The 57,545-nt window shown below is 61.6% G+C and carries 51 protein-coding genes and 1 other RNA gene (2 of these 52 cut by a window edge); 28 read left to right on the top strand and 24 right to left on the bottom strand.

Features of this window, described 5'->3' with window-relative positions; genetic code table 11:
* From ccoN (NL123_RS08190) to hemN, 16 genes are all read left to right on the top strand, one after another.
* A protein-coding gene (ccoN, locus tag NL123_RS08190) for a cytochrome-c oxidase, cbb3-type subunit I (protein WP_248483583.1) crosses the window boundary here: on the top strand, window positions 1–1,323 show its 3' portion. 102 nt of this gene lie to the left of the window's left edge; the window shows 1,323 of its 1,425 coding nt (coding positions 103–1,425); its start codon lies beyond the left edge, outside the window; its stop codon occupies window positions 1,321–1,323.
* Between the two features lie 10 nt (window positions 1,324–1,333).
* Window positions 1,334–1,942, top strand: a complete 609-nt coding sequence (gene ccoO / locus NL123_RS08185; RefSeq protein WP_017735321.1) for a cytochrome-c oxidase, cbb3-type subunit II — start codon at window positions 1,334–1,336, stop codon at window positions 1,940–1,942.
* 3 nt (window positions 1,943–1,945) lie between these two features.
* Window positions 1,946–2,146, top strand: a complete 201-nt coding sequence (locus NL123_RS08180) for a cbb3-type cytochrome oxidase subunit 3 (protein WP_010208563.1) — start codon at window positions 1,946–1,948, stop codon at window positions 2,144–2,146.
* Window positions 2,143–3,090: a cytochrome-c oxidase, cbb3-type subunit III gene (gene ccoP, locus NL123_RS08175; RefSeq protein ID WP_248483585.1), complete on the top strand. Its 948-nt coding sequence runs from the start codon at window positions 2,143–2,145 to the stop codon at window positions 3,088–3,090. The genes NL123_RS08180 and ccoP (NL123_RS08175) overlap by 4 nt, the downstream gene beginning before the upstream one ends.
* A 350-nt stretch (window positions 3,091–3,440) precedes the next feature.
* Window positions 3,441–4,883, top strand: coding sequence for a cytochrome-c oxidase, cbb3-type subunit I (gene ccoN, locus NL123_RS08170; RefSeq protein ID WP_248483587.1), 1,443 nt, complete (start codon window positions 3,441–3,443; stop codon window positions 4,881–4,883).
* Window positions 4,883–5,491: a cytochrome-c oxidase, cbb3-type subunit II gene (gene ccoO / locus NL123_RS08165; protein ID WP_003193167.1), complete on the top strand. Its 609-nt coding sequence runs from the start codon at window positions 4,883–4,885 to the stop codon at window positions 5,489–5,491. Before ccoN (NL123_RS08170) ends, ccoO (NL123_RS08165) begins: the two co-directional genes overlap by 1 nt.
* Window positions 5,492–5,494: 3 nt before the next feature.
* A complete protein-coding gene (locus tag NL123_RS08160) occupies window positions 5,495–5,680 on the top strand; it encodes a CcoQ/FixQ family Cbb3-type cytochrome c oxidase assembly chaperone (protein ID WP_003175465.1) in 186 nt (61 codons plus the stop codon).
* Window positions 5,677–6,654: a cytochrome-c oxidase, cbb3-type subunit III gene (ccoP, locus tag NL123_RS08155; RefSeq protein ID WP_248483589.1), complete on the top strand. Its 978-nt coding sequence runs from the start codon at window positions 5,677–5,679 to the stop codon at window positions 6,652–6,654. The genes NL123_RS08160 and ccoP (NL123_RS08155) overlap by 4 nt, the downstream gene beginning before the upstream one ends.
* A gap of 165 nt (window positions 6,655–6,819) precedes the next feature.
* On the top strand, window positions 6,820–7,074 hold the full coding sequence (locus tag NL123_RS08150) for a type II toxin-antitoxin system Phd/YefM family antitoxin (RefSeq protein ID WP_494357553.1): 255 nt from the start codon (window positions 6,820–6,822) through the stop codon (window positions 7,072–7,074).
* On the top strand, window positions 7,074–7,484 hold the full coding sequence (locus tag NL123_RS08145; protein WP_248483593.1) for a type II toxin-antitoxin system VapC family toxin: 411 nt from the start codon (window positions 7,074–7,076) through the stop codon (window positions 7,482–7,484). The genes NL123_RS08150 and NL123_RS08145 overlap by 1 nt, the downstream gene beginning before the upstream one ends.
* Before the next feature lie 207 nt (window positions 7,485–7,691).
* Window positions 7,692–9,095, top strand: a complete 1,404-nt coding sequence (gene ccoG, locus NL123_RS08140) for a cytochrome c oxidase accessory protein CcoG (RefSeq protein ID WP_248483595.1) — start codon at window positions 7,692–7,694, stop codon at window positions 9,093–9,095.
* Window positions 9,096–9,109: 14 nt separating this feature from the next.
* Complete coding sequence (locus NL123_RS08135; RefSeq protein ID WP_071491367.1) at window positions 9,110–9,649, top strand: FixH family protein; 540 nt, start codon at window positions 9,110–9,112, stop codon at window positions 9,647–9,649.
* Between the two features lie 141 nt (window positions 9,650–9,790).
* Window positions 9,791–12,235 (top strand): heavy metal translocating P-type ATPase, encoded by a 2,445-nt coding sequence (locus tag NL123_RS08130; RefSeq protein ID WP_494357552.1) that lies wholly within the window; start codon window positions 9,791–9,793, stop codon window positions 12,233–12,235.
* 22 nt (window positions 12,236–12,257) lie between these two features.
* Complete coding sequence (ccoS, locus tag NL123_RS08125) at window positions 12,258–12,470, top strand: cbb3-type cytochrome oxidase assembly protein CcoS (RefSeq protein ID WP_010208549.1); 213 nt, start codon at window positions 12,258–12,260, stop codon at window positions 12,468–12,470.
* Window positions 12,463–13,146, top strand: a complete 684-nt coding sequence (locus tag NL123_RS08120; protein WP_071493843.1) for a sulfite exporter TauE/SafE family protein — start codon at window positions 12,463–12,465, stop codon at window positions 13,144–13,146. The genes ccoS and NL123_RS08120 overlap by 8 nt, the downstream gene beginning before the upstream one ends.
* A 103-nt stretch (window positions 13,147–13,249) precedes the next feature.
* Window positions 13,250–14,632 carry an oxygen-independent coproporphyrinogen III oxidase gene (gene hemN, locus NL123_RS08115; protein WP_248483599.1) on the top strand — a complete coding sequence of 461 codons (1,383 nt, stop codon included), beginning with the start codon at window positions 13,250–13,252 and terminating at the stop codon, window positions 14,630–14,632.
* 6 nt (window positions 14,633–14,638) lie between these two features.
* On the opposite strand, the gene NL123_RS08110 is transcribed toward hemN, so the two are convergent.
* A complete protein-coding gene (locus tag NL123_RS08110; protein ID WP_248483601.1) occupies window positions 14,639–15,136 on the bottom strand; it encodes a hypothetical protein in 498 nt (165 codons plus the stop codon).
* Between the two features lie 155 nt (window positions 15,137–15,291).
* Between NL123_RS08110 and fnr the strand changes: the two genes are divergently transcribed.
* Window positions 15,292–16,026: a fumarate/nitrate reduction transcriptional regulator Fnr gene (gene fnr, locus NL123_RS08105; protein WP_058427340.1), complete on the top strand. Its 735-nt coding sequence runs from the start codon at window positions 15,292–15,294 to the stop codon at window positions 16,024–16,026.
* 80 nt (window positions 16,027–16,106) lie between these two features.
* Complete coding sequence (locus tag NL123_RS08100) at window positions 16,107–16,655, top strand: adenine phosphoribosyltransferase (protein WP_494357551.1); 549 nt, start codon at window positions 16,107–16,109, stop codon at window positions 16,653–16,655.
* Between the two features lie 114 nt (window positions 16,656–16,769).
* On the opposite strand, the gene NL123_RS08095 is transcribed toward NL123_RS08100, so the two are convergent.
* The 5 genes from NL123_RS08095 to dnaX form a co-directional block, all read right to left on the bottom strand.
* Complete coding sequence (locus NL123_RS08095) at window positions 16,770–17,918, bottom strand: acyl-CoA dehydrogenase family protein (RefSeq protein ID WP_494357550.1); 1,149 nt, start codon at window positions 17,916–17,918, stop codon at window positions 16,770–16,772.
* 65 nt (window positions 17,919–17,983) lie between these two features.
* A complete protein-coding gene (recR, locus tag NL123_RS08090) occupies window positions 17,984–18,586 on the bottom strand; it encodes a recombination mediator RecR (RefSeq protein WP_015885312.1) in 603 nt (200 codons plus the stop codon).
* Between the two features lie 58 nt (window positions 18,587–18,644).
* Window positions 18,645–19,670, bottom strand: a complete 1,026-nt coding sequence (gene curA / locus NL123_RS08085) for an NADPH-dependent curcumin/dihydrocurcumin reductase (RefSeq protein WP_248483606.1) — start codon at window positions 19,668–19,670, stop codon at window positions 18,645–18,647.
* Window positions 19,671–19,803: 133 nt separating this feature from the next.
* A complete protein-coding gene (locus tag NL123_RS08080; RefSeq protein WP_017527493.1) occupies window positions 19,804–20,142 on the bottom strand; it encodes a YbaB/EbfC family nucleoid-associated protein in 339 nt (112 codons plus the stop codon).
* Between the two features lie 43 nt (window positions 20,143–20,185).
* Window positions 20,186–22,231 (bottom strand): DNA polymerase III subunit gamma/tau, encoded by a 2,046-nt coding sequence (dnaX, locus tag NL123_RS08075; protein ID WP_248483608.1) that lies wholly within the window; start codon window positions 22,229–22,231, stop codon window positions 20,186–20,188.
* A 133-nt stretch (window positions 22,232–22,364) separates the two neighbouring features.
* On the opposite strand from dnaX, the gene NL123_RS08070 reads away from it, so the two are divergent.
* On the top strand, window positions 22,365–23,114 hold the full coding sequence (locus NL123_RS08070) for a substrate-binding periplasmic protein (RefSeq protein ID WP_494357549.1): 750 nt from the start codon (window positions 22,365–22,367) through the stop codon (window positions 23,112–23,114).
* A 54-nt stretch (window positions 23,115–23,168) separates the two neighbouring features.
* A complete protein-coding gene (locus NL123_RS08065; protein WP_248483613.1) occupies window positions 23,169–23,540 on the top strand; it encodes a VOC family protein in 372 nt (123 codons plus the stop codon).
* Here NL123_RS08065 and NL123_RS08060 read toward each other — a convergent pair.
* Window positions 23,454–24,413: a DMT family transporter gene (locus NL123_RS08060; protein ID WP_248483615.1), complete on the bottom strand. Its 960-nt coding sequence runs from the start codon at window positions 24,411–24,413 to the stop codon at window positions 23,454–23,456. The two genes, NL123_RS08065 and NL123_RS08060, sit on opposite strands and share 87 nt — an antisense overlap.
* A gap of 101 nt (window positions 24,414–24,514) precedes the next feature.
* On the opposite strand from NL123_RS08060, the gene NL123_RS08055 reads away from it, so the two are divergent.
* Window positions 24,515–25,378 carry a LysR family transcriptional regulator gene (locus tag NL123_RS08055; protein WP_494357548.1) on the top strand — a complete coding sequence of 288 codons (864 nt, stop codon included), beginning with the start codon at window positions 24,515–24,517 and terminating at the stop codon, window positions 25,376–25,378.
* On the opposite strand, the gene NL123_RS08050 is transcribed toward NL123_RS08055, so the two are convergent.
* The 10 genes from NL123_RS08050 to NL123_RS08005 form a co-directional block, all read right to left on the bottom strand.
* Entirely contained in the window at window positions 25,379–25,969 is a 591-nt protein-coding gene (locus NL123_RS08050; protein ID WP_248483617.1) for a type 2 periplasmic-binding domain-containing protein, read from the bottom strand.
* 1 nt (window position 25,970) lies between these two features.
* Window positions 25,971–27,017 carry an N-acetylmuramidase family protein gene (locus tag NL123_RS08045; protein WP_058427350.1) on the bottom strand — a complete coding sequence of 349 codons (1,047 nt, stop codon included), beginning with the start codon at window positions 27,015–27,017 and terminating at the stop codon, window positions 25,971–25,973.
* A 157-nt stretch (window positions 27,018–27,174) separates the two neighbouring features.
* Window positions 27,175–29,136, bottom strand: a complete 1,962-nt coding sequence (locus NL123_RS08040; protein ID WP_494357547.1) for a hypothetical protein — start codon at window positions 29,134–29,136, stop codon at window positions 27,175–27,177.
* Window positions 29,137–29,156: 20 nt separating this feature from the next.
* Complete coding sequence (locus NL123_RS08035; protein WP_494357546.1) at window positions 29,157–29,570, bottom strand: hypothetical protein; 414 nt, start codon at window positions 29,568–29,570, stop codon at window positions 29,157–29,159.
* A gap of 125 nt (window positions 29,571–29,695) precedes the next feature.
* Window positions 29,696–29,792, bottom strand: an RNA gene (gene ffs / locus NL123_RS08030) — signal recognition particle sRNA small type.
* A gap of 224 nt (window positions 29,793–30,016) precedes the next feature.
* On the bottom strand, window positions 30,017–31,183 hold the full coding sequence (locus NL123_RS08025; RefSeq protein ID WP_058427353.1) for a zinc-binding metallopeptidase family protein: 1,167 nt from the start codon (window positions 31,181–31,183) through the stop codon (window positions 30,017–30,019).
* 143 nt (window positions 31,184–31,326) lie between these two features.
* On the bottom strand, window positions 31,327–33,684 hold the full coding sequence (gene ligA / locus NL123_RS08020) for an NAD-dependent DNA ligase LigA (RefSeq protein ID WP_494357545.1): 2,358 nt from the start codon (window positions 33,682–33,684) through the stop codon (window positions 31,327–31,329).
* Window positions 33,685–33,771: 87 nt separating this feature from the next.
* Window positions 33,772–34,635 carry a cell division protein ZipA gene (gene zipA / locus NL123_RS08015; protein WP_058427355.1) on the bottom strand — a complete coding sequence of 288 codons (864 nt, stop codon included), beginning with the start codon at window positions 34,633–34,635 and terminating at the stop codon, window positions 33,772–33,774.
* Window positions 34,636–34,894: 259 nt separating this feature from the next.
* A complete protein-coding gene (gene smc / locus NL123_RS08010) occupies window positions 34,895–38,383 on the bottom strand; it encodes a chromosome segregation protein SMC (protein ID WP_494357544.1) in 3,489 nt (1,162 codons plus the stop codon).
* A 2-nt stretch (window positions 38,384–38,385) separates the two neighbouring features.
* Window positions 38,386–39,045 carry a GntR family transcriptional regulator gene (locus tag NL123_RS08005; RefSeq protein ID WP_494357543.1) on the bottom strand — a complete coding sequence of 220 codons (660 nt, stop codon included), beginning with the start codon at window positions 39,043–39,045 and terminating at the stop codon, window positions 38,386–38,388.
* A gap of 280 nt (window positions 39,046–39,325) precedes the next feature.
* On the opposite strand from NL123_RS08005, the gene xdhA reads away from it, so the two are divergent.
* The 4 genes from xdhA (at window position 39,326) to guaD (ending at window position 45,440) form a co-directional block, all read left to right on the top strand.
* The gene (gene xdhA / locus NL123_RS08000) at window positions 39,326–40,774 is read left to right on the top strand and encodes a xanthine dehydrogenase small subunit (RefSeq protein ID WP_494357542.1); all 1,449 of its coding nucleotides are present in this window, start codon (window positions 39,326–39,328) and stop codon (window positions 40,772–40,774) included.
* A complete protein-coding gene (gene xdhB / locus NL123_RS07995; RefSeq protein ID WP_494357541.1) occupies window positions 40,767–43,166 on the top strand; it encodes a xanthine dehydrogenase molybdopterin binding subunit in 2,400 nt (799 codons plus the stop codon). Before xdhA ends, xdhB begins: the two co-directional genes overlap by 8 nt.
* Before the next feature lie 117 nt (window positions 43,167–43,283).
* A complete protein-coding gene (gene xdhC, locus NL123_RS07990) occupies window positions 43,284–44,123 on the top strand; it encodes a xanthine dehydrogenase accessory protein XdhC (protein ID WP_494357540.1) in 840 nt (279 codons plus the stop codon).
* A gap of 12 nt (window positions 44,124–44,135) precedes the next feature.
* Window positions 44,136–45,440: a guanine deaminase gene (gene guaD, locus NL123_RS07985; RefSeq protein ID WP_494357539.1), complete on the top strand. Its 1,305-nt coding sequence runs from the start codon at window positions 44,136–44,138 to the stop codon at window positions 45,438–45,440.
* A gap of 126 nt (window positions 45,441–45,566) precedes the next feature.
* Here guaD and NL123_RS07980 read toward each other — a convergent pair whose 3' ends face one another.
* Window positions 45,567–46,331 carry a GntR family transcriptional regulator gene (locus tag NL123_RS07980; RefSeq protein ID WP_015885332.1) on the bottom strand — a complete coding sequence of 255 codons (765 nt, stop codon included), beginning with the start codon at window positions 46,329–46,331 and terminating at the stop codon, window positions 45,567–45,569.
* A gap of 214 nt (window positions 46,332–46,545) precedes the next feature.
* Here NL123_RS07980 and NL123_RS07975 point away from each other — a divergent pair, with 214 nt between their 5' ends.
* Entirely contained in the window at window positions 46,546–47,736 is a 1,191-nt protein-coding gene (locus NL123_RS07975) for a benzoate/H(+) symporter BenE family transporter (protein ID WP_058427362.1), read from the top strand.
* Between the two features lie 38 nt (window positions 47,737–47,774).
* On the opposite strand, the gene NL123_RS07970 is transcribed toward NL123_RS07975, so the two are convergent.
* Entirely contained in the window at window positions 47,775–48,119 is a 345-nt protein-coding gene (locus NL123_RS07970) for a YggL family protein (RefSeq protein WP_248483640.1), read from the bottom strand.
* Window positions 48,120–48,357: 238 nt separating this feature from the next.
* On the opposite strand from NL123_RS07970, the gene dacB reads away from it, so the two are divergent.
* Window positions 48,358–49,818 carry a D-alanyl-D-alanine carboxypeptidase/D-alanyl-D-alanine endopeptidase gene (gene dacB / locus NL123_RS07965; RefSeq protein WP_248483642.1) on the top strand — a complete coding sequence of 487 codons (1,461 nt, stop codon included), beginning with the start codon at window positions 48,358–48,360 and terminating at the stop codon, window positions 49,816–49,818.
* A 103-nt stretch (window positions 49,819–49,921) separates the two neighbouring features.
* Here dacB and NL123_RS07960 read toward each other — a convergent pair whose 3' ends face one another.
* The gene (locus NL123_RS07960; protein WP_248483644.1) at window positions 49,922–52,321 is read right to left on the bottom strand and encodes a sensor domain-containing diguanylate cyclase; all 2,400 of its coding nucleotides are present in this window, start codon (window positions 52,319–52,321) and stop codon (window positions 49,922–49,924) included.
* Between the two features lie 141 nt (window positions 52,322–52,462).
* Window positions 52,463–54,727, bottom strand: coding sequence for a bifunctional 23S rRNA (guanine(2069)-N(7))-methyltransferase RlmK/23S rRNA (guanine(2445)-N(2))-methyltransferase RlmL (gene rlmKL, locus NL123_RS07955; protein WP_248483646.1), 2,265 nt, complete (start codon window positions 54,725–54,727; stop codon window positions 52,463–52,465).
* A gap of 532 nt (window positions 54,728–55,259) precedes the next feature.
* On the opposite strand from rlmKL, the gene rmf reads away from it, so the two are divergent.
* Window positions 55,260–55,475, top strand: a complete 216-nt coding sequence (gene rmf, locus NL123_RS07950; RefSeq protein ID WP_002553055.1) for a ribosome modulation factor — start codon at window positions 55,260–55,262, stop codon at window positions 55,473–55,475.
* A 123-nt stretch (window positions 55,476–55,598) separates the two neighbouring features.
* Here rmf and NL123_RS07945 read toward each other — a convergent pair whose 3' ends face one another.
* The 3 genes from NL123_RS07945 to NL123_RS07935 form a co-directional block, all read right to left on the bottom strand.
* Complete coding sequence (locus NL123_RS07945) at window positions 55,599–56,624, bottom strand: quinone-dependent dihydroorotate dehydrogenase (protein WP_248483648.1); 1,026 nt, start codon at window positions 56,622–56,624, stop codon at window positions 55,599–55,601.
* Window positions 56,625–56,710: 86 nt separating this feature from the next.
* The gene (locus NL123_RS07940) at window positions 56,711–57,172 is read right to left on the bottom strand and encodes a transglycosylase SLT domain-containing protein (RefSeq protein ID WP_248483650.1); all 462 of its coding nucleotides are present in this window, start codon (window positions 57,170–57,172) and stop codon (window positions 56,711–56,713) included.
* A protein-coding gene (locus NL123_RS07935) for a winged helix-turn-helix domain-containing protein (protein ID WP_248483652.1) crosses the window boundary here: on the bottom strand, window positions 57,165–57,545 show its 3' portion. The gene runs 24 nt beyond the window's last position; only the last 381 of its 405 coding nucleotides appear in the window; the start codon falls outside the window, past its right edge; the stop codon is at window positions 57,165–57,167. The genes NL123_RS07940 and NL123_RS07935 overlap by 8 nt, the downstream gene beginning before the upstream one ends.

The raw sequence follows: 57,545 nt of genomic DNA, 5'->3' as shown, positions 1-57,545 counted from the left end.
CTCGCGGCCCAATTGGTGTGGCCTGCACTCAACTTCGACTTGCCGTGGACCAGCTTCGGCCGCCTGCGCCCGCTGCACACCAACGCGGTGATCTTCGCCTTCGGTGGCTGCGCGCTGTTCGCCAGCTCCTTCTACTCGGTGCAGCGTACCTGCCAGACCCAATTGTTCGCGCCGAAAATCGCCGCGTTCTGCTTCTGGGGCTGGCAGTTGGTCATCCTGCTGGCAGCGATCTCCTTGCCGCTGGGCTACACCAGCTCCAAGGAATACGCCGAGCTGGAATGGCCGATCGATATTCTGATCACCATTGTCTGGGTGGCCTACGCCATTGTGTTCTTTGGCACCGTGGCCAAGCGCAACACCAAGCACATCTACGTCGGTAACTGGTTCTTCGGTGCGTTCATCATCACCGTGGCCATCCTGCATATCGTCAACAACCTGGAAATCCCGGTCAGCCTGACCAAGTCCTACTCCCTCTATGGCGGTGCGACGGATGCCATGGTGCAGTGGTGGTATGGGCATAACGCGGTAGGCTTTTTCCTCACCGCCGGTTTCCTCGGCATGATGTACTACTTCGTGCCCAAGCAGGCCGAGCGTCCGGTGTATTCCTATCGCTTGTCCATCGTGCACTTCTGGGCGCTGATCACCCTGTACATCTGGGCCGGCCCGCACCACTTGCACTACACCGCGCTGCCGGACTGGGCACAGTCCCTGGGCATGGTGATGTCCCTGGTGCTGCTGGCACCGAGCTGGGGCGGCATGATCAACGGCATGATGACCCTGTCGGGCGCCTGGCATAAGTTGCGCAGCGACCCGATCCTGCGCTTCCTGGTGGTGTCCCTGGCGTTCTACGGTATGTCGACCTTCGAAGGCCCGATGATGGCGATCAAGACCGTCAACGCCCTCTCCCACTACACCGACTGGACCATCGGCCACGTACACGCCGGCGCCCTCGGCTGGGTGGCAATGATCTCCATCGGCGCGCTGTATCACATGATCCCGAAAGTCTTCGGTCGCGAGCAGATGTACAGCCTCGGCCTGATCAACGCGCACTTCTGGCTGGCCACCATCGGCACCGTGCTCTACATCGCCTCGATGTGGGTCAACGGCATCGCCCAGGGCCTGATGTGGCGTGCGGTCAACGAAGACGGCACCTTGACCTACTCCTTCGTCGAAACCCTGGTGGCCAGCCACCCTGGCTTCATCGTGCGGCTGGTGGGCGGTGCGATCTTCCTCAGCGGCATGTTCCTGATGGCTTACAACACCTGGCGCACCGTGCGTTCGGCGCAGCCTGTCGAAGCCGCCACCACTGCGCAGTTGGCCTGAGGAGTCTGTGATGAAACACGAAACGATTGAAAAGAACGTCGGCCTGCTGATGCTGCTCATGGTGCTCGCCGTGAGTATCGGCGGCCTGACCCAGATCGTCCCGCTGTTCTTCCAGGACGTGACCAACAAGCCGGTGGAGGGCATGAAACCCTACACCGCGCTGCAACTGGAAGGCCGCGACATCTACATCCGCGAAGGCTGCGTACAGTGCCACTCGCAGATGATCCGCCCGTTCCGTGCCGAAACCGAACGCTACGGCCACTACTCGGTCGCCGGTGAAAGCGTGTGGGACCACCCGTTCCTGTGGGGCTCCAAGCGCACCGGTCCGGACCTGGCGCGCGTCGGCGCACGCTACTCGGACGACTGGCACCGCGCGCACCTGTACAACCCGCGCAACGTGGTGCCCGAGTCGAAAATGCCGGCCTATCCATGGTTGGTCACCGCCGCCGTCGACAGCAGCCACACCGAGACCAAGTTGAAAGTGATGCGCACCCTCGGCGTGCCGTACACCGACGACGACATCAGTGGCGCCGTGGCCAGCCTCAAGGGCAAGACCGAGATGGACGCGCTGGTTTCGTACCTGCAAGTGCTCGGCACTGCCATCAAGAGCAAGAGGTGAGCCATGGGATTTGAATTCGATGCAGGCACCATCCGCGGCCTCGGCACGCTGGTGGTCGCCATCGCCTTTATCGGCCTGTCGCTGTGGGTGTTCAACAACCGGCGCAATGCGGAATTCGAGCAGGCGCGCCTGCTGCCCTTCGCCGATGAACCTTCTCCATCCGACGCTCAAGAAGAGCCTGCAATAAGGAGCACCCGGCCATGACCCTATTCTGGAGTACATGGATCTGCGTACTGACCCTCGGCAGCCTGATCGGCTTGACCTGGCTGCTGGTCGGCACCCGCAAGGGCGAGACCAAGGGCAGCGTCGACCAGACCATGGGCCACGCCTTCGACGGTATCGAGGAATACGACAACCCGCTGCCCCAGTGGTGGTTCATGCTGTTCGCCGGCACCCTGGTGTTTGCGGTCGGCTACCTGATCCTCTACCCGGGCCTGGGCAACTGGAAAGGCGTGTTGCCGGGCTATGAAGACGGCTGGACCCAGGCCAAGGAATGGGACAAGGAAATGGCCAAGGCCGACGCCAAGTTCGGGCCGATCTTCGCCAAATTCTCGGCCATGCCCGTGGAAGAAGTGGCCAAGGACCCGCAAGCGCTGAAAATGGGCGGTCGCCTGTTTGCCTCCAACTGTGCGGTGTGCCACGGCTCGGACGCCAAGGGCGCGTTTGGTTTCCCGAACCTGGCGGACAACATCTGGCGCTGGGGCGGTTCGGCCGAGGCGATCAAGACCACCATCCTCAACGGCCGCCACGCGGCGATGCCGGCCTGGGGTGACATGCTCGGCGATGAAGGCGTGAAAAACGTTGCCGCCTATGTGCGCCACGACCTGGCCAAGCTGCCTCTGCCCGCCGACAGCAGCGCCGATGTGGCTGCCGGCCAAGCGGCCTTCAACACCACCTGTGTCGCCTGCCACGGTCCGGAAGGCCATGGCATGGAAGCCATGGGCGCGCCTGACCTGACCAAACCGGCCGGCTACATCTACGGCACCAGCCTTGCGCAGTTGCAACAGACCATCCGCCACGGCCGCCAAGGCCAGATGCCGGCGCAGGAAGTGCTGCAAGGCAATGACAAGGTGCATCTGCTGGCCGCTTATGTTTACAGCCTGTCCCACAACGCCGATGGCGCAACGCCAGAAAGCCAAGCGCAATAACCGCTGATCGCCGCCCCATTTTGGGGCGGCAACCCTGGCGCTGTACGCGACCAAGTGTCACACCCCTCCAAAGCACAACTTTCCCCTCCTCACTTTCGGGTCTACGCTTGTTCCCACAGCGGACCAATCCTGGCGTACGCGACGACATTCGTTGCGACCCCGAAATTTTCCTGTCCACTCGATCAGCTTTCGATTTCCGATTTTGTCCTTACACCAAACATGGAAAGGGCGCAGAATCTGGCGTGGAACGCATTGATACAGGTCAGTCATTGCGTTGCAATGACCCCTCGCTTTCTACATACTTGCGGCCGATTTTACCTATAAAAAAACCTAAACCGTGGAACCTTAGAATGAGCACAGCAATCAGTCCGACTGCTTATAACTATAAGGTAGTCCGCCAGTTCGCCATCATGACGGTGGTCTGGGGGATCCTTGGCATGGGGCTCGGGGTGTTCATCGCCTCGCAACTGGTCTGGCCGGAATTGAATTTCGGTTTGCCATGGACGACCTTTGGTCGCCTGCGCCCGCTGCACACCAACCTGGTGATCTTCGCCTTCGGCGGATGTGCATTGTTTGCCACCTCCTACTATGTCGTGCAGCGAACCTGCCAGACGCGACTGATCTCCGACAGCCTTGCGGCCTTCACCTTCTGGGGTTGGCAAGCAGTCATCGTTGGCGCCATCGTCACCCTGCCACTGGGCTACACCACCACCAAGGAATACGCCGAGCTGGAATGGCCCATCGCCATTTTGCTCGCCATCGTGTGGGTGACCTATGCCGTGGTGTTCTTCGGCACCATCGTCAAGCGCAAGACCAAGCACATCTACGTGGGCAACTGGTTCTACGGCGCGTTCATCCTGGTGACGGCGATGCTGCACATCGTCAACCACGCCTCGTTGCCGGTGAGCCTGTTCAAGTCCTACTCGGCCTACGCCGGGGCCACCGATGCGATGATCCAGTGGTGGTACGGCCACAACGCGGTGGGTTTCTTCCTGACCACCGGGTTCCTGGGGATGATGTACTACTTCGTGCCGAAACAGGCCGAACGTCCCATTTACTCGTACCGCCTGTCCATCGTGCATTTCTGGGCGCTGATCACCCTGTACATCTGGGCCGGCCCGCATCACTTGCACTACACCGCGCTGCCGGACTGGGCGCAGTCCCTGGGCATGGCGATGTCGATCATCCTGCTGGCCCCGAGCTGGGGCGGCATGATCAACGGCATGATGACCCTGTCCGGCGCCTGGCATAAATTGCGCACCGACCCGATCCTGCGCTTCCTCGTGGTGTCGCTGGCGTTCTACGGCATGTCGACCTTCGAAGGGCCGATGATGGCGATCAAGACCGTCAACTCGCTGTCCCACTACACCGACTGGACCATCGGCCACGTACACGCCGGCGCCCTCGGTTGGGTGGCAATGATCTCCATCGGCGCGCTGTACCACATGATCCCCAAACTGTTCGGCCGTCCGCAGATGCACAGCGTTGGCCTGATCAACGCGCACTTCTGGCTGGCCACCATCGGCACCGTGCTCTACATCGCCTCGATGTGGGTCAACGGCATCACCCAGGGCCTGATGTGGCGTGCGATCAACGATGACGGCACCCTCACCTACTCCTTCGTCGAAGCGCTGCAAGCCAGCCATCCGGGTTACATCGTGCGCGCCCTGGGCGGTGCATTCTTTGCCTCCGGCATGTTCCTGATGGCCTACAACGTCTGGCGCACCGTGCGTGCCGCCGACCCTGTAGAAGCCGAAGCCGCCGCCAAGATCGCCGTTGTGGGAGCTCACTGATGAAGCATGAAGTAGTCGAGAAGAATATCGGCCTGCTGGCCTTCTTCATGGTCATCGCCGTGAGCATCGGCGGCCTGACCCAGATCGTTCCGCTGTTTTTCCAGGACGTGACCAACAAGCCGGTGGAAGGCATGAAGCCGCGCACCGCCCTTGAACTGGAAGGCCGCGACGTCTACATCGCCAACGGTTGTGTCGGCTGCCACTCGCAGATGATTCGCCCGTTCCGTGCTGAAACCGAACGCTACGGCCACTACTCGGTCGCCGGCGAAAGCGTATGGGACCACCCGTTCCTGTGGGGTTCCAAGCGCACCGGCCCGGACCTGGCCCGTGTCGGCGGTCGTTACTCCGATGACTGGCAGCGTGCGCACTTGTACAACCCGCGCAATGTGGTGCCTGAGTCGAAAATGCCGGCGTACCCGTTCCTCGTGGAAAACAAGCTCGACGGCAAGGACACCGCGAAGAAGATGGAAGTCTTGCGCACCCTGGGCGTGCCCTACACCGACGAAGACATCGCCGGTGCAGCCGCCGCCGTGAAGGGCAAGACCGAAATGGACGCACTGGTGGCCTACCTGCAAGGCCTGGGCACCATCATCAAAAGCAAACGGTGATCTATGGATATCGGGATGATTCGTGGCCTGGGCACCGTTGTGGTGATGGTGGCCTTTATCGGCCTGGCGTTGTGGGTGTTCAGCCCCAAGCGCAAGTCGGAGTTTGAAGACGCGACCTTGCTGCCCTTTGCGGATGATCCCGAAGCCATCAAGCACGTCGAGCAAGCTTCTAGGAGTAACAAAGAATGACTACGTTCTGGAGTCTGTACGTCACAGTCCTCAGTCTGGGTACCATCTTCGCCCTGACCTGGCTGCTGCTGTCGACCCGCAAGGGCCAGCGCGCCGAGCAAACCGACGAAACCGTCGGCCACTCGTTCGACGGCATCGAGGAGTACGACAACCCGCTGCCCAAGTGGTGGTTCATGCTGTTCGTCGGCACCATCGTCTTCGCCCTCGGCTACCTGGCGCTGTACCCCGGCCTGGGCAACTGGAAGGGCCTGCTGCCGGGCTACAACTACCTCGACACCGACAAGCAAACCCCCTTCGCCAACGGCCAGACCGGCTGGACCGGCGTGCACGAATGGGAAAAGGAAATGGCCAGGTCGGACGCCAAGTTCGGGCCGATCTTCGCCAAATTCGCGTCGATGCCGATTGAAGAAGTGGCCAAGGACCCGCAAGCCCTGAAGATGGGTGGCCGCCTGTTCGCCTCCAACTGCTCGGTATGCCACGGTTCCGACGCCAAGGGCGCCTATGGCTTCCCCAACCTGACCGACGCAGACTGGCGCTGGGGCGGCGAGCCGGCCACCATCAAGGAAACCATCATGAAGGGTCGCCATGCGGTGATGCCGGCCTGGCTGGATATCCTCAAGGAACAAGGCGTCAGTGATGTGGCCGCATTCGTGCTCACCAACCTCGACGGGCGCAAACTGCCCGAAGGCGTGAAAGCTGATGTGGCCAACGGCGAGAAACTCTTCGCCGCCAACTGCGTGGCCTGCCACGGCCCGGCCGGTAAAGGCACCGCCGCCATGGGCGCGCCCGACCTGACTCACCCGGGTGCATTCATCTACGGCTCGAGCTTCGCCCAGCTGCAGCAGACCATCCGTTGGGGCCGCCAGGGCCAGATGCCTGCGCAGGAGCAACTGCAAGGCAATGACAAGGTGCACTTGCTGGCGGCGTATGTGTACAGCTTGTCCCATGGGGATAAGAAGGCTGAAGAGCAGTAACTCCTCGAAAGAACGAAGCCCCGTGCAGCGTAAGCTGGCGGGGCTTTGTTCTTTCTGGCTCCCAGGGTTATCCAAGCAGGAACCCACTACCACTTGATACTTGCGGCTCGGGGCAACCAAGTAGTAACGTAACTACATCCAGCCTGACGAAGGGGGGAGCACCCCATGACCATCACGACTATTTCCAGCCGCGAATTCAACCAAGACACAAGTGGTGCCAAAAAAGCCGCCCGCCAGGGGCCGGTTTTTATCACCGATCGCGGCAAGCCCGCCCATGTACTGCTAAGCATTGAGGAGTACCAGAAACTGACAGGGCTCAAGGCCGACATCGTTGATCTGCTAGTGATGCCGGAAGCGCCCGATATCGACTTCGAAACCGAGCGAGCCGTGATCACTCATCGACCTGTGGACCTCTCTTGATGTATCTACTCGACACCAACGTTATTTCTGAACTGCGCAAACCCCAGGCTGATGCAAAAGTGGTCGCCTGGGCCAAAAGTGTCATCGCTACACGCATGTTTATTTCCGCGATCACATTGAAAGAATTGGAGACCGGGGTGTTACGTATTGAGCGCCGAGACCCGGCACAAGGAAAGCTGCTAAGAACCTGGCTCAAGCGCCATGTAATGCCCGCTTTTGATTCCAGGATCCTGCCGGTGGATACCGCGGTCGCGCTGCGTTGTGCCCATCTGCATGTGCCTGACCGGGCAAATGAAAGCGATGCGCTGATCGCCGCTACCGCTCTGGTCCACGGGCTCACCGTGGTCACACGCAATATCAATGACTTCAAATCCAGCGGGGTTCCGTTGATCAATCCATGGGACGAATGACCACAATACCTACCAAAACCGTCCATACTTCCCAAGTCAATTGATCCAGATCACGTACACCATCAATTGATTTCCCCCAACGCGACCAAAGGTCGCACCCTTTGCACATCCTCGGGGGCGTATCATTAGGCCACTGCAACACCCTACATTTGACCCCGGCTGGCACGTACTGGCCGAGGCAAATCTCCACCGCCGTGGGATGCAATGATGAGCAACCAGATACCGGTACATGACGTTACCCCGCCTGCCAAAACCGTCGACCTCTACGCCTCGCGAGAGAAAATCTACACGCGCGCCTTCACCGGCCTGTTCCGCAATCTACGCATGCTCGGCGGTGCCGGCCTGTTCCTGCTCTACTTCGGCACGGTGTGGCTGAACTGGGGTGGTCACCAGGCTGTGTGGTGGAACCTGCCCGAGCGTAAGTTCTTTATTTTTGGCGCAACCTTCTGGCCCCAGGACTTCATCCTGCTCTCGGGCATCCTGATCGTCGCAGCGTTTGGCCTGTTCTTTATCACGGTGTACGCCGGTCGCGTGTGGTGCGGCTACACCTGTCCGCAAAGCGTGTGGACGTGGATCTTCATGTGGTGCGAAAAGGTCACCGAAGGCGACCGCAACCAACGCATCAAGCTCGACAAGGCACCGATGGGCGCCAACAAATTCCTGCGCAAATTCAGCAAGCACACGCTGTGGCTGCTGATCGGATTTGTCACCGGCATGACCTTTGTCGGCTACTTCTCGCCGATCCGCGAACTGGTGTTCGACTTCTTCACCGGCCAGGCCGATGGCTGGTCGTATTTCTGGGTCGGTTTCTTCACCCTCGCCACCTACGGCAACGCCGGCTGGCTGCGCGAACAGGTGTGCATCTACATGTGCCCGTATGCGCGCTTCCAGAGCGTGATGTTCGACAAGGACACCCTGATCGTTTCCTACGACCCACGCCGTGGCGAGCTACGCGGCCCGCGTAAAAAAGGCACCGACTACAAGGCCCAGGGCCTGGGCGATTGCATCGATTGCACGATGTGCGTGCAAGTGTGCCCCACCGGTATCGACATCCGCGACGGCCTGCAGATCGAGTGCATCGGCTGCGCCGCCTGCATCGACGCCTGTGACAACATCATGGACAAAATGGACTACCCGCGCGGCCTGATCAGCTACACCACCGAGCACAACCTGTCGGGGCAGAAAACCCACAAGCTGCGCCCGCGCCTGATCGGCTACGCCCTGGTACTGCTGGCGATGATCAGCCTGCTGGTGGCGGCGTTCTTCATGCGCTCGCTGGTGGGTTTCGACGTGAGCAAGGACCGCGTGCTGTACCGCGAAAACGCCGAAGGCCGCATCGAGAACGTCTACAGCCTGAAGATCATGAACAAGGACCAGCGCGACCACACCTACGTGCTCGACGCCGCCGGCCTGCCCGACCTCAAGCTGCAAGGCCGGCGCGAGATCAAGGTGGCGGCCGGCGATATCGTCAGCATGCCGGTGGAGCTGTCGAGTGCGCCGGAACAGTTGCCGTCGAGCACCAACGAGGTGAAATTCATCCTCACCGATGCCGATGACGCCAGCGTCCATATTGAAGCCAAGAGCCGATTCATCGGCCCACAAGTCCGCTAACAGGGAACCGAACAATGTCCGTAGCAACTGCCGCAAGCCCTTGGTACAAGCACCTCTGGCCCTGGATCATCATTGGCATCCTGGCCTGTTCGGTGACCTTGACCCTGTCCATGGTGACCATCGCGGTGAACAACCCGGACAACCTGGTCAACGACAACTACTACGAGGCCGGCAAAGGCATCAACCGCTCCCTCGACCGCGAGCTGCTCGCGCAGACCCTGCAACTGCGCGCCAAGGTGCACCTGGATGAGCTGACCGGTGAAGTCGAGGTCAACCTTACCGGCTACAGCAACCCGAAAACCCTGGAGCTGAACCTGATTTCCCCGACCCAGCCGGAGAAGGACCGCAAGATCAACCTGGCCCGCAGTGACAGCGAGCCCGGACGCTATATCGGCCAGGTCACCGACAAGGTCGAAGGCCGGCGTTTCGTCGAGTTGCTCGGCGTGGAAGGCGACCGGACCTGGCGCATGTTCGAGGAAGAACAAGTCAGCCACGACAAGGACTTGCTGCTGGGTGATGAACCGTTGCAGGGTGCCGAAGACCTGAAAAAATAAAAAGCCTGCGCTTCGCGCATCGGGGGCAAGCCCCCTCCCACACTGGATTGGGTTTACACATATCTATTGGTGAAATCAGTCAAATGTGGGAGGGGGCTTGCCCCCGATGAGGCCCTACCAGCCACCATAGATTCCCAAGCCATGACCACCCCCTGCTACCACTGCGCCCTCCCCGTCCCCTCCGGTAGCCGTTTCACCACGGTCATCCTCGGTGAGCGCCGCGAACTCTGCTGCCCCGGCTGCCAGGCCGTGGCCGAAGCCATCGTGGCCGGTGGCCTGGAAAGTTATTACCAACACCGCAGCGAAGCCTCGGCCAACCCCGAGGCGTTGCCGGTACAACTGGTGGATGAGCTGGCGCTGTATGACCGCGCCGACGTGCAGAAACCTTTTGTGCGCCACGAAGGCGAACTCGCCGAAGTCACCCTATTGATGGAAGGCATCAGTTGCGCCGCCTGCGGCTGGCTGATCGAGAAACACCTGCGCAGCCTGCCCGCCGTGGCCGAGGCGCGGTTGAACCTGTCCAACCACCGCCTGCACGTGCGTTGGGCCGATGGGCAACTGCCGCTGAGCCAACTGCTCGGTGAACTGCGCCATATCGGCTACGCCGCTCACCCCTATCAGGCGGATCGCGCCGCCGAGCAACTGGCCGGCGAAAACCGCCTGGCCCTGCGCCAACTGGGCGTGGCCGGGCTGCTGTGGTTCCAGGCGATGATGGCAACCATGGCCACCTGGCCGGAATTCAACATCGACCTGAGCCCCGAGCTGCATGTGATCCTGCGCTGGGTGGCGATGTTTCTTACAACACCCATCGTGTTCTACAGCTGTGCACCGTTTTTCAAGGGCGCCTTGCGCGACTTGCGCACGCGCCACCTGACCATGGATGTCTCAGTATCCCTGGCCATCGGCGGGGCTTACCTGGCGGGCATCTGGACCGCGATCACCGGCACGGGCGAGTTGTACTTCGATGCGGTGGGCATGTTTGCGTTGTTCCTGCTGGCCGGTCGCTACCTGGAGCGCCGCGCCAGGGAGCGCACGGCCGCCGCGACGGCGCAACTGGTGAACCTGCTGCCCGCCTCGTGCCTGCGACTCAAGCCCGACGGCCAGAGCGAGCGCATCCTGCTCCCCGAACTGACCCTGGGCGACCGCGTGCTGGTGCACCCCGGTGCCGTGCTGCCGGCGGATGGCGTGATTCTCGATGGACAATCGAGCATTGATGAATCCCTGCTCACCGGTGAGTACCTGCCGCAACCGCGCCAGACCGGCGACGCGGTCACGGCGGGTACGCTGAATGTCGAGGGGGCATTGACCGTCGAAGTACGTGCCCTGGGCCATGACACGCGGCTGTCCGCCATCGTGCGTTTGCTTGAGCGCGCCCAGGCCGATAAACCACGCCTGGCGCAAATCGCCGACCGGGCCGCGCAGTGGTTCCTGTTGTGCTCGCTGATCGCCGCCGCGCTGATCGGCCTGCTGTGGTGGGAGCTGGACGCGTCGCGGGCGTTCTGGATTGTGCTGGCAATGCTGGTGGCAACTTGCCCCTGTGCGCTGTCTCTGGCCACTCCCACCGCCCTCACCGCCGCCACCGGTACTTTGCACAAACTCGGGTTACTGCTAACTCGCGGCCATGTGCTGGAAGGGCTGAACCAGATCGACACGGTGATCTTCGACAAGACCGGCACTCTCACCGACGGGCGCCTGGCATTGAGAGCCATCCGGCCCTTGGGGTCGTTGAGCACCGACCTGTGCCTGAGCCTCGCCGCCGCCCTGGAAAACCGCTCCGAACACCCGATTGCCCGCGCCTTCGGGCGTGCGCCATTGGCCGCCGATGAGGTCATCAGTTCGCCAGGGCTGGGCCTAGAAGGTCGTGTCGGTGAGCGCGTATTGCGCATTGGCCAGCCGGGCTTTGTCTGCGAACTCAGTGGTTGCCCGATTCCTGCAGCGCCGGAAGTTTGCGGCCAATGGCTGTTGCTCGGCGACCGCGACGGCGCCCTGGCCTGGTTCGTGCTCGACGACCGCCTGCGCAGTGATGCCCCTGCCCTGCTGGCCGCGTGCAAGGCGCGTGGTTGGCGCACGCTGTTGCTGTCCGGGGACAGTTCGCCGATGGTCGCCAGCGTCGCCGCCGAGCTGGGTATCGACGAGGCCCACGGCGGCCTGCGCCCGGATGACAAGCTGCAAGTCCTTCAGCAACTGCACAAGGAAGGTCGCAAGGTGCTGATGCTTGGCGATGGCGTCAACGATGTGCCGGTACTCGCCGCCGCGGACATCAGCGTGGCGATGGGCACGGCCACCGACCTGGCCAAGACCAGCGCCGATGCGGTGTTGCTGTCCAACCGCCTGGACGCCTTGGTGCAAGCCTTTACTCTGGCGCGGCGCACCCGCCGGGTAATCATTGAAAACCTGCTGTGGGCCGGGCTGTACAATGGCCTTATGCTGCCGTTTGCCGCCCTGGGCTGGATCACTCCCATCTGGGCGGCGATCGGCATGTCCCTCAGTTCGTTGACCGTGGTGCTCAATGCCCTGCGCCTGACTCGCCTGCCGAGCGCGCCGGCCGCCCGAGCCCCCTCAGTAACCCGCCCGCTGCCGGTGTGAGCCGCGCGGGCATGGAGTGCAGATGCCAGCTTTATACGTAATGATCCCGGCGGCGCTGCTCTTGGTGGGCGTGGCCATCTACATCTTCTTCTGGGCCGTGGACAGCGGCCAGTACGACGACCTCGACGGCCCGGCCCATAGCGTGCTGTTCGACGATCAGGACCCGAACCACCTGGCTGGCGTCGAAGAGGCCAACCACCCCGAACAACCACCAAAAGACCCGCCCCATGCTTGAGCTGGCGCCGCTGCTGGTCTCTGCGCTGATCCTCGGCCTGCTCGGTGGCGGCCATTGCCTGGGCATGTGCGGCGGGCTGATGGGCGCGCTGACCCTGGCGATCCCCAAAGAGCAACGCGGCCGCAGGTTTCAACTGCTGCTGGCCTACAACCTGGGGCGCATCCTCAGCTATGCCGCGGCCGGCGTGTTGATCGGCCTTGCCGGCTGGGCGGTGGCGAACAGCCCGGCGGCGATGTTCATGCGCGTGCTCGCCGGCCTATTGTTGATCAGCATGGGCCTGTACCTGGCGGGCTGGTGGAGCGGCCTCACCCGTATAGAAAGCCTCGGACGCGGCCTGTGGCGCTATATACAGCCGGTCGCCAACCGTTTGCTGCCCGTGTCCAGCGTACCGCGTGCATTGCTGCTGGGCGCGCTGTGGGGCTGGTTGCCGTGCGGATTGGTCTACAGCACGTTGCTGTGGGCGGCGAGCCAGGGCAATGCCTGGGACAGTGGGTTGTTGATGCTGGCGTTCGGGCTGGGGACTTGGCCGGTGCTGTTGGCTACAGGTCTGGCGGCTGAGCGGGTAACGGCGCTGTTGCGCAAGCGCAGCGTGAGGATGGCCGGCGGCTTGCTGGTGATCCTGTTTGGAATATGGACGTTACCCGGTCCGCACCAGCACTGGTTGATGGGCCATTAGATCGCCATGTGGCATAGCGCCGCTCCCTGTTGATGCAAATCAAGGTGGTCGCCCCGGCCAGCCCCTAGACTCGGCCCACTAGCCTATCCGGGGGAACGCCCGCATGCTCGACGCCATTCGTTGGGATACCGATCTGATTCACCGCTACGACCTGGCGGGACCGCGCTACACGTCCTACCCCACCGCCGTACAATTCGACAGCCAGGTCGGCACCTTCGACCTGCTCCACGCCCTGCGCGACAGCCGCAAGGCGGTGCGGCCGCTGTCGCTGTATGTGCATGTGCCGTTCTGCGCGAACATCTGCTACTACTGCGCCTGCAACAAGGTCATCACCAAGGACCGTGGCCGCGCCCAGGCCTACCTGCAACGCCTGGAGCAAGAGATTCAACTGGTGGCGTGCCACCTTGACCCCAAGCAACCGGTGGAACAGCTGCACTTCGGCGGCGGCACCCCGACCTTTCTCAGCCACGACGAATTGCGCCAGGTGATGAGCTGCCTGCGCCAGCACTTCAATTTGCTGGATGACGATTCCGGCGACTACGGCATCGAGATCGACCCACGCGAAGCGGATTGGGCCACCATGGGCCTGCTGCGCGAGCTGGGTTTCAACCGCGTGAGTATCGGCCTGCAAGACCTCGACCCCGAGGTGCAACGGGCAGTCAACCGCCTGCAAAGCCTGGAAGAAACCCGCGCGGTGATCGATGCGGCACGCACCCTGCAATTTCGTTCGATCAATGTCGACCTGATCTACGGCCTGCCCAAGCAAACGCCGATCAACTTCGCACGCACCGTGGAAGAGGTAATCAGGCTACAGCCCGACCGCTTGTCGGTGTTCAACTACGCCCATCTGCCGGAACGCTTCATGCCCCAGCGGCGCATCAACACCGATGAACTGCCGTCCCCGGCCTCAAAGCTGCTGATGCTGCAAACCACCATCGAGCAACTGACCCAGGCCGGCTACCGCTACATCGGCATGGACCACTTCGCCCTGCCCGACGACGAACTGGCCATCGCCCAGGAAGAAGGCACCCTGCAGCGCAATTTCCAGGGCTATACCACCCACGGTCATTGCGACTTGATCGGGCTTGGTGTGTCGGCGATCAGTCAGATTGGCGACCTGTACTGCCAGAACAGCAGCGACCTCAACGGCTATCAGAACACGCTGGCGGGCGCGCAACTGGCCACCAGTCGCGGCCTGGTGTGTACCACCGATGATCGGTTGCGGCGGGAAGTGATCCAGCAGTTGATCTGCAATTTCAGCCTGGACTTCGAGAAGATCGAGCAGGCGTTCACCATTGATTTTCGCGGATATTTTGCCGAGATCTGGCCGCAACTGGAGGCCATGGCCGAGGATGGCCTGATCAAACTCGACGCCCAAGGCATTCGCGTTTTGCCAGCCGGGCGCCTGCTGGTGCGTTCGGTGTGCATGGTGTTCGATGCCTACCTGGAGCACCAGAACAGGCAGCGGTTTTCGCGGGTGATCTGAAACACCCTACGCCATAGCGAGGGAGCCGGCCTTCAACGCGTCTTCCCCGCTGAGGCCTTTCATGGCCTTGGCCAGGGAGGTTTGTGCAGTCACCAGGCTCGCCTGCAACTGGGCGAGTGCCCCTTGCAGATTGCTGACCTTGATCCGCGCCTCGTCGGGGCTGAGGCTCTTGTCCGCCATCACGGCTTGCAGTTCGGCCTGTTTCTCGGCGATCTGCTCCTTGATCTTGCGAATCATCTTGAGGACCTGCTGGACACTGTCCGGCAGACCGCTGTCTTCGATGTCCTTATTGGGTTTCTTGGCCTCCGTCAGGGCTTTCAAGGCAGCACCGGAAAAGGTCACCTTCACCCCCTCCTCGTCCTTTTTCTCCCGCAACGGCGCTTCAGTAGCGTCCTTGAGCTCTTTGGCAGCCTTGGCGAGCTTGGCCTCTGCCACCAGGTCTTTCGGCTCCGCAAAGGACTGCACCTGAGCGCCTGCCGAGTTCATTGCACCGATGGAAATCATGAATCGAGCCTCCAGGCTCAAGGGTTCGTGACTTTGTATCGGCGGCGACACAAAATTCTTTATACCGTTGCTGGTTTTTTGTACACGCTGGCCTCACCGGCCCCCAGTGCGTTACCCTTACGTCTTATGTGTGTTTTCCCACAAGGATTTAAGAAATGTCCGAGCCAGTCAAACTGCGCGCTCACAGCCAGGCTCATTGCAAGGATTGCAGCCTGGCCCCCCTCTGCTTGCCACTTTCGTTGAATCTGGAAGACATGGATGCGCTGGACGAGATCGTTAAACGTGGTCGCCCGCTGAAAAAAGGCGAGTTCCTGTTCCGCCAGGGCGACAAGTTCGATTCCGTTTATGCAGTACGTTCGGGTGCATTGAAGACGTTCAGCCTGAGCGACAGCGGCGAAGAGCAGATCACCGGTTTCCACCTGCCCAGCGAACTGGTGGGCTTGTCGGGCATGGACACCGAAATTCACCCGGTGTCGGCCCAGGCACTGGAGACTACATCCGTGTGCGAAATCCCCTTCGAACGCCTGGACGAACTGGCCCTGCAATTGCCGCAACTGCGCCGCCAGTTGATGCGCGTGATGAGTCGCGAAATTCGTGACGACCAGCAAATGATGCTGCTGTTGTCGAAGAAAACCGCCGACGAACGCATCGCGACTTTCCTGGTCAACCTGTCGGCGCGGTTCCGTGCCCGGGGGTTCTCGGCCAACCAGTTCCGCCTGAGCATGTCGCGCAACGAAATCGGCAACTACCTGGGCCTGGCGGTGGAAACCGTGTCCCGCGTATTTACCCGTTTCCAGCAGAACGAGCTGATCGCCGCCGAAGGCAAGGAAGTGCATATCCTCGACCCGATCCAGTTGTGCGCGCTGGCCGGTGGTTCCCTGGAAGGTTGACGCAGACACTTGCGGCCGCGCCAACCGGCGAGGCCGCAGGTATACTTCGAGTCCGTTTCCAGCCCCAGGACTCTTCGACGATGACCTTCGATTCGTTCGACATCAAATCCCTGATCCGTCCCGTCATCGACTTCCCCAAGCCGGGGGTGATCTTTCGTGACATCACGCCGCTGTTCCAATCGCCCCGCGCCCTGCGCCTGGTGGCCGACACCTTTGCCCAGCGCTACGTCGAGACCGATTTCACCCATATCGGCGCCATGGATGCGCGGGGTTTCCTGATCGGTTCGATCATCGCCTACCAACTGAACAAACCGCTGATCCTGTTCCGCAAGCAGGGCAAGCTGCCCGCTGACGTGCTGGCCGAGGGTTACCAGACCGAGTACGGCGAGGCCTTCCTGGAAGTGCACGCCGACAGCCTGTGCGAAGGCGACTCGGTGTTGATCTTCGATGACCTGATCGCCACTGGCGGCACCCTGATCGCGGCGGCGAACCTGGTACGCCGCATGGGCGCGAAGATCTTCGAAGCGGCGGCGATCATTGATTTGCCGGAGCTGGGTGGGTCGCAACGTTTGGAAGATATGGGAATTCCAACGTTCTGCCTGACGCAGTTTGCGCTGACTGAACAATAACGGTTGCCTGGGCTGATGCCATCGGGGGCAACCCCCCTCCCACACTTGACCGGTTCACAGATCAAAATGTGGGAGGGGGCTTGCCCCCGATGAGGCGCTGAAAGGCACTAAAGATCAGAAGCCCATCTGCTTACTGATGATTTCATTCATCACCTCGCGGGTGCCACCACCGATGGAGAGGATGCGGTTGTCGCGATACAGCCGCTCCACCAGGCTGCCACGCATGTAACCCTGGCCCCCGAGGATCTGCACCGCGTCATAGGTGACACGGTCTGCGGTGTCGGTGGCAAGGTTCTTGGCCATGGATATCTCTTTGATCACGCTGATACCGGCGGCCATCTTTGCGGCCTGCCGATAAGTGAATTCCCGAGAGACCTCCACGGCGGTGGCCATTTCCGCCAGGCGATGCTTGATCACCTGGAATTTGCCAATGGGTTTGCCGAAGGCTTCGCGCTCGGTGGCCCATTTGAGGCTTTCCTCCAGGGCCAGTTGCGCGGTCATGTTGGCCATGAGCGCCAGGGCCAGCCGCTCGCTCTGGAAGTTACCCATGATGCAGGCAAAGCCCATGTTTTCAGCGCCGATCAGGTTGCCTACGGGCACCCGGCAATCGTCGAAGAACAATTCAGCCGTGTCCGACGCCCACCAGCCCATTTTCTTCAGGGGCGGCCCAACGGTAAAACCGGGAGTGTCTTTTTCGATCAACAGCAGGCTGATCCCGGCAAAGCCCGGCCCGCCGGTACGGACGGCGACGGTGTAGAAATCGGCGCGGATGCCGCTGGTAATGAAGGTCTTGCTGCCGCTGACGCGATAATGGTCACCGTCGCGAATGGCGCGGGTCTGCAGGCTGGCCACATCGGAACCACCGCCCGGTTCTGTGACTGCCAGGGCGATGATCTTCTCGCCCGACAGCACCTGTGGCGCGACGCGCTCACGCACGTCCGGCCGCGCCCATTTGACGACGGGCGGCAAGCCGATATCCAGCGAGCCCAGCCCCGCCACGACGCCGCCAGAACCGCAGCGCATCAACTCTTCGCTGGCGGCCACCTTGGCGAACAGATCGCCTTCATGGCTACCACCGAGGACTTCGGGATAACCGATACCCAGGATCCCCGCCGCTCCCGCCTTGAGGTACAACTCCCGGGGAAAGCTTTCGGCTTCCTCCCAGTGCTCAATCCCCGGCAGCATCTCGCGCTCGACAAAGCGACGCACGCTGTCGCGGACCAATTGGTGGCTGGGGTCGAAGTAGTCCTGATAGGCAGACATCGGCAAGCTCCACGGTGAGGTGGAGCGAAATTACCAAGCGCTTGCTTGGTTATCAAGCCGTGCCGTCAGAGGGCGATCGGTTTGCGGCCGGCAAACGAATGCGCCAGCGTGCCACCATCGACCAATTCCAACTCGCCACCCAGCGGCACGCCATGGGCAATGCGCGAGGTGATCAGGCCTTTGTTGGTCAGCAGTTGGGCAATGTAATGCGCGGTTGCCTCACCTTCCACCGTCGGGTTGGTGGCCAGGATCACTTCGGTGAAAGTGCCCTGCTCTTCGATGCGCGCCACCAGTTGCGGAATGCCGATGGCTTCCGGGCCCAGGCCGTCAAGGGGCGACAGATGGCCCTTGAGCACGAAGTAGCGCCCGCGATAACCGGTCTGCTCCACCGCGTATACATCCATAGGCCCTTCCACCACGCACAGCAGCGTGTCGTCGCGACGCGGGTCGGCGCATTGCGGGCAGAGTTCTTCTTCAGTGAGGGTGCGGCACTGGCGACAGTGGCCCACGCCGGTCATGGCCTGGCTCAAGGCCTGGGCCAACCGGGTGCCGCCGCTGCGATCACGCTCCAGCAGTTGCAGCGCCATACGCTGGGCGGTTTTCTGGCCGACACCCGGCAATGTGCGCAGGGCGTCGATCAGTTGGCGAATCAGGGGGCTGAAGCTCATGGGCGAAGGGTCCGACAAAACAACGAGACGCGGTTTATACCCGCGCCCCGGATTAGCGTCAAATGCGCACCACCAACTTGCCAAAGTTGCGGCCCTCGAGCAAACCGATAAAGGCCTCGGGAGCCTGCTCCAGACCGTCGACCACGTCCTCGCGGAACTTGATCTTGCCGTCGCGCACCCACGGCGCCATGGCGCTGAGGAATTCAGGCTGGCGGTCACCATAGTCATCGAACACGATAAAGCCCTGGATGCGCACGCGCTTGGTCAACAAGGTACGTTGCAGTGCCGGCAAACGATCAGGCCCGCTGGGCGCTTCATGGGCATTGTAGCCGGCGATCAGCCCACACAACGGGATGCGCGCCTTGGGGTTCAACAGCGGCACCACCGCGTCGAACACCTTGCCGCCGACGTTTTCAAAATAGATGTCGACGCCGTTGAAGCACGCCTGGGCCAGGTCATCGGCAAAGGTCGCGCTCTTGTGGTCGACGCAGGCATCAAAGCCCAGTTCGTCCACTACATAGCGGCACTTTTCTGTGCCCCCTGCGATCCCGACCACACGCAAGCCCTTGAGCTTGGCCACCTGCCCCACCACCGAGCCCACTGCGCCGGATGCGGCCGCCACCACCAGGGTTTCCCCGGCCTTGGGTTGACCGATGTCCATCAGGCCCATGTAGGCGGTCATACCCGGCATGCCCAGCACGCCCAGTGCCATCGACGGGCTGGGCAAGCCCTTGGGCACCGGCATCAGGTTGCGACCATCGGAAATACTGTGGCTCTGCCAACCGGTCGCGCCCACCACCAGGTCGCCCACTTCGAATTTCGGATTGCGCGACTGCTCGATACGGCTGACAGCACCACCGGTCATCACTTCGTCGATTTCCACCGGCGCCGCATAGGACGGAGCGTCGCTCATGCGCCCACGCATGTAGGGGTCGAGGGACAGGTACAGGGTTTTCAGCAGGACCTGGCCGTCTGCCAGTTCCGGCAGGTTCACCCGCTCCAGGCGGAAATTTTCCGGGGTGGGTGCGCCCTGGGGGCGTGAGACCAGGACGATGCGCTGGTTCAGGGTCGGTTCTTGAGGCATGAAGGGGCTCCTTTATCGAATCCATCGGTATAGGGTGCAGACCATGCGTGGCGTGCCCGGGTTCGATCCAATTGGCACAAACAAAAATGCCAGGCACAAGGCCTGGCATTGGAGTCTAGCTAAAGCACGCCGATCAGAACGGCAGCTTCATGCCCGGAGGCAGTTGCATGCCCGCGGTCACGCCGGACATTTTGTCCTGGCTGTTGGCTTCGATCTTGCGCACAGCGTCGTTGACGGCCGCGGCGAACAAGTCTTCCAGCACTTCGCGGTCATCATCGCTGACGCCTTCGAGCAGGCTCGGGTCGATGCTCACGCGTTTGATGTCGTGACGACCGGTCATCACCACGCTGACCATATCGCCACCGGCTTTACCGGTGACTTCGGCGTTGGCCAGTTCTTCCTGCATCTTGGCCATTTTTTCCTGCATCTGCTGCGCCTGCTTCATCAGGCCGGCCATGCCACCTTTCATCATGGGAATCACCTCAAAAGTACGTGGATCAATAAGTAGCCCGGTTTTATGACGCCTGGGGCACCGGGGCTTCGACAGGTTCAATAGTATCGTGACGGACGACCGCACCGAACTGTTGCATCATTTGCTGGATGAGCGGATCGGCATGGATCGAATCCTCGGCCTCACGCTGGCGGTTGATGCGCCGGCGGGTCGCGGCCTGGGCCGGGGTTTCCTGCTCGGGCTTGATCAGCTCGATGGCGATGGTCAACGTACGCTCATGGTACTGGTTCAGCGCATCGTTGAGACGACGCTGTTGGGTCGCGTTGAACAGGGCGCTGTGGGCCGGGTCCAGGTGCAACAACCAGTGGTCGCCTTCAATGGAAATCAGCGTGCAGTTGGCGGCGATGCTGCCGGTCATGCCGGAGATCGGCAGTTTCGGGAACAACTCCAGCCATTGCAGGGCCAGGCCGGTGGCCGGCGCCGCAGCGGGCTCCGCTTCCGGCTCGGGGGCCGGTTCGGCGGTGTGCTCGCTGGCCAGATCGTCCAGGTAGCTGTAGGCCGAATCCATGTCCGGCTCGATGTAGTCTTCGTCCAGCGGTGGCTCGTCGTCGAGGTCGATGCCCGGCGTGGCGGCTTCCACCTGCGCCACGGTGGGCTCGGGGACGGGTGCAGAGACCCATTCGGGAGCATCCGGCACCACGCTGTCGGGAGTCGGCGTGGGCATCGGCGTCAGCTCGGGTTGCTCGCCGGTGGTTTCCAGCACGGGCTCCACGGCGGGCACTTGCTCGGCCTCGACTTCAGCTTCGACCGGATCATTCCAGGGCAGGTCGACGACGGGCTCAGGCTCGACAACAGGTTCCGGCTCGACCACTGGCGCAGCCGCCACAGGTTCAGGCACCGGCGCAAGAGCAGGTGCAGCAACCACTGGCGCAGCAACTGCCGCGCCAGCCACTGGTTTGGCGGAATCAACTGTGGCCTGGCTGATCCCCACTGGCTTTAGCGGCTGTCTCGGCGCGTCTGCCGAATCGGCGGGCCGGAAGGCCAGCATTCGCAGCAACACCATTTCAAAACCGCCGCGAGGGTCGGGCGCCAGGGGCAGGTCGCGGCGACCGATCAGGCCCATCTGGTAGTAGAACTGCACATCTTCGGCCGGCAGCGCCTGGGCCAGGGCCAGCACGCGGTCGCGGTCGCCATGGCCGTTGTCGACGCCTTCAGGCAGCGCCTGGGCGATGGCAACACGGTGCAGCACGTTGAGAATTTCCGAGAGCACGCCGTTCCAGTCCGGGCCTTGCTCCGACAGATGGCGCACAGCTTCGAGCAGCGCCTTGGCGTCGCCTTCGATCAGCGCGTGCAGCACGTCGAAGACCTGGCCGTGGTCGAGGGTGCCGAGCATGGCGCGCACGTCGGCGGCCATGACCTTGCCTTCACCAAAGGCGATGGCCTGGTCGGTGAGGCTCATGGCATCGCGCATCGAACCATCGGCGGCGCGGCCAAGCAGCCACAGCGCGTCGTCTTCGAACGGTACGTTTTCGACGCCCAGCACATGGGTCAAATGCTCGACCACCCGCTCGGGGGTCATGTTTTTCAGGGAGAACTGCAGGCACCGCGACAGAATCGTTGCAGGAAGTTTCTGCGGGTCGGTGGTGGCCAGGATGAATTTGACGTAGGGCGGCGGCTCTTCCAGGGTTTTCAACAGGGCGTTGAAGGAATGGCTGGACAGCATGTGCACTTCGTCGATCAGGTAGACCTTGAAGCGGCCACGGCTGGGCGCGTACTGCACGTTGTCGAGCAGCTCGCGGGTGTCTTCGACCTTGGTGCGGCTCGCGGCGTCGATCTCGATCAGGTCGACGAAACGCCCTTCGTCGATTTCCTTGCACACCGAGCAGGTGCCGCAGGGCGTCGAAGTGATACCGGTTTCACAGTTCAGGCATTTGGCGATGATGCGCGCAATGGTGGTCTTGCCCACCCCGCGGGTACCGGTGAACAGGTAGGCGTGGTGCAGCCGTTGGCTGTCCAAGGCATTGATCAGAGCCTTGAGCACATGGGTCTGGCCGACCATTTCGCGGAACGAGCGCGGACGCCATTTACGTGCAAGAACCTGATAACTCATCGAAAACCGTCGCAACTGGGAAGCGGAAGCCGGTAATGCTAGCGGAGCAAGGGGGAAATTGCATCCGGCACGCTCGCCTAATCTGACTAAGCTTGCCGGGTTGGCCCCAAAAAGGCCTGAACCCGGAGTGTGTATGCGCGTAGTCCTGGGCGCTTTATGGATGATCACCACGGCTTGCCTGGCAGCGCCCGCACCGTTGCGTTTCTCGGTTTCCGACAGCTGGGCGATGCCCCTGGTGCAATTGGAGGGCGGCCGGCCCACCCAGGGCATTTTGTATGACCTGATGTTGAGCCTGGCTACCCAGGTCGGCAGGCCGGCCGAATTCCATGTGTTGGCACGGGCGCGTATCTCAAGTGCCATGGAGCATGGCGATATCGATGTGCGCTGTTATGTCACCCAGGCCTGGGTCGACGAAGCGTCCGGCGATTACGTCTGGAGCGTGCCGCTGATGGTGCAGCGCAACCTGTTGGTGAGCACCCACATCCCCCCGAAGCCGGTAGAGCTGGACACACTCGCGCCGCAGGCGATCGGCACCGTGCTCAATTACCGGTATACGACCCTCGACCCGCTGTTCGCCAAAGACCAACTCAGCCGCGACGATGCGCGTAGCGAAGAGCAGGTGCTGCACAAACTGGTGGCCGGGCGCTTCAAGTTTGCGGTGAGCAACGAATGGATACTCGACCGTTTCAACCAACGCCTGCCGGTCGGCAAACGGCTGCACAAGGTTGTGGTGATTGATGAGCAGCGCCTGGGCTGTATCGTGCGCAACGCCCCGAATGTGCCGGTGCAGCAGATCCTGCGCACCTTGCTGCGCATGCAGCAGTCGGGCGAGATCGAGCAGATCATCCGGCTCTACACCGGTGAGACTCCTGACAGAAACTGACAGTGCCGCCTTATAGACTTGGCGCCATCGAACACGCATTCCCAAGGAGCCTGCATGAACACCCTCGCCCATTACTTCCTGCTGTACGTCGACAGCCCGGCCACCAGCGCCAACTTCTATAGCCGCCTGCTGGACAAGCCGCCCGTGGAACTCAACCCGACCTTCGCCCTGTTCATTCTCGACAATGGCGTAAAGCTGGGGCTGTGGTCGCGCCATACCGTGGAACCGGCGGCCCGGCTCACCGGGGGTGGCGGCGAAGTGGGCTTGTCCCTGGCTGACCAAGCCGCTGTGGACGCGCTGCATGATCAATGGGTAGCGCGCGGCGCAACCATCATCCAGTCACCGACCACCCTGGACTTCGGCTACACCTTCGTCGCCCAGGACCTCGACGGCCACCGGCTGCGCGCGTTTTGCCTGAGCGACTGACCGCCAGCGCCCCTCCAGGCTGATGGCGGCTACACTGGCCAACACGATCACACCGCCCAGCACCACTTGCAGGGCGATGTGCTCACCGAGCAGCGTTGCCGCCATCGTCATCGCCACCGGCGGGATCAGGTACATCGCCACCGATGCGCGGCTGACCTCGACATGTTTCAACACATAGCCCCAGGCCAGGTACGCCAGGGCGCTGGGGAAAATCCCGAGCACCAGCACCGCGAGGTTCTCCGGCAACGGCGCCTGCACCACGGCAGCCGACAGGCCCGGCAGGTTCACACAGAGCATCAAGGTGCCGGCCCAGACCATGTAGCAGGCCATCGTCAGCGGGCTATAGCGATGGGCGTAATGTTTCTGGATGGCGAAGTACAGGCTCCATGACACCGCCGCCAGCAGGATCAGCAAGCCGCGCGGGTCGATATCACCCACGCCGTGATCGCCCCAGATCACCACCAGCACGCCGAGCAAACCCAGCAGCACGCAGCTCCAGCGCCAGAGGCTGACCCGCTCCTTCAAGCAGAAGAACGCGATCAACACGCTGAACAGCGGCGCCGATTGCGCCAGTACACTGGACGCCGCCGCCGTCACGAACTGCTGGCCGTAATTCAGGCTGGTGTGGTGCAGGAACACCCCGAAAAAACTCAACACCAACAGCCACGGCAGATCCCGCAGACGTGGCCGACCGATGCCCAGCATCAGCGCCACACCGGCCATGAACAGCGAGGCGATCAGAAACCGCAGCAGCGCAAGCTGGCCAGGGCTGTAGCTGTGCAGGCCGATGTGCACGCCAATCGGCGAATAGGCCCAACAGAGGATGACGCTGGCGATGACTAGCGTAAGCTTCAGGGGTGACGGGGTGTTCATCGACGGCATCCGAAACGGGGAAGGAATGCCGTCAGTCTTCGCCCGAGCAACGCGCAGGACAATTAACCGTTTCTGACTTCTGAAATCACTGGAACTGAGCAATGGAACTGGCCCAACTGAAAATGGTGCGAGCCGTGGCGCAAACCGGCAGCGTGGCCCAGGCCGCCGTGCAATTGCATTGTGTGCCGTCCAACATCACCACGCGCATCAAGCAGCTGGAAAGTGAGTTGGGCACACCGCTGTTTATCCGCGCCGGGCGCGGGCTGGCGATCAGTGCGGCCGGTGAGATCTTCCTGGAGTATTGCGAACGTATCCTGGCGCTGGTGGACGAGTCCAAACGCGCGGTCGACGCCAACGCGATTCCCCGTGGCACCCTGCGTATCGGCGCTGTGGAGTCCAGCGCCAGCGGACGCCTGCCGCCGTTGCTGGCCGAATACCATCGGCGCTACCCGGATGTCAGCCTGGAGCTGGTGACCGGTGCCTGGGGCGAACTGCTCGATGACCTGCAACACCACCGCCTGGACGTGGCGCTGGTGGCCGCCGGCAACAAACGCGCAAAGCTCGAACACAGCGTGGTCTACAGCGAACGCCTGGTGCTGATCGCCAGCGCCTCCAGCGCACCGATCCGCAGCGCCGAAGACCTGGCCGGTCGCACGCTGCTGGTATGGCCGCCCGGCTGCCCTTATCGGGCGGCGCTGGAGAACTGGGTCAAGCCCCACGCGTTCAAGCCGGCCATTGCCAGCTATGCCAGCTGGGGCACGATCATCGGTTGTGTCAGTGCGGGAATTGGCGTGGCACTGGTGCCGGAAGGCATCCTGGCCCGCTATGAGCAGGCCAATCAGCTGGCGTCGTACCGGTTCGAGGAACTGCAGGCGGTGGACAACCTGCTGTTCTGGCACAAGGACACCCAGCGGCACCTGGCGCGGGATGCGTTTGCCGGGTTGTTGCGCGAAACTTTCGGCTGATCAGCTTTTGGGGGCAGCCAGATGGCTGTACTGATCCTGGCTGATCCACCCGGTAAACGAGCGGTCATCGGCATTGATGAACTCGACCTGGGCCCAGCCATCCTTGAAGGCCAGCACTCCAACCACATCATTCTTGACGATGTACGGACGCTTGGCGGCCTTGGCACTTGGGTTTTTCAGCAGGTAAGCCTTGTCGGCGGACACCTTCACCAGGCCGATCCATTTCGTGTTGGCGGTCTGGCTCAGGTCCAGGCCGGTGGCGATCTCCGGCATCAGCACATTGAGGCAACCCGGATGCTGGCGGCCTTCTGCCACGGTCAGGGTCACACCATCGGACGAGGGTGCCAGGCTGCCGGGGTAGGTGGCGTCGGCCCAGGTAGTCAGCGCAGCGGGTTTGCCTTGCAGGTAGAACGTGCAACTGCGGGTGACGCCCTCGCCCATCGCTTCCGAGTAGTAACCCTCCACCTGGTGCTCAGGCGTCACCGCCAGCATCAGCCCTTCATACTTGCCCGAATGCAACGCGGGCGAACCGGCAAACGCAGGGGCTACAGCGCACAACGACAACACACCGATCGCTAGAAAACGGATCATCTTATTTTTTCCCTTCAAGTTTCTCGTAGGCTTTTTGCATAAGGACGTCATAGTTGCCGTAGTCCTCGCCGTTATAGTTACGCGCCATGCCGGTAAAATCCTTGGCTTTCATGGCTTTCATCAACGCCGGGCTCTTGCTGCAAAAACCGAGGAAGGCCTTTAGTTGGTTACCGGCATTCACTTTCAATGCCGCAGAGAATTCAAACACCGTCTTGTAGCCGCAGGACGCGTAGTTGAAGCCCATGATCTGAAACATGCCCCAGGACGCCGACATCAACGCGGCTTCCTGATCCAGCGCAAACGCGGTGGCCATGGTTTCCCAGGCCTTGGTCTGGTCCTTGTTATTGGTCTGCCACTGCGGCCCGGCTTTTTTCTTGTAGGGGTAGGACAGCAGCGGATGCGCCTGGTCGTAGATGTGCTTGGTGTACTTGCGAAACAGGTGCCCTTCGAACGCGATTACCGGCAACTTGGCCGGGCCGAAACCCGAACGGCCGCCGGATTCTACCGTGGCGAAGGCCTTGATGATGTTCACCGAAATACCGCCACCCAACTGCGTAGCGGCATTCTGGAAATCCGTCTCGCTGAGGGTCATGCCCCCGTCGCACGTGGCCTGCAGCATCAATTGACGGTTGCGCTTCTCGGCCTCGATCATCGCGCGCATGCGGTCCAGGTACACATTGACCGTGGCCTGCACCGCGTCACCCTGATTGTTGCCGAACACATTCAGAAAGCTCGGGATACGCATGCTCGGGAACGCCTTTACCGGCACCTTCACCGCTTCTTCGATCAGGCTGTTGAAGGTTTTACCGGTCGGGTCGATCACGCCATCAGGGTGGGCATATTTGAGATGACGGAATTGATACTGGCTGATGCATTGCACCAATTGGCCATCGCACTTGCCGTTTTCGGCCAGCGGGAAGCCCATTTTTGGAATGATCAGATTGAACAAGTATTGGACGCACTGCACATCGGCGGGCAAGTTGCGGGCTTTGCCGGGCGCGCCTACCGAAGCACTGATAAGACGGGGCAACCCTTGCAGGCTTTTCATCACAGACATCCTTGTTAGTTAAAGAAGCGATGGCACTTCAATATCAACTTCACACACTTGTCACACTCTGAAACAAGTGGCTGGCGGAAACTAACAAGGTGGTTTTAGGTTGTCCAGAGCGACCTGCAAAAGTTGTGAAACAGCCGAATTAAATCATTCAGTAGCCGTGGAATTCACGGGTTTTCTGATAGGTGTGGAAATCAATCCACTCGACTACATCGTAAGGCAGGTAAAGCTGCATCCGCGCGCGGGAAATGGCGATATACACCTCGCACAGCCGTTGGTCGAACGCGTAGGCGTCCTTGAACTTCACGTTGGTCAGCAACTCGGGCGTCAGCAATACCCGGTCAAACTCCATGCCGCCCGCCTCTGCCGCCAGCATTAGCAGGCAACGCTTGCCGGGCACGCCGCCCAGCCGGTTCAAGCGTGTGATGTCGGCGACGTTGAAGCCTTTTTCCAACTCGCTCTCGACCCACAGAAACGCTTCATCGAACTGGCTGGCATCGCGCACCTGTTGCCAATCGTCCATGTCGCTGAAATACGCATGGGGACCGTTGTCGTTGTGCTCGTTGCTGTAGAACTGCGGCTTGAACAAGGCGATGACGCTGATCATGAAGTGCTGCAGATCCTGCTGCGCTGCAGTGTCGAAGAACCCGAACGGGCAGTTGGCCTGCTGCAACTGGATGGCCCATTTCATGGTGTCCCAATGGGAGGCGGTCAACACCACGCAGCCTTCCGGCGGCACGAAGCCCTGGGGGTAATGCTCGATGCCGACGTCGGCATCCCGCGCGCCTTCGAAGGGGGTTTTGCACTTTTGTGAGTGCACGCTGATCAACGGGTTGACCAGGCGCTCGACGTTGCGGCCCGAGCGCACCGAGTAACTGATGTCGGTGTGCCGGACTTCGCGCTTTCTTCGCACCATCACACCGCTGGCCAATTGGTATTCATCGCCGAGGGTGATCAATACCTGGCGGCCACGCTCGATAATCTGCAACAACGAAGGCGGGATGTCCTGGCTTTCATCGATCAACACGTGGGTATAGCGAGGCGGCACCACACAGCCTTCGAGACTCGCACGCTTGATCAGCCACAATGCCGCGAAGGCAGTCTGGCCGGCCCACTGTGGGTTGGCCTCCAGGTACGTCCACAACCGGCTGGAATACTCCAGCAACGCCTGGGTATCCACGCTGGACAACGGGTGCTTGAAATGCGGCAGGTGCCTGGCCGACAGGCTGTGATGACTGGAGTGGCAATAGCTTTCGAGCACCTTCAGACAGATATCCAGCGTCGCCACGCCCTCGTGCCCCCGCCAGCCGTGGATATTCAGGGTCTGCGACACTTCATGCTTGCCGGGCAACCTGGCAGGCGTGCCCTGCACGGATGGGCGCGGCCCCTGCAGCAGCGCCTTGGCGAACGCGGCGAAGGTCGAACCCGCCTTGCTGTCCTTCCCCAACCCCATGCGCTCACGCAGGGTCGCCAGTTTGGCCCCTGTGCGTGCCAGCACCAGGGTCTGGGCGGGGCGCAGGCACTCCATCAAGGCGCCGAGCAGGTGGCTCTTGCCGATGCCCGCGTAGCCCTGGACATGCAGGTCTTCATTGAGGTTGGCGCGGAAGGTACGCACCAGTTTGTCCTGGGCCGGGCTGAGCCAGCGCTCGCGCTGGCGGGGCGTGATCATCTGTTGGCTGAATGGATCATTGCTGCGCAGGTGGCGGACCTTATAGCCGATATCCCATTTGCCCGTAGGCAGCAGGTAATCCCGCGCCGCGACTTCTTCAGCCGACAGCAGGCGCAGGTTGACGCTTTTAAGCGCGTTGAAACCGAAGTAGAGCTTGCGCGGATCGAACAGTCGCTGGGCTTCGGACAGCAGCGTCGCAGCGCCCCCTGCCCGCGTGTCGACCGACCAGTCGAGCAACTTGGCCAGGATGCGTTCGGCGCCCGCGCAGGTCAGGTCTTTTTCCGCGGCCTGGGCCAGGTTCTGGATGACCAGTACGGCGGCCAGTTCCGGGTCCGTCAGGCCAGCCAGGGCCAGGGCGCCGTCCGTACCGAGCAGGGCCGTGCAGGTTTCATCCGTGACAGGCAGGAAGACCGGGCTGGATAAATCGAAGTGTTCAGGTTGCATAGTGCCTCGCCGCCAGGGAATCAGGCATTGCCCTGACCGCCCAGTTCAAACCGATACTCGCCCAGGGAGCCCGACATACCGCCGCAATGAGGGCCTGCGTCAGCCGCAGACGCCATCGCATTGATCTGTTGCTGGAGTTCGAACACAGCCATATCGAGCAACCGCCGCAAGTCTTCGGCGCTCTGCGCGGCCACGTTCAATTGCAGCGTGCAGGCGCCCGCCAGCGGTGGCTGCGCGGGCTCGTCAACGACTTCCGCAGAGCGGATCATTTCCGCCTGGCTGAGGATTTCCGCGTGTTCATCGTCCATCAGGTCCAGCACCCTCGACAATTCCAGGGTCTGCTCAGGGTGGGATTGAATGCGGTCCTTGATCTCCAGGCGGCGCATCTGCCATTCCCGCAGTTTTTCGCGAGTGAGGTCGTCGACTTTTTCCACGTGTGCTGTCTCCGGATGCCAGGCACTGGAGTATGCCGCCATGGACTGCCCGATGGCAGATGGCGTGAAAGCATTTTTGATTTGGATTTGAAGAGGTATTGCAAGGAAGAGCGTTATGGAGGCAACCCCACCAGCCACACCCCGGCACACAATGTTCCCGCTGTGGCTGCTGCCTTCCGGCTCTGACCAGGTTCACGGGTAATCGTTGCGGGGGGACCGATGGGGTCACCATAACGACGCTGGCCTCTCGGCAAGCGGGGCCATTGTACCGATCTCATCGGAAGTTACAACCGTTGGGGCCGGATTAAAAATATGAAGGGGTTCAAGTACTTGTCACCGTCAACAGCATCTGTGGGAGGGGGCTTGCCCCCGATGACGGTACACCAGCCAATAAACAGGTGACTGACCCAGCGCCATCGGGGGCAATCCCCCTCCCACAGCGCTCATCATTGTGCCAGTACCACCTCATCTGCCCGGCCGCCTTCTTCCTGGATCACCAGGTGAATGAAGTGCAGCTTGGCGATCACCGCTGGGGGCAGCACGAAGGGATAGAAATCCGGCTGGCCCATGCTGCGCGACAGTTCGTTGAGCATGCCAGCCAGTTCGATCCAAGCGTTGACGAATGACAGGAATGCCACGCCGCCCGGGTGTTCGGGATCATAGAGCGTGCTGAGGGGAAATGGCTGGTAATCCAGGTCCATCTCGCGGGCGCTCATGCCAAAGCCGAGGGCGGTATCGACGGCATCCATCATGTGCAGGTAGTGCGCCCAGGTTTCAGCCCAGTCTTCCCAGGGGTGCATGGTGGCGTAGGCGCTGACGCAGGTTTGCTGCCAATCGGCGCGTGGGCCGTGCTGGTAGTGCTGGTCGAGGGCGTCGGCATAACTGGCACGTTCGTCGCCGAACAGGTTGCGAAACGGTTCAAGCCAGTGGGTATTGGCGATCAGGCGATCCCAGTAATAATGGCCGACCTCATGGCGAAAGTGGCCGAGCAGCGTGCGATAGGGTTCGCGCATCTGGACGCGGACCTTTTCCCGGTGGGCGTCGTCGGCTTCCTTGATATCGAGGGTGATCAGGCCGTTCGCGTGACCGGTCATGGGCGCGTTGCCCTCCAGGTCGATACCGACAAAATCGAAGGCCAGGCCGGTGTCTTCGTCGACGCTTTTGGGCACCACTTGCAAACCCAGGCTGATCAATTGCGCGACCAACCGGCGCTTGGCGGTTTCGACTTTGCGCCAGCGCTCGTGGTTTTCCGGGATCGACAGGTCAGGAATGGTGCGGTTCAGGCTGCATGCCACGCACAGCGGCGCAGTGCTGTGCGCCGGGATCAGCCAGTTGCAGGCGGCCGGGGTGTCGAGGTTGGCGCAGCGGCGGAAGGCGCCGGCGTCGAGGTTACCGTCCTGCAGCCAGGTGCCTTCGACCGGGCCGGGCTGCAGGGAGTCCAGCCGGGCTTGTTGGGGTTGGTAGCCCAGCAGCGCCTGGCAGGCCAGGCACTGGCTGTTGCGAAAGAACAGCGATTGGCCGCAGCGGCACTGCCACACCTTGCTGTCGCGGGATGTGCCGGCTACGAACGGTGCAGCGATGCGCGAACTGAGTTGCTCGAAGTAGCGGAACATGGCGATCTCTCCCTGGGTGACTGAGACTAGATCACTTTCTGTTCAGGATCGTTCCACTTTCGTTAGGGTTGGGGGGCTGCTGCGCAGCCCGACGCGGGGCAAGCCCGCTCGCCACAGCAAGCCCGCTCGCTACAAAGTGCAAATCAGACGGTGATGTTGTGCTTGGCAAGGAAGGAGACGAAGGCTTCTTCATCCAATACCTTCAGGCCCAGTTCGCTCGCCTTGGCCAGCTTGGAACCCGCCCCCGGCCCCGCCACCACGCAGTGGGTCTTCGCCGAGACGGAACCCGCCACCTTGGCCCCGAGGCTTTCGAGTTTTTCCTTGGCCACGTCACGGCTCATCAGTTCCAGGGAGCCGGTGAGTACCCAGGTGTGCCCCGCTTCGGGCAAACCTTCGACGACTTTCTTCTCGCTCAACCAGTGCATGCCGAAGTCCTTGAGCTGCTGCTCGATGGCCAGGGCATGGTTGGCGTTGTCGGCGTTATCGAAGAACTCGCGCACCGCCTTGGCCTGCTTCTCGGGCAAGGCCTGGCGCATGTCCAGCCAGTCGGCCTTGATCACGCCTTCGAGGGTGACGAACTTGTCTGCCAACTTTTGCGCAGCGCCCGGGCCGACGCTCGGCACATGCAACTTGTCGAGCAAGCCGCCCAGGGTGGTACTGGCGGCGAATTCGGCGCTCAGGTCGCCCTGGTCCTGCAATTGCAGGCCGCACTCCTGCGGCGACAGCAGTGCGCCGATCACGTCCTGGTTATGGCTGTCTTCAAAAAAGCTGTGGATCTCGTGCGCCACTTCCAGGCCCACGTCCGGCAGGTACGTCAGCACTTGCGGCAAGGCCTTCTGCACGCGCGCCAGGGACGCCAACGAGCGCGCCAGCACTTTGGCGGTCTCCTCGCCCACGTCGGGAATGCCCAGGGCGTAGATGAACCGCGCCAGGGTCGGGGTCTTGCTGTTTTCGATAGCGGTGATCAGCTTCTTGCTGGAAATATCGGCAAAGCCTTCCAGGTCGATGATCTGCTCGTACTTGAGCTTGTAAAGGTCGGCCGGTGAGCCGATGAGCTTTTCATCCACCAATTGCTCGATGGTCTTGTCGCCCAGGCCATCGATGTCCATGGCGCGGCGCGAGACGAAATGAATGATCGCCTGCTTGAGCTGCGCACCACAGGCCAGACGCCCGACGCAACGGTACACCGCGCCTTCGCTGACGGTTTCCTTGCCCTTGCTGCGCTTGACCAGTTGCGTGCGCTCCACATGGGAGCCGCACACCGGGCAGCTCTGCGGGATCGGCACCGCACGGGCGTCTTCCGGGCGGCGCTCAAGCACCACCGACACCACCTGCGGGATCACATCCCCAGCGCGGCGGATGATCACGGTATCGCCGATCATCACACCCAGGCGCGCGACTTCGTCCATGTTGTGCAGGGTGGCGTTGGACACGGTCACGCCCGCAACCTTGACCGGCTTCAAGCGCGCCACAGGCGTCACGGCGCCGGTACGGCCAACCTGGAATTCCACGTCGAGCAGTTCGGTCAGCTCTTCCATGGCCGGGAATTTATGCGCGATGGCCCAGCGCGGTTCGCGGGCGCGAAAGCCCAGTTCACGCTGGGAGACGATGCTGTTGACCTTGAACACCACACCGTCGATCTCATACGGCAGGCTGTTACGCCGCTCGCCGATGTCACGGTAGTAGTCCAGGCAATCCTGAATACCTTTGGCCAGCTTCAGCTCATGGCTGATGGGCATGCCCCACTGCTTCAACTGTTGCAGGTTGCCGATGTGGGTGTCGCTGATATCGGTGGTCACGCCGTAGCAGCAGAACTCCAGCGGGCGGCTGGCGGTGATCTTCGAGTCCAGCTGGCGCAGGCTGCCGGCAGCGGCGTTGCGCGGGTTGGCGAAGGTCTTGCCGCCGACTTCCAGTTGCGCGGCGTTGAGTCGCTCGAAACCGGCCTTGGACATGAACACTTCGCCGCGCACCTCCAGGGTTGCCGGCCAGCCACTGCCGTGCAGTTTCAGCGGGATGTTGCGCACGGTGCGCACGTTGACGCTGATGTCTTCGCCGGTGGTGCCGTCGCCTCGGGTGGCGCCGCGAACCAGCTCACCGTCCTGATACAGCAGGCTGACCGCCAGGCCGTCCAGCTTCGGTTCGCAGCTGTATTCCACCGTCGCGCCAGCGCCGAACAGATCGCCCACCGGCAGGTCGAGGCCTTCGGTGACCCGGCGATCAAACTCGAGCATGGTGGTTTCATCAAACGCGTTGCCCAGGCTGAGCATCGGGATCTCATGCTTGACCTGGGTGAACGCCGACAACGCCGCACTACCGACCCGCTGCGTCGGAGAATCGCGCGTCACCAGGTCCGGGTGCTCGGCCTCCAGGGCCTTGAGCTCGTGGAACAAGCGGTCGTACTCGGCGTCCGGAATACTCGGCTCGTCGAGGACGTGGTAGCGGTAGTTGTGCTGATCCAGTTCAGCGCGCAGTTCGAGGATGCGGGTGTGGGCGGCGGTCATGGGTGTTCTCTCATAAAGCAAAAGAGCAGCCGAAGCTGCTCAATATGTTAGTGCACGGATTCTACAGGCAACGCTTAAGCTCGGACCTCAGCGCTTCTGTGTCAGGGCGCGACGCTCGAACTCGACGATGCGCTGACGGTAGTGTTCGATGGTTTGCGCGGTCAGCACGCTGCGCTGGTCGTCCTTGAGCTCGCCATTGAGCTCCTGGGACAACTTGCGGGCGGCGGCCACCATCACGTCGAACGCCTGCTTCGGGTGACGCGGGCCTGGCAGGCCAAGGAAGAAGCTCACGGCCGGGGTGCTGAACAGGTCGATATCGTCCAGGTCGAAGGTGCCCGGCTTGACCGCATTGGCCATGGAGAACAGCACTTCGCCGTTGCCGGCCATGCTTTCGTGACGGTGGAAGATATCCATCTCGCCAAACCGCAGGCCGCTTTCGAGGATGTTCTGCAACAGGGCCGGGCCCTTGAAGCCAGCAGCGTCGCGGCAGATCACGCTGATCACCAGCACTTCTTCGGCGGCCGGCTGGTCGTTCACGGACTGGCGCGGGGCATTCTTGCCGGCGTTTTCGTCGGGGAAATCATCGTCGCGGCTGCTGAAGCTCGGGCCGTCATTGACGTCAAGGTCCAGGTCAGCCTGGCGCGGTTCTGCGACCACCGGAGCGGTGCGCTTGCCACGCTTGGATGACGGCTCGCGGGCTTCACGCACCGGCGCGCTCATCGACGGCAAGTCGTGCTCGTCCAGTTGCGGTTCTTTATGGGTATCCAGCACACGGGGCGGCCCCAGCAGCTCGGCGCTGCCGTCGTCGTCGGGCAAGTTGGACAGGTTGCGGTCCAGACGGAATTTGAGCTTGCCCTTGCCACCGCGCATGCGGCGCCAGCCATCAAAAAGAATACCGGCAATGACAATAATGCCGATGACGATCAGCCACTCGCGCAGACCGATTTCCATGTAATCCCGTGCCTCTAATAAAAAATGCTGAAAAATAAGGGGTTTAGCAACGTGCAAACCGCTTTAAAACGTGGCGCCAACTCTATGTTCTGACTGACGTTTTGCCCACGCATACGAAAATTTGACATTAAACTAGCACGACCAAAGATAACTTTACACCGTCTGTCAAAATGCCTTGAACAAATATGTCCATTTGCCACTTTCGCCAGACCGGTAAAGCCTCTTACCGCACGCTACAAAAATTCTTTGCCGGCATGGATCAAGACTCCACCATCGCCATCGCTTCTTCGACATCTACCGCCACCAGACGCGAACAGCCCGGTTCGTGCATCGTGACCCCCATCAACTGATCCGCCATTTCCATGGCGATCTTGTTGTGGGTGATATAGATGAACTGCACGGTCTGGGACATCTCTTTGACCAACCGCGCGTACCGTCCAACGTTAGCGTCATCCAGCGGCGCGTCAACTTCGTCGAGCATGCAGAACGGCGCCGGGTTCAACTTGAAGATGGCAAATACCAGGGCCAATGCGGTCAGGGCTTTCTCGCCGCCGGACAACAAATGGATGGTGCTGTTCTTCTTGCCCGGAGGCCGCGCCATGATCGTTACCCCTGTATCGAGTAGATCTTCGCCCGTCAGTTCCAAGTAAGCGCTGCCACCGCCGAAAACTTTTGGGAATAACGCCTGTAAACCGCCATTAATCTGATCAAAGGTATCCTTGAAGCGGTTACGGGTTTCCTTGTCGATCTTGCGGATCACGTTTTCCAGGGTGTCCAGGGCTTCCACCAGATCGGCGTCCTGGGCATCCAGATAACGTTTACGTTCGGATTGCTGCTGGTACTCGTCGATGGCCGCCAGGTTGATCGCGCCGAGTCGCTGGATACGTGCGGCAATGCGCTCCAGTTCTTCTTCGGCTTCTTTCTCGTTGGCCTGGGCGGTCAGGGTGTTGAGCACGCCGTGCAGGTCGTAGCCGTCTTCCAGCAATTGGTCTTGCAGGGTCTTGCGGCGCACGGTCAGGGCTTGCCATTCCATGCGCTGCTGTTCGAGCTGACCACGGATCAACTGGGATTGCTGTTCGGCCTGGGTCCGACGTTTTTCGGCGTCGCGCAGTTCGCGGTCGGCGTCTTCGAGGGCGATCTGCGCGGTCTTGAGTTCTTCGTCGACGGTCATGCGCTTGTCGAGCAATTCTTCGAGCTTCAGGCGCAGCTCTTCCAGCGGCGCCTCGCCCTCCTCCAGGTTGAGGCTCAGTTGCTCGCGCTTTTCGGTCAGGCGTTCGGACTGCATCTCCAGGCGCTCAAGGGCTTGGGCGGTGGACGCGTGCTGGGCCTTGAGCGACCCCAGGCGCACGGCCAACTGGTGGGCGTGGTCCTTGTGCTGGCGCGCTTCCTGGCGCACACGGTCGAGGCGTTCGCGCAGGCTGTCACGCTGGGCCAGCAACAGTTCGCGCTGCTCGGTATCGAGGGCCATGCTGTCGAGGGCTTCCTGCAACTGCAGGCGCGCTTCGCCGATCTGTTCGTGTTCCAGGGCGCGCTGCTCGCCCATTTCCGCGACTTCTTCGTCGAGACGGGTGCGGCGCAGGGTCAGTTGCTCGACCTTGGCTTTGCTCGCGGAAAGCTGGGCCTTCAATTCGCCTTGCTGGCGCGCTTCGTCCTGCAACAGGCGGCGCAGGTGTTCGCGGCCGGTCTCTTGCTGGCGCTGGGTGGCACGCAGGGTTTGCAGTTCGATTTCCAGGCTTTCCAGGGTGGCTTCGCGCTCTTCGCGCTCGGCGATCAGGTTGACGATTTCCTGGCCACGGGCCAACACGCCGCTTTCCGCTTCACTGGCGCGACGCACCCGCAGGAAGTGGCGACCGACCCAGTAGCCGTCACGGCTGATCAGGCTTTCGCCAGCGCCCAACTGAACGCGCTGGGCCAGGGCCTGCTCCAAAGAGTCCACTGGCTTGACCTGGCCCAGCCACGGCGACAGATCAATCGCCGCTTCAACTTTATCCAGCAGACTCCCTGGCACCCGCGTACCGTCAGCAGCTGGGCTGAGCAAACGCAGGTCGCCCTGGGCAAAACCGGCCAGGTCGAAGCCGCCAAAGTCATCCACCAACACCGCTTGCAGGTCGGCGCCCAAGACAGTTTCCACCGCCAGCTCCCAGCCGGCCTCAACTTTCAAGCCTTCCGCCAAACGCGGGCGCTCGGCCAGGTGCTGATCGCGCAGCCATTCGGCGGTGCCGGTGCCTGGGTCTAATGCAGCTTGCTGCAACGCCTCAAGGGAGGCCAGCCGGCCATTGAGCCGCTGCAAATCACCCTGGGCCTGTTGCTGTGCCTGGGTCGCCTGTTGCAACTGCTGACGCAACTGCTCCAGGCGTTCCACTTGTTGTTCTTCGCTGGCTTCCAGCTCTTCCAGCGTCATTTCGCTTTCGGCCAGTTGCTCGCTCAGCTCCATGATCGCCGCGTCTTCCGGGTCGGCGGACAGCAACGCACGCTCTTCCTGCATACGGCGTTGGCGCTCGGCCAGACGCTCCATACTGCTTTCCAGCTGCTGGATGCGTGACTGCTGCACTTCGGCCTGGCGCCGTGGTTCGGCAGACTTCAGGTTGAAGGTGTCCCACTGCTCCTGCCAGCCATGCATGGTGGCTTCGGATTCTTCCAGGGCGGCGGCGGCCTCTTCGGCGGCGGCACTGGTGACTTCCTGCTCAGGGGTGAGCATGTCCAGCTCTTCGCCGAGGGTCAGCAGCAAGGTGCGGTCGTGGCCCAGGTGGGATTCGGTCTCCAGGCGCGCGCGCTCGGCTTCCTTGAGGTCATCCTGCAACTGGCGCAGGCGCTGCTGGCCGTGCTGGATGCTCTGCTCGACGCGGGCGATATCGCCACCCACCGAATAGAAGCGGCCCTGCACCAGATTGAAGCGCTCGGACAGGTCATGATGACCGTCACGCAGGCGTTCGATACTGGCGTCGGCATTGCGCTGCTCGGCCACCAGGGCTTCAAAGCTGATTTCCTGGGTGCCGATGATGGCTTCGCGCTGGCCCACCTGGTCATTCAGCGCCTGCCACCGCAGGGCCGACAGTTGTGCCTTGAGCTGGCGTTCCTCACCCTTGTATTCCTGATACTTCTCGGCGGCCTGGGCCTGGCGGTGCAGGCGCTCCAACTGGCGCTCCAGCTCTTCGCGCAAGTCGGTCAGGCGGGCGAGGTTCTCGTGGGTGCGGCGAATGCGGTTTTCGGTCTCGCGGCGGCGCTCCTTGTACTTGGAGATGCCGGCGGCTTCTTCGATGAAGTTACGCAGGTCCTCGGGCTTGGCTTCAATCAGCTTGGAGATCATGCCCTGCTCGATGATCGAGTAGCTGCGCGGCCCCAGGCCTGTGCCGAGGAAAATATCGGTGATGTCCCGACGGCGACACTTGGTGCCGTTGAGGAAGTAGCTGTTCTGGCTGTCGCGCGTCACTTTGCGGCGGATCGAAATTTCCGCGTAGGCCGCGTACTCGCCGATCAGGGTGCCGTCGGAGTTGTCGAACACCAGTTCGATGCTGGCCTGGCTCACTGGCTTGCGGCTGGTGGAGCCATTGAAGATGACGTCGGTCATCGACTCGCCACGCAGGTTCTTGGCCGAGCTCTCGCCCATCACCCAGCGGACGGCGTCGATGATGTTCGACTTGCCGCAACCATTGGGCCCGACCACCGCCGCCATGTTACTGGGGAAGTTCACCGTGGTCGGGTCGACGAAGGATTTGAACCCCGCCAGTTTGATGCACTTGAGCCGCACGTTTAGGCGTCCGCCAACGCAGCGATGACCAGCGAGCAACTGCGCTGGCCGTACGCCGACAGCACCAGGCGAATCTGCGGCAAGTCACGGGCAAGTACGCCGGCAAGCAGTTGCTCGAACAACGCCAGGTATTCGCTCATGGAGGCCTTGCGTTGATCCAGCGCCAGGTAATAGGCGCGGTTCATCGCCGGCTGCAGGTTCTCGACGGTTTCCTGCAAATACGGGTTATTGGCGAAGGGGTACGCGGCGCGCATCACGTTGAAGCTTTCTTCGACGAAAGCGCGGATGTCCTCGCGCTCGTAACTGGTCACCAGGCGCTGCTGGATCTGCAGGAACGGCGCCATGTCGGCCTGCAACTGCCAGCCCTGGGCCACCGCATTGCCGAGCAGGATGTACAGCTCGCCCATCAAGGTGCACAGGCTCTGCACCTTGTGCGCCGTTAACTCGGTGACGTGGGCGCCACGGCGCGGAAGGATCGCGATCAGGTGACGGCGTTCGAGGATCAGCAAGGCTTCGCGCACGGAACCACGGCTGACATTGAGCGCCAGCGTGACCTTCTGTTCCTGGATCCGCTCCCCAGGCTTGAGATCGCCGCGAATGATGCGTTCGGCGAGGTGGTGAGCAATTTGCTCGGCGAGACTGTCCGGCGCCTTGAACGTCATGTTTTCCCTTCAAAATCTTCTATCGGTACAAGCGCGGCAGTGTAGCGCATTGGCTGGCTGATGGCGCTACGCCCACCGTGGCGAATTTGGCACGGAATAAGCAGCGATGAACAGCCACAAGCCCCCAAAAACACCGGTTCCAGAAGACTGGACCATAATTGAAAGTGTTGCGATCGCATTTTCTTGACCTTCTGGTCAGAAAATCGTTGACCGAAAAGTCAGAGATGACTAGATTCGGCGCAAAGCGGTTAACAACAATAATGAGTCTGCGAGGCCTTCCGTGATCCAGTTTTTACTTAACCAGGAACTCCGTAGCGAGCACGCCCTGGACCCCAACCTGACCGTGCTCAACTATTTACGCGAGCATTTGGGCAAATCCGGTACCAAGGAAGGCTGCGCCAGCGGCGATTGCGGGGCGTGCACTGTGGTGGTGGGCGAGTTGCACACCGATGATCAGGGCGCCGAGCAGATTCGTTATCGCAGCCTCAATTCGTGCCTGACCTTTGTCTCGTCACTGCACGGCAAACAACTGATCAGCGTCGAAGACCTCAAGCACCAGGGCCAACTGCACAGCGTGCAACAAGCCATGGTCGAGTGCCACGGCTCGCAATGCGGCTTTTGCACACCCGGTTTCGTGATGTCGCTGTTCGCCCTGCAAAAGAACAGCGAAGCCCCCGACAGCCAGAAAGCCCATGAAGCCCTGGCCGGCAACCTGTGCCGCTGCACCGGCTACCGTCCGATCCTCGCCGCCGCCGAACAGGCCTGCTGCAACAAGCCCCAGGATCAGTTCGACAGCCGCCAAGCCGAGACCATCGCCCGCCTCAAAGCCATCGCGCCGACACAGACCGGAGAACTCAACAGCGGCGACAAGCGCTGCCTGGTGCCACTGACCGTCGCCGACCTGGCCGACCTCTATGACGCCTACCCGCAAGCCCGGCTGTTGGCCGGCGGCACCGACCTGGCGCTGGAAGTCACCCAATTCCACCGCACGCTGCCGGTGATGATCTACGTCGGCAACATTGAAGAAATGAAGCGCATCGACGACTTCGACGACCGCCTGGAAATCGGCGCCGCCACCGCCCTCTCCGACTGCTATAGCGCGCTGCACCACGAATACCCCGACTTCGGTGAGCTGCTGCACCGCTTCGCCTCCCTGCAGATCCGCAACCAGGGCACCTTGGGCGGCAATATCGGCAATGCGTCGCCGATCGGTGATTCACCGCCGCTGCTGATCGCCCTCGGCGCGCAAATCGTGCTGTGCAAGGGCAACACGCGTCGCACCCTGGCGCTCGAAGACTACTTCATCGATTACCGCGTCACCGCCCGGCAGGACAGCGAGTTCATCGAGAAGATCATCGTGCCCAAAGGCCACTCGCTGTTCCGCGCCTACAAGGTGTCCAAGCGCCTGGACGATGATATTTCCGCCGTCTGCGCCGCGTTCAACCTCAAGCTCGACAACGGCGTGATCAGCGACGCCCGCGTAGCGTTCGGCGGTATGGCCGCCACGCCCAAGCGTGCCAAAAACTGTGAAGCGGTGTTGGTCGGTGCCACCTGGAACAGCGCCACTGTGGAAAAGGCCTGCGCCGCCCTGGCCCAGGACTTCACCCCACTGTCGGACTTCCGCGCCAGCAAGGAATATCGCCTGCTCAGCGCGCAGAACCTGCTGCGCAAATACTTCATCGAACTGCAAACGCCGCACATCGAGACTCGGGTGACCGCTTATGTCTAACCATCACGCCGTCGTTAAAACCCAGGCCGAACTCGCCGAGCTGTTTGCCCAGGACCTCACTTCCGGGGTCGGCCGCAGCGTCAAGCATGACAGCGCCGCCAAGCACGTATCCGGCGAAGCGCAGTACATCGATGACCGCCTGGAATTCCCCAACCAGTTGCACCTGTATGCACGCATGTCCGACCGCGCCCACGCCCGCATCATCAGCATCGACACGGCGCCCTGCTACGCGTTTGAAGGCGTGCGCATTGTCATCACCCATGAGGACGTGCCGGGCCTGAAAGACATCGGCCCACTGATGCCCGGCGATCCCTTGCTGGCGATTGATACGGTGCAGTTCGTCGGCCAAGTGGTGCTGGCCGTTGCTGCCCGTAACCTGGAAACCGCACGCAAGGCCGCCATGGCCGCCGTGATCGAATACGAAGACCTGGAACCGGTACTGGATGTGGTCGAAGCGTTTCGCAAAAAGCACTTCGTACTCGACAGCCACACCCACCAGCGCGGTGATTCGGCCGGCGCACTGGCCACCGCGAAAAACCGCATCCAGGGCACCCTGCACATTGGCGGCCAGGAACACTTCTACCTGGAAACCCAGATCTCCTCGGTGATGCCCACCGAAGACGGCGGCATGATCGTCTACTGCTCCACGCAGAACCCCACCGAAGTGCAGAAACTGATGGCGGAGGTACTGGATGTATCGATGAATAAAATTGTCGTGGATATGCGCCGCATGGGCGGTGGTTTCGGCGGCAAGGAAACCCAGGCGGCGAGCCCGGCGTGCCTGTGCGCGGTGGTCGCACGCCTGACCGGCCAGCCGACCAAGATGCGCCTGCCGCGCGTGGAAGACATGCTGATGACCGGCAAGCGCCACCCCTTCTACATCGAATATGACGTGGGCTTTGACGACAACGGCCGCCTGCACGGGATCAACCTGGAACTGGCGGGCAACTGCGGCTGTTCGCCGGACCTGTCCAACTCGATTGTCGACCGTGCGATGTTCCATGCCGACAACTCGTATTACCTGGGCGATGCAACGGTCAACGGCCATCGCTGCAAGACTAACACCGCGTCCAACACGGCCTATCGCGGCTTCGGCGGCCCGCAAGGCATGGTCGCCATCGAAGAAGTGATGGACGCCATCGCCCGTCACCTGGCCCTCGACCCACTGGCCGTGCGCAAGGCCAACTACTACGGCAAGACCGACCGCAACGTCACCCACTACTACCAGACCGTCGAGCACAACATGCTCGAAGAGATGACCGCCGAACTGGAAGCCAGCAGCCAATACGCTGAGCGCCGCGAAGCGATCCGCCTGTACAACGCCCACAGCCCGATCCTGAAAAAAGGCCTGGCGCTGACCCCGGTGAAATTCGGTATCTCGTTTACCGCGAGTTTCCTCAACCAGGCCGGTGCGCTGATCCATATCTACACCGACGGCAGCATCCACCTGAACCACGGCGGCACCGAAATGGGCCAGGGCTTGAACACCAAGGTCGCGCAGGTGGTGGCCGAGGTGTTCCAGGTGGAAATCGACCGCGTACAGATCACCGCCACCAACACCGACAAGGTGCCGAACACCTCGCCGACCGCCGCCTCCAGCGGTGCCGACCTGAATGGCAAGGCCGCACAGAACGCCGCCGAAACCATCAAGCAGCGCCTGGTGGAATTCGCCGCACGCAAGTACGACGTGAGCGAAGCGGATGTGGAGTTCCACAACGGCCATGTGCGCGTGCGCGAGCAGATCCTGACGTTTGAGGCGTTGATCCAACAGGCGTATTTCGCCCAGGTCTCGCTGTCGAGCACGGGCTTCTACAAGACCCCGAAAATCTTCTACGACCGCAGCCAGTCACGGGGACGGCCGTTCTACTACTACGCGTTCGGCGCGGCGTGCTGCGAAGTAATCGTCGACACTCTGACCGGCGAATACAAGATGCTGCGCACCGACATCCTCCATGACGTGGGCGCGTCGCTGAACCCGGCCATCGACATCGGCCAGGTCGAAGGCGGCTTCATCCAGGGCATGGGCTGGCTGACCATGGAAGAACTGGTGTGGAACGCCAAGGGCAAGCTGATGACCAACGGCCCGGCCAGTTACAAGATCCCGGCCGTGGCCGACATGCCACTGGACCTGCGGGTGAAGCTGGTGGAGAACCGCAAGAACCCGGAAGACACGGTGTTCCATTCCAAGGCCGTGGGCGAGCCGCCGTTCATGCTCGGGATTGCCTCGTGGTGTGCGATCAAGGATGCCGTGGCGAGCCTGGGTGACTATCGCCATCAACCCAGGATCGATGCACCGGCCACGCCGGAGCGGGTGTTGTGGGGGTGTGAGCAGATGCGGCAGTTGACTGCGGCGAAGGTGGTTGAGGCGGATACCGAGATGGCTTCGCTCTAGACCGAGGCGCTGCCATCGGGGGCAAGCCCCCTCCCACACTTTGATCTGTGAATACCTTCAAATGTGGGAGGGGGCTTGCCCCCGATAGCGGCCTGACAGACACCACAAGAGGTGACTATGAACAACTGGATCAGCGCCCTCGCCGACCTGCAGAACCAAGGCGAACCCTGCGTGCTGGTGACCATCATCGAAGAGCTCGGCTCCACGCCGCGCAACGCCGGTTCGAAGATGGTGATCAGTGCCACGCAGACCTTCGACACCATCGGTGGCGGGCACCTGGAATACAAGGCGATGCAGATCGCCCGCGACATGCTTGTGCGCGGCCAGCAGAACACCCATCTGGAGCGCTTCAGCCTCGGCGCGAGCCTGGGCCAGTGCTGCGGTGGCGTGACGGTGTTGCTGTTCGAACCCATGGGCCAGGTGCAGGCGCAAATTGCGGTGTTTGGCGCCGGCCACGTTGGCCGTGCGTTGGTCCCGTTGCTGGCCAGCCTGCCGTGCCGGGTGCGCTGGATCGATTCCCGTGATCAGGAGTTTCCAGCACATATCCCCCAGGGCGTGCGTAAAATCGTCAGCGAAGAGCCGGTCGACGAAATTGCCGACCTGTCGGCGGGCAGTTACTGCATCGTCATGACCCACAATCATGCGCTGGACCTGGAACTGACCGCCGCCCTGCTCAAGCGCAATGACTTCGCCTACTTCGGCCTGATCGGTTCGAAGACCAAGCGCGTCAAGTTCGAACACCGCCTGCGCGATCGCGGCTTCGACGCCGCGCAGCTGCAACGCATGCGCTGCCCCATGGGCCTCACCGAGGTGAAGGGCAAGTTACCGGTGGAAATCGCCATCTCCATCGCCGGCGAAATCATCGCCACCTACAACGCCAATTTCGGCCAGCACACCGCCAGCGCCGAACCCATTGCCAAACTGCTGCCGGCTTCACGTCGCAGCCAAGCCATTTGAAATGAGATCACCATGCCTTTGACTCGCAAAGCCTACCGTGCCGCCCTGCTGCACAGCCTCGCCGACCCCGCTGAAGTGGGCATCGAAGCCTCCTACGAGTACTTCGAAGACGGCCTGCTGGTGATCGAAAACGGTCAAATCAGCGCCATCGGCCGTGCCAGCGATTTGCTGCCGACCTTGCCCGCCGACATCGACATCACCCATTACCAGGACGCGTTGATCACCCCGGGCCTGATCGACACTCACATCCACCTGCCGCAGACCGGCATGGTCGGCGCCTATGGCGAGCAGTTGCTCGACTGGCTCAACACCTACACCTTCCCGTGCGAGAGCCAGTTCGCCGACAAGGCCCACGCCGAGGAAGTCGCGGATATTTTCATCAAGGAACTGCTGCGCAACGGCACCACCACCGCGCTGGTGTTCGGCAGCGTGCACCCGCAGTCAGTGAATTCATTCTTTGAAGCAGCAGAAAAACTCGACCTGCGCATGATCGCCGGCAAGGTGATGATGGACCGCAACGCGCCGGACTACCTGACCGACACCGCTGAATCCGGCTACCAGGAAAGCAAGGCGCTGATCGAACGCTGGCACGGTAAGGGCCGCCTGCACTATGCGGTCACGCCGCGCTTCGCGCCGACCAGCACACCTGAGCAACTGGCACTGGCCGGGCAACTGCTGGGGGAATACCCGGACCTGTACATGCAGACCCACATCAGCGAGAACAAGCAGGAAGTCGAGTGGGTGAAGGAGCTGTTCCCGGAGCGCAGTGGCTATCTGGATGTCTACGACCACTACAAGTTGCTGGGCGAGCGTTCGGTGTTTGCCCATGGCGTGCATTTGTGTGATGACGAGTGTGCACGGTTGGCGCAGACGGGTTCGGCGGTCGCATTTTGCCCGACCTCGAACTTCTTCCTCGGCAGCGGTTTGTTCAACCTGCCGATGGCCGAAAAGCACAAATTGAATGTGGGCCTGGGCACCGATGTGGGGGGCGGCACCAGTTTCTCCCTGCTGCAAACCCTGAACGAAGCCTACAAAGTCATGCAGTTGCAGGGCGCACGGTTAAGCCCGTTCAAGTCGCTGTACCTGGCGACCCTGGGCGGTGCGCGGGCGCTGCGGCTGGAAGACAAGATCGGCACGCTGCAACCGGGCACCGATGCGGATTTCCTGGTGCTGGACTACAACGCCACGCCATTACTGAGCTATCGCCTGAAGCAGGCGAAGAACATTGCCGAGACGTTGTTTGTGCTGATGACACTGGGGGATGATCGCACGGTGTTGCAGACGTATGCGGCCGGGCAATTGGTGCACCAGCGCTAATTCCATAAACACCCCAAAACAAATGTGGGAGGGGGCTTGCCCCCGATAGCAGAGTGTCAGTCTCTGGATTAATTGACTGATGCACCGCTATCGGGGGCAAGCCCCCTCCCACATTGTTGGTCGTATTTACAACTTTATGGACGAGCGCCCCGGCTTCTTGGTCTGCAACAAATGCGAAAACACCGCATGCAGGTCATCCGACGCGCTCTCTTCATCGAGGTTGAGCTTGCTGTCGATGTGATCCATGTGATGCATCATCAAATTCACTGCCAACGCCGCATCCCGTGCTTCGATCGCATCGATCAACTGGGTGTGCTCGTCGTAGGAACAGTGCGAACGGTTGCCGCTTTCGTACTGGGCGATGATCAATGAGGTCTGGGACACCAAGCTGCGCTGGAAGCTGATCAGCGGCGCGTTCTTCGCCGCTTCAGCCAGCTTGAGGTGGAACTCGCCGGAGAGGCGGATACCGGCACCGCGGTCACCACGGGAAAAGCTGTCGCGTTCGTCGTTGACCATCTGGCGCAGTTCGGCCAGTTGCTCAGCCGTGGCGTGTTGCACCGCCAACTCAGTGATCGCCCGCTCCACCAGACGCCGCGCCAGGAACACCTGGCGTGCCTCCTCGACGCTTGGGCTGGCCACTACCGCACCGCGATTGGGCCGCAGCAGCACCACGCCTTCATGGGCCAGGCGCGACAGCGCGCGGCGAATGATGGTGCGGCTGACGCCGAAGATTTCGCCCAGTGCCTCTTCGCTCAACTTGGTACCGGGTGCCAGGCGTTGTTCGAGGATCGCCTCGAAGATATGCGCGTAGACGATATCGTCCTGGGTTCCGCTGCGACCGGCCTTGCCGGCACGCGGTTGTTTCTTGAGAGGTTGCAACTGTTCGTTCATGGGCACTCGGGTTTGGAGAACGGCGGCGAATTAACGGTAATACGGCAACAGCGTGTCGCTGGCAAGTATCACCTAAAAACAGGGCACATTGTACACAACCCACTGCGCCAACACACTGTACGGCTGTTTGCGGCGTCGGCTGTATTGCAATGAGTCGCTGCGTTTGAGTTTAGGCTTGAATCCGCAACTTCCCTGGTAAAAGGAACACCTGTTCATGACCGATGCCGCCCAAGCGCCTCTGCGCCCGCTGGCCGACACTTCACCCTCGGCCGTCGTCGCCGGCTTCATCGCCATGATGACCGGCTACACCAGCTCCCTGGTCCTGATGTTCCAGGCCGGGCAAGCCGCCGGTTTGACCACGGCGCAGATTTCTTCATGGATCTGGGCGATTTCCATCGGCATGGCGGTGTGCAGCATCGGCCTGTCCCTGCGCTATCGCACCCCCATCACGATTGCCTGGTCGACACCCGGTGCCGCGCTGCTGATCACCAGCCTGGGCGGTGTGAGTTACGGCGAGGCCATCGGCGCGTATATCACCTGCGCGGTGCTGGTGACGATTTGCGGCTTGACCGGCAGCTTTGAAAAACTGGTCAAGCGTATCCCGGCGTCATTGGCGGCGGCCCTGCTGGCGGGCATCCTGTTCAAGATCGGCAGCGAGATCTTCGTCGCCGCGCAGCATCGCACCGGGCTGGTGCTGGGGATGTTCTTTACCTACCTGGTGATCAAGCGCCTGTCGCCACGTTATGCGGTGCTGGCCGCGCTGCTGATCGGCACCGCGCTGTCGGGGTTGATGGGGCTGCTGGACTTCAGCGGTTTCCACCTGGAAGTAGCAACCCCCGTGTGGACCACGCCGCACTTCTCGCTGGCGGCGACCATCAGCATCGGCATCCCGTTGTTCGTGGTAGCGATGACCTCGCAGAACATGCCCGGCATCGCCGTGCTGCGGGCCGACGGCTACAACGTGCCGGCCTCGCCGCTGATCACCGCCACGGGGCTGGCGTCCCTGGTGCTGTCTCCGTTCGGCTCCCACGGCATCAACCTGGCCGCCATCAGCGCAGCGATCTGCACCGGGCCTCACGCCCATGAAGACCGCAACAAGCGTTATACCGCTGCCGTGTGGTGCGGGGTGTTCTACGGGATTGCCGGGGTATTTGGCGCGACCTTGGCAGCATTGTTCGCAGCCTTGCCCAAGGAACTGGTGCTGTCGATTGCGGCCCTGGCGTTGTTTGGCTCGATCATCAATGGCCTGAGCATCGCCATGAATGAGCCGAAGGAACGTGAAGCGGCGCTGATCACCTTCATGGTCACGGCGTCTGGCTTGACGCTGTTTTCCATCGGCTCGGCATTCTGGGGGATTGTGGCGGGGGTGTTGACGCTGCTGATCCTGAACTGGCGTAAGGCATAAAAAAACGGCGACCTTCAGGTCGCCGTTTTTTTTCAGTATCACTTAGCCGCGTTGATCGGCTTTTCCGGATACCACACGTCCAGCAGCGGGCTGACTTCAGCCTTGGTCAGCTCGGAACGGTTTTTCAGCCAGGCTTCAACGGCCGCACGTTGCTCTTCGGAGACCGAGCCGCGCTTCTGCAGGCAAACCAGACCGTAGTCATCGCCGCCGACGTAGCCCAGGCCATTGGCTTCCATGGCTTCTTTGATGAATGCTTCGAGGAAAGCGTCGATAGCTTCTTCACTCAGGCCTTCGTTGAAGTCCAGGTTCAGTTCGAAACCCAGCTCTTGAAATTCATCAACGCACAGTTTTTTGCGCAGACGCTGGGAACGGTTAGTCGCCATTGGAACAATCCTCATAAGTAATAACGGGCGGCACTTTAGCAGTTTAAGGCGGCGATTGCCCGATTCTCTGGGATAGGCGGCACAACGCCTGTGAAAAAAACGCCGAATACCCGCTATGGTTCAGCTACAAGTGGCTTAACCTTGGGGCATAATGCCGACACTTTCATGACCATTGAGGGATTTTTCTTATTTACCCCTCGCCTTTTTCACCCTCCTCAGCAGTAGGGTTTTACTTCTTATGATCAAATCGTTGCGTTCCGTCTTGTTTGCCGGTTTTATTCTGCCACTGGCCTTTTCCGTCTCCGCTGCCCCCGTCAACAACACCCTGCCACCCAATGTTCAACAGGCGCTGGCCAAAGCCAAACTGCAAAACACTGCGCTGTCGTTGGTGATGATCCCCCTGAACGGCCCGGGCACGCCCACTGTGTTCAACGCCGACGTGTCGGTGAACCCGGCCTCCACCATGAAGCTGGTCACCACTTACGCGGCCCTGGAAATGCTCGGCCCCAACCACCAGTGGAAAACCGAGTTCTACACCGATGGCACCCTCAGCGGTGGCGTGTTGCACGGCAACCTGTACCTCAAGGGCGGCGGCGATCCCAAGCTGAACATGGAAAAACTCTGGCTGTTGATGCGCGACCTGCGCGCCAACGGCGTACAGCAAGTCACTGGCGACCTGGTGCTGGACCGCAGTTTCTTCAATCAGCCGCAGTTGCCCGAATTCAATGACGACGGCAACGACGAAAACAAACCATTCCTGGTCAAGCCGGACGCGCTGCTGGTCAACCTCAAGGCCTTGCGCTTCGTGACCCGCAATGATTCAGGCCGGGTACTGGTGTCGGTCGAGCCGCCGATTGCCAGCATCCGCATCGACAACCAGGTCAAGGTCTCCAACGCCAAGCAGTGCACCGGCGACGTACGCTACAACCCGGTCACCGCCGCCGACGGCAGCGTGACGGTAACGGTCAGCGGCCAGTTGGCCGACGGCTGCAGCTCGCAGACCTATCTGTCGCTGCTGGACCACGCCACCTATACCGCCGGCGCCGTCCGCGCGATCTGGAAGGAACTGGGGGGCACCATCCAGGGCCGTGACATCCAGGCGCCGGTGCCCAAGGATGCCAAGGTACTGGCCCGGGCATTTTCGCCGGACCTGGCGGAAATCATCCGCGACATCAACAAATACAGTAACAACACCATGGCCCAGCAGTTGTTCCTGAGCCTGGGTGCGCAGTTCCGCAATGATGCCGATGGCGACGATGCCAAGGCTGCACAACGCGTGGTGCGCCAGTGGCTGGCGAAGAAAGGCATCACCGCACCGCACCTGGTGATGGAGAACGGCTCCGGCCTGTCCCGTGCCGAACGGGTCAGCGCCCGCGAGATGGCGGCCATGCTGCAAGCCGCGTGGAAAAGCCCTTACGCGGCGGAATACATCAGCTCGATGCCCATCGCCGGCACCGACGGCACTATGCGCAAACGCCTGAAGACCACCGCCATGCGCGGCGAAGCCCACGTCAAGACCGGCACCCTGAACACCGTGAGAGCCATCGCCGGGTTCAGCCGCGACAACAACGGCAACACCTGGGCCGTGGTGGCGATCCTCAATGATCCAAAGCCATGGGGTGCTTCGTCGGTGTTAGATCAAGTGCTGCTGGATTTATACCGCCAGCCGAAGGTCGCCGCGGCAGCACCGGTCCTGTAGGAGCGAGCTTGCTCGCGAAAAACTCAAGAACACCGCGTTTATCCTGGATAGACGCGATGGGATTGACGATCTTCGCGAGCAATCTCGCTCCTACAGAAAAGCATCAAGCGCGCAGGCGCTCCGTCTCCACCCGATCCCTGCCCGCCTGCTTGGCCACATACACGGCCGAGTCGGCGCGCAGCAGCAGCCCGTCGATACCTTCATCCACCCGCCAACTGGCCACGCCGAAGCTGGCGGTGACGATGCCTACCGGTTCCATCGGCGCACTGCGCAGCGACGCCCACAACTCCATCGCCAGGCTGTAGGCCTGAGCGCCATCGGTGTGCGGGCACAACACCATGAATTCCTCGCCGCCCAGGCGGCAGAACACATCGGTACGGCGCAGGCGCTGGCTGATGCGTTTGCACAACTCCTGCAATACCCCATCGCCGACGGCGTGCCCATGCTGGTCGTTGATGCGCTTGAAGTGATCGATATCCAGCATGATCACCGACAAAGCCCCCGAGGTGCGGTTGAGCCTGACCATCTCGGCCTTGAGGCGATCCTGGAAATAGCGGCGGTTATGGATCCCGGTCAGGGAGTCGGTGATGGAGAGCGCACGCAGCTCTTCTTCCACCCGTTTCAGATCGGAAATGTCCGACACGTAGCCGTGCCACAACGTGCCGCCTGCGGGTAACTCTTCCGGAGTGGCTTCGCCACGAATCCAGCGCAGGCCGCGGTGCGGCAACAGCACCCGATACTCCTCACGCCAATGACTCAACTGCAACGCCGACAAGCGGATCGAAGCGCGTACCCGCTCCGCATCCAGCGGGTGGATGCGCTCGAAGACCTGCTTGGCATCCTGCTGCAATATGCTGGGCTCGATTTCATAGATGTCGCGCATGCCGTCGCTGGCGTAGATAAATTTCCAGTTGTCGTGGGGTTCCAACGTGAACTGGAAGATGCCGCCGGGCACATGGGCGCTGAGTTTCTTGAGCAGCCGATCCCGGGCCGCCAATGCCTCGTAGGCGCGCTTTTGTTCGGTAATGTCGAGGTAAATCGCCAGGTGACCGATCCACAAACCATGGTCGTCCAGCAACACGGTGGCCAACATGTTCACCGTCAGTTGGCTGCCATCCTCACGTACCAGGGTCCACTCGCGGGCTTCGTGCAGGTTGTCGGGGCTTTCCACCAGCATCGCCTGGCTTGCCGGGATGCGTTTGCCCAGGGCCACACTGAGGCTGGCGGAGCGCGCTTCGAGTTCCGACGCCAGGTGCAGGCTTTCCAGGGTGTGCGTGCCCATCACCTGCTCGGCCTTGAACCCCAGCATCTGCTCGGCACCGGCATTGAAGGTATTGATGACACCGCGCAGGTCGGTGGCAATGATCGCGACCTGCGTTGCGGCATTCAGCACACTGCGCAATTGGCCATGGGCGCCGCGTAACTCCTGCTCGCGCAGGCGCAACTGCGCCGTGCGCTGCTCCACCAGTTTCAACGCGCGCTGGCGTTGGCTGACCAGCACATAGAGCAGCGCGCTGAGCAACAGGCTGAGCAGGCCGCCCATGGTCAGGATCGTGCTCAACGAGGAGTGGTTGGCCTGGTCGAACACTTGGCTCGGGCGCAGTTTCAGGGCATACACATGGTCGCCCAGCGTGAGGCGGCGCGCTCCGACAAGATCACCGCCGGCCACGGCATTGCCGGACTCGAACAGTACGCGCTGTTGCACGTCGGAGGTGTCGATGATCTGCATCACCAGGTTGTCGCGATCCGGCTTGGGCAAACCGTCGGCCACCAACTGGCGCATGCTGATCACCGCCATGACATAGCCGTAGGGCTCATTCTGGGATTGGTCGGAGGTGGGCACATGACTCACCGGCGCGACCAATAGAACCCCGGTGGCATAGGCCGGTTCCACGCCCACCAGTTGCATGGGCTGGGACACCGCCAGCTTGCCGGTCTTTTGCGCACGCTCAAGGGCCGAACGCCGCAGGGGCTGGGCCAGCAAGTCAAAACCGAGGGGTGCGCCCAGCAGGCTTTGGGTCTGGCTGTACAAGACCGGCACGTATTCATCGCGCTCGGGCGCAGGGGCCAACTCACCCAGTGAATTCAACTCACGGATAACAAAAGGTGTGCCGCGCTGCTCGGACGCCGCTTGCTCGAACTGACTGCGCTGTTCGCGATACACACGGGGCGCCCAGGAGTAAGCGCGCGCCCGCAGTAGTAAGGGCTGGGCAAAACCGTCGAATTCTTCGCGGGACACGTCATCGGAATTGACGAAGAAACGCCGCAGGCTGTTCAGGCGTTGCTCCTGATCATCGAAGCGTTCCTGCAGGCGGGTGTAGCGCTCGTTGACCAGCATCTGAAAGCGTTGGCGCACTTGCTGCTGATAGAGGTCGGCGGCGGCCCAGGCAACAACAGCCGTCAAGGCAAACCCGGCCAGCAATACCACCAATGCCACCAGCCAAGCCGACGCCTGTTCACTGATAAAGCCTAGGATTTTCGGGCGAACGGCTTGCAACGGCATAGGTAACACTCACAACGCCAGCGTGCGGGGGGTGTCACTTGGCTTGGCCTTAAGTTATAGCCATCGACCTTGAGTTTGACCAGCGTAAAAAAGCCGCAAACCCGGAATAATCCAGGCTTGCGGCTCTTTTAACAGCAGGGATCAGCGCGCGGTGATTTTCCATGCCCGGTGGATCTTCGCATTGCGTGCGAAGTCGGGGTCGATGGTCTTGTCGCTGATTTCCTCGACCGCATAGCGCTCGCTGAGGTTGTCCTCCAGTGCGAACTTGCGGAAGTTGTTCGAGAAGTACAACACGCCGCCCGGCGCCAGGCGCGCCATGGCCAGGTCGAGCAACTGCACGTGGTCGCGCTGCACGTCGAAGATACCTTCCATGCGCTTGGAGTTGGAGAAGGTCGGCGGATCAATGAAGATCAGGTCGAACTCATCGCGGCTCGCCTCCAGCCAGGCCATCACGTCACCCTGCTCCAGGCGGTTCTTGTCGGAGAAGCCGTTGAGGGACAAGTTGCGACGTGCCCAGTCCAGGTAGGTTTTGGACAGATCGACACTGGTGGTGCTGCGCGCGCCGCCCTTGGCCGCGTGCACACTGGCGGTGGCGGTGTAGCAATACAGATTGAGGAAGCGCTTGCCGGCCGCTTCTTTCTGGATACGCAGACGCATCGGGCGGTGGTCGAGGAACAGGCCGGTGTCCAGGTAGTCGGTGAGGTTGACCAGCAGCTTCACGCCGCCTTCGCTGACCTCAGTGAACTTGCCTTGGGCGCTCTGCCGCTCGTACTGCTTGGTGCCGCTTTGACGCTCGCGGCGCTTGACCACCACGCGGCTCTTGTCGATGTTCAGCGCCTGGGGAATCGCGGCCAGCGCATCGAACATGCGCGCGGAAGCTTTTTCCGGGTCGATGGACTTCGGCGCGGCGTATTCCTGCACGTGGACCCAATCGTGATACAGGTCGATGGCCATGGAGTATTCCGGCATGTCGGCATCGTACACGCGGTAGCAATCCACACCTTCGCGCTTGGCCCACTTGCCCAGTAGCTTGAGGTTCTTTTGCAAGCGGTTGGCAAACATCTGCCCGCCTTCACTCAGGCGCGCCTGCTCGACCACCGGGGCCGGAGCGGGTTTGATCGGGTTACCGTTCTTGTTGTACTGGCGCTCTTGCGGCTCGGCCGGGGCCTGGTCGTAGGCAGCTTGCTCACGTTCGGCCTGGCGCTGTTCCGGGGTGCGACGCTCGCCGGTGACAAACTGATCCGGGTTGACCTTGATCAGCAGCAATTTGCACGGCAACGCACCGTTCCAGAACGAATACTGCTTGTGGCTACGGATGCCCATGCGCTTGCCCAGATCCGGCGCGCCGGTGAACACCGCGGCTTCCCAGCCCATGCACGCCTGGCGCAGACGCTCGCCGAGGTTCTGGTAGAGGTACAACAGGCTGGCTTCGTCACCCAGGCGCTCGCCATACGGCGGGTTGCAGATGACCAGGCCTTTCTGGTTCTGGTCCGGGCGCGGCTCGAAGGTGCCGACTTCGCCCTGGTACACCTTGATCCAGTGGCTCAGGCCTGCACGCTCAATGTTGTTGCGCGCAGGCTGGATCAGCCGCGGATCGGCTTCGTAGCCACGGATCCACAGTGGCGGCTTGTTCATGCCGATGGCGGCGCGTTCAGCGGCCTCGGCATGCAGTTTCTTCCACAGGGCCGGGACGTGACCGAGCCAGGTGGTGAACCCCCACAGCTCGCGGTTCAGGTTGGGGGCCATGTCAGCAGCGATCATTGCGCCTTCCACCAGGAAGGTGCCCACGCCGCACATCGGGTCGCTCAGCGCGCCGCCTTCAGCGGCGATGCGCGGCCAGCCGGCACGGATCAGGATCGCGGCCGCCAGGTTTTCCTTCAACGGTGCCGCACCCTGCTGCAGGCGATAACCGCGCTGGTGCAGGCTGTGGCCGGACAGGTCCAGGGACAGGATGGCTTCGCCACGGTCCAGGCGCAGGTGGATGCGCAGGTCCGGGTTGATCTTGTCGATGGACGGGCGCTCGCCGGTCGGGGTGCGCAGCTTGTCGACAATCGCATCCTTGACCTTCAGCGCGCCGAAGTGGGTGTTGTCGATGCCCGAACCGTGGCCGCTGAATTCAACCGCCAGGGTGCCGTCGGGGACCATGTGGTCGGCCCACTCGATATCCAGCACGCCGTGGTAGAGGTCTTCGGCGTCCTTCATCGGGAAGCGCTTGAGCACCAGCAGCACGCGGTTGGCCAGGCGTGACCAGAGGCACAGGCGGTAGGCGGTTTCCATGTCGGCCATGCCGCGCACGGCCGAGGTGTGCTCGCGGGCTTCCTCAAGGCCAAGCCCGACGGCTTCCTCGATCAGCAGGCCTTCGAGGCCCTTGGGGCAGGTGAGGAAGAGTTCAAAACGGTCCGACATGGGGCATTCCAGGCTTTTCAGCAATAAATGAACGGGCGACGCATCGCCGGCTCGGTTTTCAATCAAGCACTTTTCTTGAAGAGTGCTCGCGTGGCACGAATGTGCCGTCCCACCCCGGCTGCCGGGCCTTAGGGCCTTTAGTGACGGGGCAGATAAACAATTGGCTGTAACAAAAAGAAATATTCCGACCCTTCGTCGAATAATAACTGACTGCAACGGGCGGACATTCTCACTAAAGGATTAAACCCATCCTCTATGCAGGGTGCATCATAGCTGGCTTTGCCCAATAAAAGGGGCGAAAAACCATCCCAGCTTATGGCTATAGCATCGTTATCGTTACGTGCTTATGACAAAACGATCATTGAATCCATGTGACCTATTGGTTAGAACTCAACACAGGTTGGCGCCGTAACGACGCCGACACATCGGCTCGCCACGCCGGCAGCGAGCCCACCAACGGCAGAAAAACTCTGCCCGGCCTCGGACGAGGCCGAAGGATATCAAGACAGTCAACAAGTGAGGGAAACACCCTATGAGAAGACTTAAGCGTGATCCGTTGGAAAGAGCATTTTTACGCGGATATCAATATGGCGTTCATGGCAAATCCCGTGAGCTTTGCCCATTTACTCTACCGTCGGTACGCCAAGCCTGGATCAACGGCTGGCGAGAAGGACGCGGCGACAACTGGGACGGTATGACTGGCACTGCGGGAATCCACAGACTCAACGAACTTCACGCCGTCGGCTAATCAAGGGCAATTAATTCCGACACCACCTTTGGATTTGTAACGACTTACCATGCACGCCCCATCCGGGCGGCGGGCTTCGGCCCAGGGGGCTCCTTTTCAGGGGCCCTTTTTAATGGGTCGCTTTCAGGCTTTTGGCAATGCTGCGATGGCATCTACCGACTGGCGAATCAGCGCCGGGCCTTTGTAGATGAAGCCGGAATACAACTGCACCAGGCTTGCGCCCGCGGCAATCTTCTCGGCCGCATGCTTGCCTTCGGTGATACCGCCGACCGCGATGATCGGCAAGCGCCCGGCCAACTCCGCAGCCAGCACCTTGACGATATGGGTGCTCTTGTCACGCACCGGCGCGCCCGACAGGCCGCCCGCTTCGTCGCCATGGGCCAGGCCTTCGACACCTACGCGGCTGAGGGTGGTGTTGGTCGCGATGACTGCGTCCATCCCCGAGTCCACCAGGGCCTGGGCCACCAGCACGGTTTCCTCGTCGCTCATGTCCGGCGCGATCTTGATCGCCAGCGGCACGCGCTTGCCATGGCGCACGGCCAGGTCTTCCTGGCGCTGGCGCAAGGCTTCGAGCAGTTGCTTGAGGGAGTCACCGAATTGCAGGCTGCGCAGGCCCGGGGTGTTGGGCGAGCTGACGTTGACCGTAACATAGCTGGCTTGGGCGTAGACCTTGTCCAGGCAGATCAGGTAATCGTCCACGGCGCGCTCAACCGGCGTATCGAAGTTCTTGCCGATATTGATGCCCAGGATGCCCTTGTATTTGGCGGCCTGAACCCGCGACAGCAAGTGATCGACGCCCAGGTTGTTGAAGCCCATGCGATTGATGATCGCCTCGGCTTCCGGCAGGCGGAAGATACGTGGCTTGGGGTTACCCGGCTGCGGGCGCGGGGTCACGGTACCGATTTCAACGAAACCGAAACCCAACTGCGCAAACCCATCGATGGCCGCACCGTTCTTATCCAGGCCAGCCGCCAGGCCGACCGGGTTGGGGAAGTCGAGCCCCATCACCGAGACAGGCATGTTTGCCGGTGACTTGCATACCAGGCCATTGAGCCCCAGGCGGCCACCGGCACCGATCAGGTCCAGGGACAGATCGTGGGAGGTTTCCGGGGAGAGTTTGAACAACAGCTGGCGGGCCAGGGTATACATGGGCGGGCTAGACTCGGATGGCGGCGAAAGGTGACGGCGATTATAGCCGGGGTCACGGGTAGCGCGCGAGGCGTGAACCTCAATCGTCAGTGGCGGTGCGCTACCAACTGCTCGTAATACGCCCAGATTTTCTGGGCATACTGCATGCGCAACGCCTGACGCGCAGGCCCGGAACCCGGGCCTGCGTTGTAGGAGCCTATCGCCGTCCAGTTGTAGCCAAAGCGCTGGATGAACTCGGCGAGAATCGAAGCCCCTACCTCTACCGACAGGCAAGGCTCATTGAGCAACCGCTCCTCGGTAATACCTCGCTCGAGCAGGCGCGGCAAATGGCTGCTGTTGATCTGCATCAGGCCGATGTCCCGAGTACCATTACGGTTCGCACTGTTTATCGCCTGCGCACGAAAGCCCGACTCCACCGCAGCGATCGCCTGCAGCAGTTCGGGCTCGATGTCGTAGCGGCTGGCCGCCTCCTCCCAGCAATAGGCCAGCGCCTGATTGCCGGTCATCATCACCCCCAACACCAAGCCCTTGCTCCAGAACCTAACCACGGGTTACCGCTCCATGGCGGGTCTGGCCGCATGCCGAGCACACATCTGCCATGCGGCCCGACACATCGCCCTCGACCTTTACCGGGCAGATGAACCGGTACCCTCGACCATAAATCGTCTTGATAAACCCCTTGTCGGTGGCAAGGTACTTGCGCAGTGAGTAAATGCAGCGTGTCAGCGACTCTTCGGCGACTTCCCCTTGCGGCCAAGCCAGCTCCAGCAAGCGATCCTTGGTCATCAACACACCACCGGACATCAGCAACAATCGCAGCACCAGCCCTTCCTTGGGCGGCAACTGAACATCCGCGTCTTCACCAGTCAGGCGACCATCGTCGTGCAGGGTCCAACGCGCAAACACCAGGGAAGTCGTCGT

This window comes from Pseudomonas sp. FBCC-B1565 (assembly GCF_059133265.1).
Note: the sequence above shows the minus strand (reverse complement) of the source record. Positions and strands in the feature narration are given on the sequence as shown.

Coding starts and splice junctions, on each gene's coding strand:
- ccoO (WP_017735321.1), top strand. CDS start 1,334: ATGAAACACGAAACGATTGAAAAGAACGTCGGCCTGCTGATGCTGCTC.
- NL123_RS08180 (WP_010208563.1), top strand. CDS start 1,946: ATGGGATTTGAATTCGATGCAGGCACCATCCGCGGCCTCGGCACGCTG.
- ccoP (WP_248483585.1), top strand. CDS start 2,143: ATGACCCTATTCTGGAGTACATGGATCTGCGTACTGACCCTCGGCAGC.
- ccoN (WP_248483587.1), top strand. CDS start 3,441: ATGAGCACAGCAATCAGTCCGACTGCTTATAACTATAAGGTAGTCCGC.
- ccoO (WP_003193167.1), top strand. CDS start 4,883: ATGAAGCATGAAGTAGTCGAGAAGAATATCGGCCTGCTGGCCTTCTTC.
- NL123_RS08160 (WP_003175465.1), top strand. CDS start 5,495: ATGGATATCGGGATGATTCGTGGCCTGGGCACCGTTGTGGTGATGGTG.
- ccoP (WP_248483589.1), top strand. CDS start 5,677: ATGACTACGTTCTGGAGTCTGTACGTCACAGTCCTCAGTCTGGGTACC.
- NL123_RS08150 (WP_494357553.1), top strand. CDS start 6,820: ATGACCATCACGACTATTTCCAGCCGCGAATTCAACCAAGACACAAGT.
- NL123_RS08145 (WP_248483593.1), top strand. CDS start 7,074: ATGTATCTACTCGACACCAACGTTATTTCTGAACTGCGCAAACCCCAG.
- ccoG (WP_248483595.1), top strand. CDS start 7,692: ATGAGCAACCAGATACCGGTACATGACGTTACCCCGCCTGCCAAAACC.
- NL123_RS08135 (WP_071491367.1), top strand. CDS start 9,110: ATGTCCGTAGCAACTGCCGCAAGCCCTTGGTACAAGCACCTCTGGCCC.
- NL123_RS08130 (WP_494357552.1), top strand. CDS start 9,791: ATGACCACCCCCTGCTACCACTGCGCCCTCCCCGTCCCCTCCGGTAGC.
- ccoS (WP_010208549.1), top strand. CDS start 12,258: ATGCCAGCTTTATACGTAATGATCCCGGCGGCGCTGCTCTTGGTGGGC.
- NL123_RS08120 (WP_071493843.1), top strand. CDS start 12,463: ATGCTTGAGCTGGCGCCGCTGCTGGTCTCTGCGCTGATCCTCGGCCTG.
- hemN (WP_248483599.1), top strand. CDS start 13,250: ATGCTCGACGCCATTCGTTGGGATACCGATCTGATTCACCGCTACGAC.
- NL123_RS08110 (WP_248483601.1), bottom strand. CDS start 15,136: ATGATTTCCATCGGTGCAATGAACTCGGCAGGCGCTCAGGTGCAGTCC.
- fnr (WP_058427340.1), top strand. CDS start 15,292: ATGTCCGAGCCAGTCAAACTGCGCGCTCACAGCCAGGCTCATTGCAAG.
- NL123_RS08100 (WP_494357551.1), top strand. CDS start 16,107: ATGACCTTCGATTCGTTCGACATCAAATCCCTGATCCGTCCCGTCATC.
- NL123_RS08095 (WP_494357550.1), bottom strand. CDS start 17,918: ATGTCTGCCTATCAGGACTACTTCGACCCCAGCCACCAATTGGTCCGC.
- recR (WP_015885312.1), bottom strand. CDS start 18,586: ATGAGCTTCAGCCCCCTGATTCGCCAACTGATCGACGCCCTGCGCACA.
- curA (WP_248483606.1), bottom strand. CDS start 19,670: ATGCCTCAAGAACCGACCCTGAACCAGCGCATCGTCCTGGTCTCACGC.
- NL123_RS08080 (WP_017527493.1), bottom strand. CDS start 20,142: ATGATGAAAGGTGGCATGGCCGGCCTGATGAAGCAGGCGCAGCAGATG.
- dnaX (WP_248483608.1), bottom strand. CDS start 22,231: ATGAGTTATCAGGTTCTTGCACGTAAATGGCGTCCGCGCTCGTTCCGC.
- NL123_RS08070 (WP_494357549.1), top strand. CDS start 22,365: ATGCGCGTAGTCCTGGGCGCTTTATGGATGATCACCACGGCTTGCCTG.
- NL123_RS08065 (WP_248483613.1), top strand. CDS start 23,169: ATGAACACCCTCGCCCATTACTTCCTGCTGTACGTCGACAGCCCGGCC.
- NL123_RS08060 (WP_248483615.1), bottom strand. CDS start 24,413: ATGAACACCCCGTCACCCCTGAAGCTTACGCTAGTCATCGCCAGCGTC.
- NL123_RS08055 (WP_494357548.1), top strand. CDS start 24,515: ATGGAACTGGCCCAACTGAAAATGGTGCGAGCCGTGGCGCAAACCGGC.
- NL123_RS08050 (WP_248483617.1), bottom strand. CDS start 25,969: ATGATCCGTTTTCTAGCGATCGGTGTGTTGTCGTTGTGCGCTGTAGCC.
- NL123_RS08045 (WP_058427350.1), bottom strand. CDS start 27,017: ATGAAAAGCCTGCAAGGGTTGCCCCGTCTTATCAGTGCTTCGGTAGGC.
- NL123_RS08040 (WP_494357547.1), bottom strand. CDS start 29,136: ATGCAACCTGAACACTTCGATTTATCCAGCCCGGTCTTCCTGCCTGTC.
- NL123_RS08025 (WP_058427353.1), bottom strand. CDS start 31,183: ATGTTCCGCTACTTCGAGCAACTCAGTTCGCGCATCGCTGCACCGTTC.
- ligA (WP_494357545.1), bottom strand. CDS start 33,684: ATGACCGCCGCCCACACCCGCATCCTCGAACTGCGCGCTGAACTGGAT.
- zipA (WP_058427355.1), bottom strand. CDS start 34,635: ATGGAAATCGGTCTGCGCGAGTGGCTGATCGTCATCGGCATTATTGTC.
- NL123_RS08005 (WP_494357543.1), bottom strand. CDS start 39,045: ATGACGTTCAAGGCGCCGGACAGTCTCGCCGAGCAAATTGCTCACCAC.
- xdhB (WP_494357541.1), top strand. CDS start 40,767: ATGTCTAACCATCACGCCGTCGTTAAAACCCAGGCCGAACTCGCCGAG.
- xdhC (WP_494357540.1), top strand. CDS start 43,284: ATGAACAACTGGATCAGCGCCCTCGCCGACCTGCAGAACCAAGGCGAA.
- guaD (WP_494357539.1), top strand. CDS start 44,136: ATGCCTTTGACTCGCAAAGCCTACCGTGCCGCCCTGCTGCACAGCCTC.
- NL123_RS07980 (WP_015885332.1), bottom strand. CDS start 46,331: ATGAACGAACAGTTGCAACCTCTCAAGAAACAACCGCGTGCCGGCAAG.
- NL123_RS07975 (WP_058427362.1), top strand. CDS start 46,546: ATGACCGATGCCGCCCAAGCGCCTCTGCGCCCGCTGGCCGACACTTCA.
- NL123_RS07970 (WP_248483640.1), bottom strand. CDS start 48,119: ATGGCGACTAACCGTTCCCAGCGTCTGCGCAAAAAACTGTGCGTTGAT.
- dacB (WP_248483642.1), top strand. CDS start 48,358: ATGATCAAATCGTTGCGTTCCGTCTTGTTTGCCGGTTTTATTCTGCCA.
- NL123_RS07960 (WP_248483644.1), bottom strand. CDS start 52,321: ATGCCGTTGCAAGCCGTTCGCCCGAAAATCCTAGGCTTTATCAGTGAA.
- rlmKL (WP_248483646.1), bottom strand. CDS start 54,727: ATGTCGGACCGTTTTGAACTCTTCCTCACCTGCCCCAAGGGCCTCGAA.
- rmf (WP_002553055.1), top strand. CDS start 55,260: ATGAGAAGACTTAAGCGTGATCCGTTGGAAAGAGCATTTTTACGCGGA.
- NL123_RS07945 (WP_248483648.1), bottom strand. CDS start 56,624: ATGTATACCCTGGCCCGCCAGCTGTTGTTCAAACTCTCCCCGGAAACC.